The organism is Methylobacterium sp. NEAU K (genome assembly GCF_030700285.1).
Taxonomy (GTDB): domain Bacteria; phylum Pseudomonadota; class Alphaproteobacteria; order Rhizobiales; family Beijerinckiaceae; genus Methylobacterium.
Genome location: NZ_JAUYZJ010000012.1, coordinates 55,597 through 112,685, shown reverse-complemented (window position 1 = coordinate 112,685; position 57,089 = coordinate 55,597). Strand labels below are relative to the sequence as shown.

The following is a 57,089-nucleotide window of genomic DNA, read 5'->3' as shown; positions in this document are numbered from 1 at the left end:
GGCAAGGAGCGCAAGCTGTGGGTCGCCCTGACCCGCAATCAGGTCCGCGTGTCGCCGGAATACAAGGCGGGCGAACCGATCGTCGTGCTCGGCCCCGCCAGCCCGGCCGCCCCCGCGACCGAGGCCGATCAGGCAGCCAGCCCGGCCGCGCCTTCGAGCCCCGCCGCGCCCACGTCGACCCCGGTGCCCGCCACGAGCGCGCCCGCCGTCTCGTCCCCCGCGCCGGCCCCCGCCACCCCTCCGGAAAAGGCCCCGGACAAGTGACGGTGGCCCGATTGAAACCGAGACCCGTCGTTTCGCCCCGCGAGCGCGAGGTATCCCGCCAGGAGCTTCGGTCGCGTCCTGTGCGCTTGAAGGACCAGCCGTCCGAGGGCTCGCGAGCGCCGGCCGCTGCCGAGGCCGTGCCGGTGGGAACGGTCTCGGCGGTGAGCCGCCACGGCCTGGACGCCTTCGCGTTCTTCGTGGCCAACCTGCAGACCGGGTTCGGGCCATTCCTGGCCGTCTACTTCTCGCAGGCCAAGTGGACGCAGTCCGATATCGGGTTCGCGCTGACCGTGGGGAGCCTGGTCGCCCTACTCGGTCAGGTGCCGGGAGGCGCCTTCGTCGACGTGGTGCGCTCGAAGCGCTTCGCCGCCGCGGTCGCGGTGATCGGCATCTCGGGCAGCGCCTTCGCACTGGCGGTCTGGCCGAGCTTCCCGGTGGTGCTTCTGGCGATGGCTGTGCATTCGGGGGCGAGCTGCGTCCTGACCCCGGCCATCGCGGCGATCAGCATCGGCCTCGTCGGCCGGGCCCATGCCGGCGAACGCCTCGGCCGCAACGCGAGCTTCGCGGCGGTCGGCAATGCGCTTGGCGCCGCCGGAATGGGGGCGATCGGCTATTATCTCTCGAACGGGGCGGTGTTCTATCTCACGGCGGCCCTCGTGGTGCCGACGATCATCGCGCTCACGCGCATCCGTGCCCAGGAGATCGATTCCGGCGTGTTCCGGGAGGCCGCCCCGGCCCAGGCGCGGCAGGCCTCCGGGCAGGGCGGGATCCGCGCGCTGCTGACCAACCGCGGCCTCCTGTGCTTCTCGGCCTGCATGGTTCTGTTCTTCCTGGCCAACGCCGCGATGCTGCCGCTCGTGGGCAGCGTCCTGACCCTGCGGGCGAGCGAGACCGCCACCGCCCTGATCGCCGCCTGCATCATGGTCCCGCAGGCGGTGCTCGCCGTCAGCGCGCCGGCAGTCGGCCGGGCCGCGGAGCGGTTCGGCCGCTACCCTGTGCTGCTCTTCGGCTTCGGCGCGCTGCCCGTGCGCGGCCTGCTGCTCGCCTACACGACCAATCCCTATGGCCTCGTCGCCATCCAGGTCCTCGACGGGATCTCGGCTTCCGTGCTGGGCGTGATGGTGCCGCTCGTAGTCTCGGACCTCACCCGCGGCACCGGGCGTTTCAACCTCGCGCTGGGCGCGGTCGGCACCGCGATGGGTGTCGGCGCCGCGCTCTCGACCTCGCTCGCCGGGATCATGGCGGACCGCCTCGGCAGCCACAGCGCCTTCCTGGGGCTCGCCTTGATGGGCTTCGCGGCCTTCATGCTGGTGGCCCTGATCATGCCTGAGACGCGCCAGCCGGAGAGTGCGGCTTGAGGCGCGCGGCATCGGATTCGCTTGCATGTATCCGCGCCGCTCAAGCGGCGTTCAGGTTTGACGGATAAAAGCGCGCGGGAGGTGCGGGCCGGTGCAACATATGGCAACGCTGTCGCGTTGCCGCTTCGGGTCGTACTGCGCCCGCGTTGCACTCCGCCTCAGCCCGCACCAGCCAGTGCCGCGTGAATACGGAATGGTCACCGCGATGGAAGAGTTGCACCAATACGCTGAGAGGCCCTTCGCCTTCGTCGGGCGATACCTCCGGCGCCGCTGGCTGCCCCACTTGGTGATCCTGGTCTCCGTGCTGGGCGCGGTCGGGTTCTCGGTCTCGACCGATTATGCCCTCAAGGGCGTGGTCGATGCCCTGACGAAGGGCCCCGGCCCGGGCAACACCCTGGTCTGGAGCGCGCTGGCCGTCCTCATCGGCTTCATCGCGGCCGACAACATGCTCTGGCGCGTGGCAGCGCTGACCGGCGCCTTCACCTTCGTGGGTGTGACCGGCGACATCCGGCGCGACCTGTTCCGGCACATGACCGGCCATTCCCCGACCTTCTTCTCGGATCGCCAGCCGGGCACCCTGGCGTCGCGCATCACGGCGACCTCGAACGCGATCTTCACGGTCGAGAACATGTTCGTGTTCAACGTGATGCCGCCGACGGTGGCGGCCTTCGGGTCGATCGCCTACATCGCCACCGTCAACACCACCATGGCACTGATCCTGGCCGCCATCTTCGCCGCGGTCGTCGTGCTGATGTTCAAGATGGCCTCGGCCGGCAAGCCGCTGCACCACGACTTCGCCGCCAAGGCGGCCTCCGTGGATGGCGAGATGGTCGACCTCGTCGGCAACATGTCGCTCGTGCGCGCCTTCTCGGGGTTCAAGCGCGAGGGCCAGCGCTTCGAGGGCACGATCGCCACCGAGATGCGGGCTCGGCGCTCGTCGCTGCTCTACCTGGAGAAGCTGCGCATCGTGCACGCGGTGCTCACCGTGCTGGCTGTGTTCGGCCTGCTCTACTGGGCGATCCAGATGTGGGAGGCCGGCCAGGCGACCAATGGACAAGTCGTGCTGGTCTGCACGCTCGGCATCCGCATCCTGGCGGCCACCCGCGATCTCGCAGTCGCCCTGGTGGACGCGACGCAGCACACCGCCCGCCTCGCCGAGGCGCTTCACACCCTGCTCCAGCCCCACGACCTCGTCGACCACCCGGAAGCCAAGCCGCTCGCCGGCCAGGGCGCCAAGATCGAGTTCGACCACGTCGCCTTCAACTATCCGGACGGGCGCCCGGTCTTCACCGATTTCGACCTCGTGATCGAGCCGGGCCAGAGGGTCGGCCTCGTCGGCAAGTCGGGCGGCGGCAAGTCGACCCTGTTCTCGCTGATCCAGCGCTTCTACGACGTGAAGAGCGGGACGATCCGCATCAACGGCCAGACGATCGAGCGGGTGACGCAGGAATCCCTGCGCGAGGCGATCACGGTGGTCCCGCAGGACGTCTCGATGTTCCACCGCTCCCTGCGCGAGAACATCCGCTACGGCCGGCCGGAGGCCACCGACGAGGAGGTCTGGCAGGCCGCCGAGGCGGCGCGCTGCACCGAGTTCATCCAGGCCCTGCCGGAGGGGTTCGACACGATGGTGGGCGACCGCGGCGTCAAGCTCTCGGGCGGCCAGCGCCAGCGCATCGCCATCGCCCGCGCCATCCTCAAGAACTCGCCGATCCTGCTCCTCGACGAGGCCACCTCGGCGCTGGACGCGGAATCCGAGCAGGCGATCCGTCAGGCACTGGCCAACCTGATGAAGGGCCGGACCGTCATCGCCATCGCCCACCGCCTCTCGACCCTGCAGGATTTCGACCGGATCGTCGTGCTGGAAGGCGGCCGCATCATCCAGGACGGCTCGCCCGACAACCTGACCCATCTCGACGGCTTCTTCCGCGAGCTGATGAAGAAGGAATCGCTGTCGATGTCCCTGGCCGCCGCCTGAGCGCGGCGCCCTGCGAGCCCGGCCGTGCCCGACCTCGACAGCGTCATCCGGGAGATCTCCGAGGAGATGGCCCTGCGCTCCGACCGGGGCGCGGTGGCCGACTACATCCCCGAACTGGCCCGCGTGGACCCAAACCAGTTCGGCATCGCGGTGATCGATGCCGAGGGCCGGATCTCTGCGGGTGGCGACAGCGAAACGCCGTTCTCGATCCAGAGCGTCTCGAAGGTGTTCACGCTCACCTTGGCGCTGGGCATGGTCGGCGACCGGCTGTGGCGGCGGGTCGGGCGCGAGCCCTCGGGCAACCCGTTCAACTCGATCGTCCAGCTGGAGCGCGAGCGCGGCGTGCCGCGCAATCCATTCATCAACGCGGGGGCGATCGCGGTTACCGACGTGATCCTCTCGGGCCACGAGCCGCGGGAGGCGCTGGGCGAGATTCTGCGCTTCATGCAGTTCCTGGCCCAGGATCCGACCATCGCGATCGACGAGACGGTGGCGGCCTCGGAGAAGCGGACGGGCTTCCGCAACACCGCGCTTGCCAACTACATGAAGTCGTTCGGCGTCATCGAGAACCCGGTGGATTACACGCTCGGCGTCTACTTCCACCATTGTGCCATCGCGATGAACTGCCGCCAGCTCGCCATGGCGGGACGGTTCCTGGCCCATAGCGGCCGCAACCCGTCGACCGGGCACAACGTCGTCTCGGCCGAGCGGGCCCGGCGCATCAACGCGATCATGCTGACCTGCGGCCACTACGACGGCTCGGGTGAGTTCGCCTACCGGGTCGGCCTGCCGGGCAAGAGCGGCGTCGGCGGCAGCATCCTGGCGGTGGCGCCCGGCAGGGCTTCGATCGCGGTCTGGTCGCCGGGCCTCGACGCGGCGGGCAATTCCCATCTCGGCCGCGTCGCCCTGGAGCGCCTGACCCAACGCATGGGCTGGTCGGTGTTCGGGGCGTGACGGAGACCTTGCGCGGCATCCGGTTCCGCGGCACTGCGCCGGCGGGGCGCCGCGGCGCCTGAGGCAGGACGCGGCACCATGTTGACGAAGACGACAGGGCGCGCGTCGGGCAGCGACCTTGATCCCGGCATGATCCTGTCCCGCCTCGACCGCCTGCCGCCGACGCGCACGATCTGGCGCCTCGTCGCGCTGCTCGGCCTCGGCTTCTTCTTCGAACTCTACGACCTGCTGTTCACCGGCTACGTCGCGCCGGGTCTCGTGAAGGCCGGGATCCTCACGCCGACCACGCCCGGGCTGTTCGGCGCCAGCGGCGTCGCAAGCTTCGTGGCGGCGCTGTTCACCGGGCTGTTCATCGGAACGCTCGCGTGCGGCTGGCTCGCCGACCGCTTCGGCCGCCGGGCGATCTTCACGTGGTCGCTCCTGTCCTACACGGCCGCCAACGTGGTGATGGCCTGCCAGAGCGACGCGTTCGGACTCAATCTCTGGCGGCTCATCGCCGGGATCGGCCTCGGCCTGGAGATGGTGACCATCGGCAGCTACCTCTCGGAGCTGGTGCCGAAGGCGATCCGCGGCCGCGCCTTCGCCCTGTGCCAGGGCATCGGCTTCACCGCGGTGCCGGTTGTGGCCTTCCTGTCCTACCTGCTGATCCCGGCGGCGCCCTTCAGCATCGACGGCTGGCGCTGGGTCGTGCTGATCGGCGCCTCGGCAGCCCTCGTGGTCTGGTGGATGCGCGCGGGCCTGCCGGAAAGCCCGCGCTGGCTGGTCGAGCGAGGGCGGCTCGCGGAGGCGGACGCCGTCCTGCGGCGCATCGAGGCCCAGGTGGCGGCCGAGTATGGCCGCGCGCTGCCCCCGCCCGCCGCGCCGGAACCGGCGCAGCCGCGCGGCGCGTTCCGCGATCTCTGGGTCCCGCCCTATCGGCGCCGGGCGCTGATGATGGCGGGCTTCAACGTGTTCCAGACGGTGGGCTTCTACGGCTTCGCCAACTGGGTGCCGACCCTACTGGTGGCGCAAGGCATCACGGTCACGTCGAGCTTGGCCTACACGGCACTCATCGCGCTCGCTGCGCCGGTCGGGCCCCTGATCGGTCTCGCCATCGCCGACCGGTTCGAGCGCAAGCATGTCATCGTGGCCGCCGCGCTCGTCTACATCGCCTGCGGGCTGACCTTCGCGCAGACCCGCGATGTCACCGCCATCGTGACGCTCGGGATCGGCCTGACGCTCGCCTCCAACGTGATGTCCTACAGCTTCCACGCCTACCAGGCCGAGCTGTTCCCGACGGGCATCCGGGCCCGGGCGGTCGGCTTCGTCTATTCCTGGAGCCGCTTCTCGGCGATCTTCACGGGCTTCGTCATCGCCTTCGTGCTGCGCGAGACCGGGACTCCGGGGGTATTCCTGTTCATCTCGGCGGCGATGCTGGCCGCGGGGCTGCTCGTCGGGCTCCTGGGCCCTCTGACCCGGGACGTGGCGTTGGAGAAGATCGCGGGCTGATGCAGCTCATGGGGACGGCGGCGGACCGCGCCGGTCGAGGTTGCGGCGCGCCACGGGCGCGGCTCCCAAGGACCGATCGCGACCGGTATCACCGTCGACGGCACGCTCGACCTGTACCGCCCGGCCTGGTCCTTCGCGTCGCCGGACTGTTCGCCGATCTCCCCTCCCCCGCCGACCCCGCGACTTGATCCGATCCGAGGCGGATGCCACAGCGGCGCGAACTCGAATCAGGACGCCCGGATGACCGCACCCCTCGATCTCCTCGTGCTCGGCAACGCCATCGTCGACGTGATCGCGCGCACGGACGATGCTTTCCTGTCCGCGCAGGGCGTGACCAAGGGCGCGATGCAGCTCATCGACGAGTCGCGGGCGGAATCGTTGTTCCAGGCGATGGGCCCGGCGACGATCGTCTCGGGCGGCTCGGGCGCCAACACGGCGGTCGGCGCGGCCCTGCTCGGCGCCAAGACCGGCTTTGTCGGCAAGGTCCGCGACGACGAACTCGGCGGCCTGTTCAGCCACGACCTCAAGGCCACCGGGGTCGGCTTCTCGGTGCCGGCGGCGAGCGAGGGGCCGGCGACGGCCCGCTGCTTCGTGCTGGTCACGCCGGACGGCGAGCGCACGATGAACACCTATCTCGGCGCCTGCCAGGGGCTGACCCCCGACGATGTCGACAAGGCGCTCGTGAGCGCGGCGCGGGTCGTCTACCTCGAAGGCTATCTGTGGGATCCGCCGGCCGCCAAGGACGCGTTCCGCAAGGCCGCCCAGATCGCCCACCAAGCCGGCAACGCGGTCGCGCTGACCCTGTCGGACGCGTTCTGTGTCGGCCGCTACCGGGAGGAGTTCCTGGGCCTCGTGCGCGACGGCAGCATCGACATCCTGTTCGCCAATATCGGCGAACTCCAGAGCCTCTACCAGACGGACGATCCCGAGCACGCGGTGGCCTCCCTCCGCGACGAGCGCAATGCCCGCGGCCGGCACCTGCTGGGCCTCGTCACTCGCTCGGCGGATGGCGCGCTCGTGGTCCAGGGTGGCGAGGTCCGGGCCGTCGAGGCGAGCCCGGTCCACGAGGTGGTGGACACGACCGGCGCGGGCGACCTGTTCGCGGCCGGCTTCCTGGCCGGCCACGCCCGCGGACTCGATCACGTCACCAGTGCCCGCCTCGGCGCGCTGGCGGCCGCCGAGGTGATCCAGCACATCGGCGCACGCCCGCAGGCCGACCTCGTGGCCCTGGCGAAGGCGCGCGGGCTGCTCTGAGCCGTCACGGCCGCAACAGCACCTTGCCCACGGCCGCCCGGCGGGTCAGCAGGCCGAAGGCCTCCGGGAATTCCGCCAGCGGGTAGACGCCGTGCACCTGCGCGGTGAGCTTGCCTTCGGCGACCCAGCCGAGCAGCCGGAGCTGGTCGGCCCGGTGCGCCTCCGGCTCGCGATCGAGGAAGGCGCCCCAATGGACGCCCTGCACGTCGAGTTCCTTCAGGAGCATCAGGTTGAGCGGCAGGCGCGGGATGCCGCCGGCCGCGAAGCCGATGACGAGGTAGCGGCCGCGCCAGGCGAGCGCCCGCAGGGCCGGCTCGGCAAAGTCGCCGCCGACCGCGTCGTAGACCACGTCGACCCCGCCGCCGCTGATCCGGCGCAGCGCGTCCTTCAGGGTCGCGGGGTCGTAGACCACGGTCGCCTCGGCGCCGTGGGCGCGGGCGACCGCGAGCTTCTCCTCCGAGGAGGCGCAGGCGATCACCCGGGCGCCCATCAGCCGCCCGAGTTCCACCGCGGCGAGGCCGACGCCCCCGGAGGCGCCGAGCACCGCGAGCCACTCGCCCGGCTTCAGATGCGCCCGGTTGGCCAGCGCGTGCAGAGACGTGCCGTACGTGATGGTGAGACCGGCCGCCTGCTCGTCCGGCACCCCGTCCGGCACCGGGGTCAGCCTGGCTGCGTCGATGGCGATCCGCTCCGCGCAGCAGCCGTGACCGGCATGCACGATCACACGGTCGCCCACCGCGACGCCCGCGGCCCCCTCACCCAGGGCCTCGACCACGCCGATGCCCTCGCCGCCGGGCGAGAACGGCAGCGGCGGCTTCACCTGGTAGCGCCCGGCCACGATCAGCGTGTCGAAGAAGTTCAGCGCGGCCAGCCGGATCCGCACCAGGGCCTGCCCGGGCCCCGGCACCGGATCGGGGCGGTCCACGATCTCCAGATGCTCCGGCCCGTCGAGCCTCGTGCACAGCAGCGCCCGCATCCTGTCCTCCCGGCTGGTCTGTCTCACCCTGTTCAGGCCCGGACCGGCCGCGCGGTCAAGCCGTCCCGATCATCTCGCGGATGCGCGCCCCCAGCACCTCGACCACGAAGGGCTTGGTGATCACCTGCATGCCGGGGTCGAGCTGGCCGTTGCCCAGCACGGCGTTCTCCGCGTAGCCGGTGATGAACAGCACCTTGAGGCGGGGGCGCGTGGCCCGGCCGGCCTCGGCCATCTGCCGCCCGTTCATGCCGCCGGGCAGCCCGACATCGGTCACCAGCAGGTCGATGCGCACGTCGGATTGCAACACCTTGAGGCCGGCGACGCTGTCGGCCGCCTCGATCGCCGTGTAGCCGAGATCCTCCAGCACCTCGGTGACCAGCATGCGCACGGTCGGCTCGTCGTCGACCACCAGCACGGTCTCGCCCGGCTCGGCCCGCGCCGGCGCCCCGAGGGCGGCGTGCGGATCCTCCTCCACCACGTCGCCGCGATGGCGGGGCAGGTAGAGGCAGACGGTGGTGCCCTGCCCGACCTCCGAGGCGATCCGCACCTGTCCGCCCGATTGCTGGGCGAAGCCGTAGATCATCGAGAGGCCGAGGCCGGTGCCCTGCCCGATCGGCTTGGTGGTGAAGAACGGCTCGAACACCTTGCCGACGATCTCCGGCGGCATGCCGATGCCGGTGTCTTTCACGCAGAGGGAGAGGTACTGGCCAGGCGGCATGTCGTGGCGCCGGGCGGCGCGCGCGTCGAGCCACGTGTTGGCGGTCTCGATCGTGATGCGGCCGCCGTCGGGCATCGCGTCCCGGGCGTTGATGCACAGGTTGAGCAGCGCGTTCTCGAGCTGGGGCGGGTCGACCAGGGCCGGCCACAGGCCTGGGGCGCCGACCACCTCCACGGTCACGGACGGCCCAACGGTGCGCCGGATCAGCTCCTCCAAGCCGGCCACCAGCCGGTTCACGTCGGTGGGCTTCGGATCGAGGGTCTGCCGGCGGGAGAAGGCGAGCAGGCGGTGGGTCAGGGCCGCGGCGCGCTTCGACGCGCCCTGGGCGGCGTTGATGTAGCGGTCCACGTCCATGACGCGGCCCTGGCTCAACCGGGTCTGGATCAGTTCCAGGGAACCCGAGATTCCGGCGAGCAGGTTGTTGAAATCGTGGGCGATGCCGCCGGTGAGCTGGCCGACCGCCTCCATCTTCTGCGACTGGCGCAGGGCCTCCTCGGCGGCCGCCAGAGCGTCCGCGCGCTCGCGCTCGGCCGTGAAGTCGCGTCCCACCGCGTTGATCACGCCCTCACCGGGCCGCGCCGCCCAAGTGATCCAGCGGTAGCTGCCGTCCCGATGGCGGTAGCGGTTGTCGAAGCGCGCGTGGCTCCTGCCCTCGGACAGCTGCCGCGCCCCTTCGACGGTGCGGGCCAGGTCGTCCGGATGGACGAAGTCGATCAGGTTGATGCCGATCAGCTCGTCCTCGCGCCAGCCCAGCACCTCCGTCCAGGCCGGGTTCACCGCGGTGATCGTCCCGTCGAACAGGCAGCGCAGCATCATGTCCGAGGAGAGGATCCACAGGGCGTTGCGGTCGGCGGTGCGCTCCTCGACCTGCCGCGCCAGGGAGGCGTTGAGGTCGCGCAGCTCGGCGAGCGCCGTCTCCAGCCGGGCTCGGCTCTCCGTGAGGGCGGCATCGGTCAGCACCCGGCCGGTGGTCTCGTTGGTGAGGATGAACAGCCCCGCGACGTGGCCGTCCGCGTCGAGCACCCGCGAATACGAGAAGGTCCACCACGTGTCCTGCGCACCCCGGTCGGTGTCGAGCCGCCACGGCAGGTCGATGAACCGCTCGGGCCGGCCCTCCATGGCGGCGTCGATGATCGGCTTGGCCTGCGCCCAGCCATCGGCCCAGACCGCGTCGAACCGCGCGCCCATGGCCCAGGACAGCCGCGGCCCGAGCAGCGGAAAGTACGTGTCGTTGAAGAAGAAATGGAGCTCCGGGCCCCAGGCGAGGATCATGGATTCCGGCGAGTTGAGCACCAGCGACAGGGCGGAGCGGAACTCCGCCGGCCAGGTCTCCGGGAGACCGAGCGGATGGTCGGACCAGTCGCGCGCGCGGATCATCCGCGCCGCCTCGCCGCCGCCGGAGAGGAAGGCCAGGGGGTCTCTCACGGGGCGATGGTGATCCGTGTCATGGACAATCTCGCGTTATACCGGCTTGAGGCGGGTGAGAGCGACACGAGGATAAAGATCCTACAAACCGATCTCGGTTGCGGGCCCTCAATGTGCCTCCTGCCAATTCTCCGCCGCCTTGGCCTCCACCACCAGCGGCACTTTTAGCGTCAGAGCCGGCGCGGGCGCCTCCTCCATCACCGAGGCGATGATCGGGATCGCCCGGTCCACCTCGTCCTCGGCGGCCTCGAAGACCAGTTCGTCGTGCACCTGCAGCAACATGCGCACGCTGAGCTTCTGCGCGGCCAGCGCCGGCTCCATCCGGGTCATCGCCCGGCGGATGATGTCGGCGGCCGAGCCCTGGATCGGGGCGTTGATCGCCTGCCGCTCGACGCTGGCGCGCTCGGACGGGTTGTTGGAGCGGATCTGCGGGTAGTGGCAGACCCGGCCGAACAGGGTGGTGACGAAGCCTTTGTCGCGGCAGATCTTCTTCGTGCTGTCGATGTAGTCGCGGATGCCCGGGAACTGCTCGAAATACTGCTTGATGAACGCCGAGGCCTCCTCGCGGCCGATGCCGAGCCGGTCGGCCAGCCCGAAGGCCGAGATGCCGTAGATGATGCCGAAGTTGATCGTCTTGGCCCGGCGCCGCAGGTCGGGAGTCATGTCCTTGAGTGGCACGCCGAACATTGCCGAGGCCGTGGCCGCATGGATGTCGATGCCGTCCTCGAACGCCTTCCGCAGCTCCGGGATGTCGGCCATGTGGGCGAGGAGCCGCAGCTCGATCTGCGAGTAATCCGCCGAGATCAGCCGGTTGCCCGGCGCGGCCACGAAGGCCCGGCGGATGCGGCGGCCCTCCTCGGTGCGGATCGGGATGTTCTGGAGATTCGGTTCGGAGGAGGACAAGCGGCCCGTGGTGGTGGCCGCCAGCGAGAACGAGGTGTGGACCCGGGCGGTTTCCCGGTCGGCATGGGTCTGGAGCGAGTCCGTGTAGGTGGATTTCAGCTTCGAGAGCTGGCGCCACTCCAGGATTTTTTTGGGCAGTTCGTGCCCGGCCTGGGCCAGTTCTTCGAGAAGCGTGGCCGGCGTCGCCCATTGCCCGGACGGGGTCTTCTTCGCCCCCGGCAGACCCATCTTGCCGAACAGGATGTCGCCGATCTGCTTGGGCGAGCCGACGGAGAACCTTTCGCCGGCATCCTCCTGGATCTCCTCTTCCAGGCGGACCAGGATCTGCGAGAAATCCCCCGACAGCCGGCTCAGCATCTCGCGGTCGACCCGGATGCCGCGCTGCTCCATCCGAGCGATCACCGGCAGGAGCGGGCGCTCCAGGGTCTCGTAGACGGTCATGCGCCGCTCGGCGACGAGGCGTGGCTTCATCATCCGCCACAGGCGCAAGGTGACGTCCGCGTCTTCGGCCGCGTAGGCGGTGGCCTTGTCGATGGCGACGCGGTCAAAGCTGACCTTGTTGCGGCCGGTGCCGGCCACGTCCGAGAAGGTGATCGGCTGGTGGCCGAGATGGCGGCGGGCCAGCTCGTCCATGCCGTGGCCGCCCTTGCCGGCATCGAGCACGTAGGAGATCAGCATCGTGTCGTCGAACGGCGCAACCTCGATGCCGTATCGGGCGAGCACCACCCAATCGTATTTCAGGTTCTGGCCGACCTTCAGCACCCCCGGGTTCTCGAGGAGCGGCTTCAGCCGGGCGATGGCCGCGTCGAGGGGGATCTGGCCGGGCACCGGCTCGGCCGCGTCGGAGGGCGCCGCGCCCTCGCCGAACAGGTCGGTGGCATCGGCCTGCACCTTGGCGGCCTGCACGTGCGCCAGCGGGATGTAGCAGGCCCGGCCGGTGGCCACCGCCAGCGAGACGCCGACGAGCCCGGCCCTGTGCGCGTCCAGCGCGTCGGTCTCGGTGTCGACTGCCACCACCCCGGCCTCCTCGGCCTCGGCGATCCAGGCGTCGAGCTGTTCCAGGGATGCGACGGTCTCGTAGGCGGCGGTGTCGAACGGCGCCACCGCCTCCGCGGCGCGGGCGGCCACCACGTTGCCGGGCGTCGCCTCAACGGGCGTCCGGGGCTTGGCCGGGGCGTCCGGCAGGTCGAGATCCGCGAAGGGATCGACCTCGCCGCCCTCGGGGAGCGGGTCGCCGGGCGGTCGCCCGGCTCCGGCGGCGGCGGTCTTCGGGTCCGGCGGCACGGGATCGCCGAAGAACGGCGCCGGGTCGCCATCGCCGTTGCCGCGGGGCCGGGCGCCCGGCAGCAGCGCCGGATCGGGCTTCACCGCCTCGGGATCGACATGCAGCATCTGGGCGATGCGGCGCGTCAGCGTGTTGAACTCCATCGCCTTCAGGAAGCCGACGAGCTTCTGCGGATCCGGCTTCGGGACGGTGAGCTCGTCGAGGGCGACCGGGACGGGCACGTCCTCCATCAGCGCCACGAGTCTGCGCGAGAGCCGGGCCTGCTCGACATTGGCGAGCAGGGTCTCCCGGCGCTTGGGCTGCTTGATCTCGGCGGCCCGCTCCAGCAGCGCGTCGAGGCTGCCGAACTCCTTGATCAGCGCCGCGGCTGTCTTGAGGCCGATGCCTGGGACGCCCGGCACGTTGTCGGACGTGTCGCCGATGAGCGCGAGCGCATCGCCGATCTGGTTCGGCTGCAGCCCCTCCCACTTGGCGACGATCGCCTCGAGGTCGAGGTTGCGCTCGGGGCGATAGCCGGCCTTGCCCTTGGCGCCGGATTCGAAATCGTAGAACCGGACGCTGGGTCCGACGAGCTGCATCAGGTCCTTGTCGGAGGAAACGATGATGACGCCGGCGCCGCGCGCCTCCGCCTGCCGCGTGTAGGTGGCGATCAGGTCGTCGGCCTCGTAGCGCTCCAGCTCCACCGCATGCAGCCCGAAGGCCCGCACCGCGTCGCGCATCAGCGGCATCTGCCGCTTGAGGTCGTCGGGCGCGTCGGGGCGATGGCCCTTGTAGTCCGGGAACATCTCCTTGCGGAACGAGCCCTCGGACTTGTCGAAGACGATGCCGAGATGCGTCGGCATCGTGCCGGCGGCGCCCTCCTGGAGGAACTGGGCGATCTTGGTGCAGAACAGCCGCACGGCGCCGGTGGGCAGCCCGTCCGAGGGACGCGAATTGTACTTCTGATCCTGGTTGATCGACTGGAAATAGGCCCGGAAGATGAACGACGAGCCGTCGACCAGGATCACCTGATCGTCCGGGCCGACGGGCTTGGTCTCGGGGCTCGACGCGGTCTCAGGCTTCATGGGCGAAGGCGTCTCGGGGCGATCAGAGGTCGGGCGCGCGATCCGGCCCGGCACGGCAGGCCGCGACGAGAACGGGCCATTCGTCGTGGACGGTGAGCCAAGGGATGTCCAGCGTCACGCTGCGATAGCCGTGCCGGTGGGCGTTGCCCGCGTCCGCGACCGGTGCATCGATCGCGATCATCACGTCGAGTTCGCTGCCCGCCCGGGGCTCGCCGCCTGGGACGGAACCGAACAGGGCCGCGTGCAGGAGCCCGCGGCGCAGTTCCGCCTCGTCGGCGCGCGGGATGGCGAGGACGGCGTCGCTGTCGGTTATGGGTGGGATGCGATCACCGCGATCGAAACAGAGAAGAGGCGGCCGGGCCTCCGCCCAGCCGCCCCCGCCACGTCGGACGACCCGTGATCAGCAGCGGTTGCCGCCAGTGGTCTGACCGTACTGCTTCACCGGACGGGTCTGCTGCATGGCATTGCCCTCGGCGGCCGAACTCGGCGCGCAGTAGCCCGGGTGATTCTCGTAGAGGTCGCCGTCGTGCACACCGATCGAACCGGTGGTCTGCACCTCGTAGGGCGCGGTCGGGCCCTCGGCGGGGAAGGCCATCGCCGAAGTGGCCGGCGCGGCAACGCCGATGATGAGAGCGGTGAAGGCTGCGGCGATACGGGTGGCCATGGTGTGTTCCTACTCCTTAACGCAGTACAGGACTGTTGATCTGCCTGTTTCGTCTTGCGTGATTTCAATATAGGAACTGGAAATTCGTCGCGACGTGCCGTGCCACACCGGGCAGACGGGATTAAAAGTTCTGCCGCCCGCCCAGGGTCACGCGGCAAGCTCGCGCCCGATGGCCGCCACCCGGCGCAGGTCGTCCACGAACGCCGCGTAGGCTTCCGCCTTGGCCTCGTCCGGCAGACGCAGCAGGTAGGACGGGTGCACCGTGATGAAGCCCTGGAAGCGGTTGTCGAGCCGGTCGAACCGAAACGGGCCCCGCGCCCGGGTGATCGGGATCGCCTTGCCGGTCAGCGCCAGCACCGCGGTGGCGCCGAGCGCCACCACGAGCTTGGGACCCACGAAGTCGAGTTCCCGGTCGAGCCACCAGCGGTAGTGGCTCACCTCACCGGCCGTCGGCTTCTGGTGGATGCGGCGCTTGCCGCGCTCCTCGAACTTGAAATGCTTGACCGCGTTCGTGAGGTAGCTCGCCCCACGGTCGATCCCGGCCTCCGCCATGGCGCGGGAGAGCAGTTGCCCGGCGGGCCCGACGAAGGGGCGGCCCTGCCGGTCCTCCTGATCGCCCGGCTGCTCGCCCACGAAGGCGAGGGTCGCCCCGACCGGCCCCTCGCCGAGAACGGCCTGGGTTGCCCCCGGCACCAGCGGCTCGCTGCGCCGGATGATCGCGTTGAGCTCGTCGAGGCTCTTCGGATCCTGGTCGGCCATCGCGGCGACGGCGCGGGCGGGGTCGCGGCGTGTGGGCATGGTCGGCTCCCTCTCGATCATCGCTTCGGTCCGCCCGACGGCCGCCCGGACCAGAGCGGGGATCGCGGCGGTCTCGGGCATGTTGCGCCAGTATTTCTTGGGCATCTCCGCCCGCATGGCACGCAGGTTGGTGCGGGCCGGGTTGAAGGTGCTCTCATAGTAGGTCTGCCAGCCGGCCTCGAAGCCGTCGCCCTCGGGCAGCTCGGCCCGGTCCCCGGGCGGCCCGTAGGTCAGGGTCTCCGTGTCCCAATGCGCCGATCCCTCGGGGGTCAGGATCGACCAGCGCATGCCGCGAAAGCGCGCGACGAAGAACGGCGCGGCCGCCTCCAGGATGTGGTGGTCGGGCTCGAACCACGCCACGAAGCGCTCGCCAGCCGCGTCCTCGGTGCGGCGGAAGCGCAGGAAGGCGTGCATCTTGTGGAGATCGCGCCCGATCGCCTTCGCCATCCGGTGCAGGCGGTAGACCAGCGGATCACTGCCGACCTCCATCAGGTGCCGCTCGCGGTGGCAGACGCGCCAGATTAGGGCGTAGAGCAGTCCGTAGCGCTCCGGATCGCGATGGGGAATCACCTGCGGGATCAGGCCGGCGACCGCTTTGGGCAGGACGAGCGGCACGGCCGAAGCGGGCACCTCGTCGAGGCCGAACAAGCCGGGCGAATCGGTCACCGTCCACGCCACCGCGTCCGGCGGAACACCCTGCGCCACGAGCCGGCGGACGGCATCGCGGAAACCGGTGAGATCGGCGCCGGGACGCAGCATGATGCTCCGCGGCTCGTGCGCATTCCCTCCCCCCGCTGCGGGGAAGGGTGGGCCTCGCGTCAGCGAGGGTCGGGAGAGGGGAACCCGGCTTCCGAAAGGGGAAGAGCAGACGTGCGGGCCGGAGCTTTCTCCTGCACCGTCGCCCCCCTCTCCCGACCCGCTTCGCGGGCCACCCTCCCCCGCAAAGGGGGGAGGGAATGCACCGGGGCCGTTCATCAGAACAAACTCAGCTGCGTCGCCGGCTCGACCAAGCGTTCGCGCAGGTCGAGGCGGTCGGTGAGCCCCACCGGGCGATGGTCGGCAGCGATCAGGAAGGGCCGCGCCCGCTTCAGCCCCGAGGTCAGCCGGGCGACGTCGTCGAGGCGCAGCGTCGCGTGGCGGCGGGCCTTGACGATCTTGTCCACGGCCTTCGCGCCGAGCCCCGGCACGCGCAACAGCCACTCCCGGTCGGCCCGGTTCACATCCACGGGGAATTTGTCGCGGTGCTTCAACGCCCAGGCGAGCTTGGGGTCGATGTCGAGGGCGAGCATGCCCCCGTCCGATGCGTCCGCGACCTCGTCGGGGGTGAATGCGTAGTACCGCAGCAGCCAATCGGCCTGGTACAGCCGGTGTTCCCGCTGGAGGGGCGGCGGCTTCGGCGGCAGGATCGCCGAGCCGTCCGGGATCGGGCTGAAGGCCGAGTAGTAGACCCGCTTCAGGCCGACGCTGCCGTAGAGATGCGCGCTTTTGCGGATCAGGGCCTCGTCTGTGGTGGCATCCGCGCCGACGATCACCTGCGTCGAGTGGCCGGCCGGGGAGAAGCGCCGCTTCTCGGCCTTCGCCTGGACGATGCGCTCGCCGATCTGCGACATCGCGCCCTGGATCGCGGCAGCGTCCTTCTCGGGGGCGAGGCGCTCCAGGCTCGCCTCGGTGGGCAGCTCCACGTTGATCGAGAGCCGGTCGGCGTAGAGGCCGGCCTCCTCGATCAGCCACGGGCTCGCCTCGGGGATCGACTTGAGGTGGATGTATCCGGCAAAACCATGATCGCGCCGGAGCGACTTCGCCACCCGGGTCAGCAGCTCCATCGTGTGGTCCGGCGACTTGATGATTCCCGACGACAGGAACAGGCCCTCGATGTAGTTGCGCCGGTAGAAATTCAGGGTGAGGTTCACGACCTCCTCGACGGTGAACTTCGCCCGCCGCACGTTCGAGGAGCGCCGGTTGATGCAATAGGCGCAGTCGAACAGGCACCAATTGGTCAGCAGGATCTTCAGCAGCGAGACGCAGCGCCCGTCCGGCGTGTAGGCGTGGCAGATGCCGGCCCCGGTCGTGGAGCCCAGCCCATCCTTGCCGGCCGCGCGCTTCGGCGCCGCCGAGGAGGCGCAGGAAGCGTCGTACTTGGCAGCATCAGCGAGGATGCGCAGCTTCTTGGCGAGCGTTTCGTCCATCGAACAGACAATGAACAACGAGCCCCGAGAGGCAAGGCCAGCCTCGGCTCTGCCCCGGTCCGCGTTGCCGCACCCTGCCGTGGCCCGGCGAGGCCACGCCGCCAGTCACCCCTGCTCGTCCGGCTCCGCGTCGATCGCCCGGCGAGCGAGGTCGTAGGAAAAGCCGGCGCGGGCCAGCGCGGCGAGGTCACGGTCGCGATGCAGCGCCCGCGTGTCGGGCCGGCGATAGGGCCCGAGGCGCCGCCGCTTGGCGTAGGCGCGCGCGGCCTGCGCGTCGATATCCGCGGCCTCCGGCATCGCCTCCCGCTCGGCCCGCATCGCGGCCTCGACCACGGCGCGGGAAACACCCTTGGCGGCGAGCTTGGCGGAGGCGCCCCGGCTCGACGTTCCCCGGCGACGAAGCGTAGCGAGGCGGGCATCGGCGAAGCGCGCATCGTCCACGAGGCCGGCCGAGACCGCCCGCGCCACAGTGGCGGCGATCATCTCGGCAAAAGCGGCCGGGTCCTCGCCGCGCGCCCGCGCCCGCTTGTCGACCCGCCGGGCCAGGGTCCGGCGCAACATTTCGGTCGAGGCGCTGTAGCGCTCGAGATAGTGCAGCGCGGCGCGCTCCAGCCAAGCCGGACTGACCGGGCCGGGAGGAGAAATCTCCGTGTCGCGGCGCATTGGCCCGGACTCTGCAACGATTGATCGTTTCACAGGTTCTTCACGATCTCGACAGGTTTGCGTTTCATGACTCCGGGATGGAACGCGCGCAACGCGACAGGCTCGGCCATGGTCCGGACCACAGTCCTTCGCCCGATCTCACGCACGGCACCTGGCGGCGACGCCTCCGCGCCGCGGCGGCGACCCTGATGCGCCGCGAGTGGCTCCTCGTCCTGGTGGCCATGGGGCTGGCCGCGGCTGCGGCCGGGATCGTCTATCTCTCGCGCCCGAACACACTGACGGTCGCGGTCGGCCCGCAGGACGGACCGGAGGCCGCCCTGATCGAAGCCTACGCGAACGCCCTCGACCGGGCGCGCGAGGATGTGCGCCTCAAGGTCGTGCGCTACGGCGATGTGCGCGACAGCGCCCTGGCGCTGCAACGCAACCGCGCCGACCTCGCCGTGGTGCGGCCGGACGTGTTCCTGCCCGAGAACGGCCTGACGCTGGCGATCCTCCACGACGAGGCCCTGGTCATCGCGGCACCCGAGGCCGCCGACATCGACGACGTTCCCGCGCTGGCGCGCAAGCGCCTCGGCATCGTGGTGCGCCACAGCGCCGATCTGCCCTTCCTGACGAATCTTCTGTCCTTCTACGACCTCGTGCCGGACGCCCCCGAGGAGGACGCGCCCGAGGGCAGCCACGCCGCCGGCGAGGCGGAGACAGCCCCCGGCCACGTAGTGGTGGTGCCGCTCAAGGTCGGCGAGGTCACGGCGGCGCTTTCCGAGAAGCGCGTCGACGCGGTGGCGGTGATCGCGAGTCCTGCTTCAAAGACCGCGGGTGCGGTCGTGCACGCCATCGAGCTGGGCTCGCCCGAGCGCAAGATCGGCTTCGTGTCGATCCCGGACGGGGATGCGATCCTGCAGCGCTTTCCCGAACTGCAATCGGTGGTCATCCCGGCCGGGACCTTCGGGGGCCGCCCGAAGCGTCCGGACGAGGAGGTCCGCACCGTCGGCGCCTCCTATCGCCTGATGGCCCGGGGCACGGTAAGCCGGGTCGCGGTCGCCTCGGCCACGCAGCACCTGTTCGAGTGGCGTTCGCGGCTCGCGGCGGCGGCGCCGGTGGCGAAGCTGATGAAGGCGCCGGACTTCGACACGACGGTGGCGGCGACCTCGGCGCGCCTGCCGAACCACCCCGGCGCCGTCGACTATTTCGAGCGCGAGCAGCAGACCTTCCTCGATCGCTACGAGGATTACATCTATCTGTTCGCCTTCTTCGGAGGCACGATCGGCTCCGGCATCGCCTGGATCGGGCAGCGGCTCGCCCGCAAGCGCCGGGAGCGCATCGACATCGTCCTCGACCGCCTGCTCGACATCCTGCGCGAGGTGCGGGCGGCGACCACCGCGGCCGAACTCGACGCCATCGCGGTCGAGACCGACGGCCTGGTGGCCGACGTGGTCAGCTATGCCCGGGAGCGCAGCATCGACTCCCGCACGGTGAGCGCCCTGATCCTGGCGGTGGACGGCGTCCACGCGGCGATCGCCGATGCGCGGCGCCAAGCCGTCGAGACCGAGCCGAGTGCGACGAGCCGCTCGCGGAGCGCGCGGCTGCTGGCCCTCAACCTGCCGGCCGCGGAATAGCCAAGGTCTGCCGCCGCGCCGCGCCAGGCTGCGGCATACGGGCCATCCGTGATAGAGCGGGGCCATCCGGGGTCAGGAGAAGCGGCTTTGCGCGGCGCATCACCGCATAGCTGGCGGCGTAGGCATATCATGCTAACGGAGGGCATGTTCGATCCCGTCGACGCCCTCGCCACGGTCCTGGAGAACCTCGACCGCGAGGCCCGCGAGCCGACCAAGCTCCGGGCCGTCCTCGTCCCCGAGTTGCGCCGGGTCATCGAGGAGGGTCACCGCGCCGCGGAGGCGCAGCTCCTGAAGGACCGCAACGGGCTCCGCTGCGCGCAGGCGCTCTCGAGGCTCACCGACGCCGTGGTGCGGGCGATCCACGACGCGGTGGTCTGGCGGCTCTATCCCAACGACAACCCGTCGACCGGCGAGCAGCTCGCGGTGGTCGCCACCGGCGGTTACGGCCGGGGCACGATGGCGCCCGGCTCCGACATCGATCTGCTGTTCCTGCTGCCCTACAAGCAGACCGCGTGGTCGGAGAGCGTCGTCGAGGCGATGCTCTACGTCCTGTGGGACCTGAAGCTGAAGGTCGGCCACGCCACCCGCTCGGTGGAAGAGTGCCTGCGCGAGGCGCGGGCCGACATGACGATCCGCACCGCCCTCCTGGAGGCGCGCTACCTGTTCGGCACGCGGGTCCTGTTCGAGGAGCTGGTGACGCGCTTCGACGCGGAACTGGTGGTCGGCTCGGCGGCGGAATTCGTGGACGCGAAGCTGCGCGAGCGCGACACCCGGGTCTCGAAGGCCGGCTTGTCGCGCTACCTCGTGGAGCCCAACGTCAAGGACGGCAAGGGCGGCCTGCGCGACCTCAACACGCTGTTCTGGATCGCGAAATACACCTACCGGGTGCGCGACCAGATCGAGCTCATCGGCGCCGGCCTGTTCACCCAGGAGGAATACGCGCTGTTCGAGCGCTGCGACGAGTTCCTGTGGCGGGTGCGCTGCCACATGCACTTCGTGACCAAGCGGGCGGAGGAGCGTCTCTCCTTCGGCCTGCAGCCCCGGATCGCCGAGCGCTTCGGCTACGAGGCGCGGGGCGGCCTGTCCGGCGTCGAGCGCTTCATGAAGGCCTATTTCCGCATCGCCAAGGACGTGGGCGACCTCACCGCAATCGTCTGCGCCGAGCTGGAGGCACGCCACGCCAAGCGCACGCCGGTGCTCGACCGTTGGATTGGCCGGTTCCGCGACCGCTTCCGCGCCACCGCCATGGAGGCGGAGGATTTCTGGATCGACCACGGGCGGGTGAACCTGCGCGCGGAGGACGCCTTCGAGCGCGATCCGGTCAACCTGATCCGCCTGTTCTGGCTCGCAGACCGGCACAACCTCGCAATCCATCCGGATGCGAAGCGGCTGGCCAACCGGAGCTTGCGCCTCATCAACCCGTCGCTGCGCGGGGATGCGGAGGCCAATCGCCTGTTCATCGACATCCTCACCTCCCGGAACGCCCCCGAGGAGGCCCTGCGCGAGATGAACGAGGCGGGCGTGCTCGGCCGCTTCATCCCCGATTTCGGCCGCATCGTCGCGATGATGCAGTTCAACATGTACCACCACTTCACGGTGGACGAGCACCTTCTGCGCACGGTCGGTGTGCTGGCCGCCATCGAGTCGGGTCGCGCCGAGGAATCCTACCCGCTGGTCTCGCGCCTGGTCCACACGATCCACAACCGCACGGCGCTCTACGTGGCGATCCTGCTGCACGACATCGCCAAGGGCCGGCCGGAGGACCACTCGATCGCGGGCGCGGCGATCGCCGAGAAGCTCTGCCCCCGCTTCGGCCTGAGCCAGGCCGAGACCGAGACCGTGACCTGGCTCGTCGAGCATCACCTGCTGATGTCGATGACCGCGCAGAGCCGCGACCTCTCGGACGCCAAGACGATCGAGCGCTTCGCCGCGGTTGTGCAGAGCCTGGAACGGCTGAAGCTGCTGACGATCCTGACGGTGGCCGACATCACCGCGGTCGGCCCCGGCGTCTGGACCGCCTGGAAGGGCACCCTGGTCCGCACTCTCTACGACGAGACCGAGGTGTTCCTCTCGGGTGGCCATTCCGAGATCGCCCGCACCGACCGGGTGCGCCTCGTCCAGATGAGCCTGCGCGAGCAGCTGTCCGGATGGGGGCCTGAGGAGTTCGACGCCTACGCGGCCCGCCACGGCCAGGCCTATTGGCTGAAGGTCGAGAGCACGCGCCAGCTCAAGAACGCCATCTTCCTGCGCGACGCGCTCAGCGAGGGGCGCACCAGCGCGACCGACGTGGCACTCGATCCGGTGCGCGGCGTCACCGAGATCACCATCTACTCGCCCGACCACCCGCGCCTGCTGGCCATCATAACGGGTGCCTGCGCGGCGGCCGGCAGCAACATCGTCGACGCGCAGATCTTCACCACCACGGACGGCTTCGCGCTCGATACGATCTTCATCTCCCGCGCCTTCGAGCGCGACGAGGACGAGCTGCGCCGGACCCGGCGCATCACGGCCGCGATCGAGCGCGCGCTTAAGGGCGAGATCCGCATCGCCGACCTCGTCGCCGACAAGCACCCGCCGACGAGCGCGCGGGCCAAGACCTTCCTGGTGCCGCCCGACGTGGCGATCGACAACGCCCTGTCGAGCCGCGAGACCGTCGTGGAGGTAACCGGCCTCGACCGGCCCGGCCTGCTCTACGAGCTGACCACGGCGTTCAGCCGCCTGTCGCTGAACATCACATCGGCGCACGTGGCCACCTTCGGCGAGCGGGCCGTGGACGTCTTCTACGTCACCGACCTCACCGGCACGCGGGTGACGCAGCCCGACCGGCAGGCCGCGATCCGGAGTGCGATGATGGACGTCTTCGCGGGGGACGTCGCCGCCCTCAAGGCCGAGGGGCTGGAGGCGCTGGTCGCCGCGCCGCCGCCGCGCGAAGCGTGAGCGCCGGGTTGATTTCGCGGCCCCCTGGCCAGATATCAGCGCCGATTCCGATCGCCCCTCACCCATCCCCGCCGACGACTGAAACGCGATGACGAGCAACGACATGCCCCAGGATGACCAGCGCCAGACCACGTTCGAAGCCGGTGCCGGCGCCGCCCAGGACACCGCGTCCGCCGACAAGGGCGCCGAGGCGAAGTCCGTCGATCCTGTCGCGGAGGCCCTGGCCCTGCTCACGGCCGAGCGCGACGAGTTGAAGGACCGGATGCTGCGCACCCTCGCCGAGATGGAGAATCTGCGCCGCCGGACCGAGCGGGAGATCGCGGACGCGCGCTCCTACGCGGTCACGAACTTCGCCCGGGACGTGCTCAACGTCGCCGACAACATCCGCCGGGCCCTCGACAGCGTCCCGGCCGACGCGAAGGCCTCGGCCGACGGCGCGCTCAAGGGCCTGATCGACGGGATCGAGCTGACCGAGCGCGATCTGGCCAAGACCCTGGAGCGCCACGGGGTGAAGCTCGTCGAGCCGCAGGGTCAGAAGTTCGACCCGAACCGGCATCAGGCCATGTTCGAGGTTCCGAACCCGGAGGTTCCGGCCGGCACCGTGGTGCAGGTCGTGCAGGCGGGCTACGTCATCGGCGACCGCGTGCTGCGGCCGGCCCTGGTCGGCGTGGCCAAGGGCGGCCCCAAGGCGGCCGCTAGCCCCGCCGACGCCGCCTGACCTACCCCACCGGCGGCGCTCTCGGCATAGACAGCCCGGCGCCGCCTACTGGCAGGGCAGCGCGGCAGCAAGGTCGGAGATGAACTGCGCCGCCTCGCGCGTATGGGCCGGTGCCCGCGGGTCGCGGGCGACCAATCCCGCCTCGACCTGGAGACCGCGGTTGCAGGCGCAGCTCGGCAGCCTTCCCGAGGCCGGGTCCGGGTAGCAGGCGTCGTGTCGGGCGCAGGCGAGATCCAGGCGGTCGATCGGCTTGTAGCCGGGGCCGCGGCTCCCGGGGCCGCAGAAATTCCCGTAGACCAGGATGCCCCCCGGCCCGGACGGCCCGGGCAGAACGATTTCCTGCGCCCAAGCCGTAGCGGCACAGGCGGAGAGTCCGATGGCGAACAGCACCGTCGCGATTGGGTTCAGGCTGGGAGCGTTCACGGCCGGTCCTGTCCGAGCTGCCTCCTGACGCCGCGCGGAGAGACACCGGCGGCATTCGGCACCAGCGTCTCCGGCCCGCCGCGAACAGTCTCGACCGGTGGGCGGATTCGCAAAGCCGAACGCCACATATACCGACTCAGGGCAGCCGTACCGTCAAGATCGAACGATGCCAATATTGTCTAGCATCGGTAATAAAAACGGACCCGATCGTCTCGAAGCGGCGATCTTATTTGCCGGCACCATAATGAACTCAGAATCCGGTATGGCGGCAAATCGTTTCAAGGACCCGGGGCCGGCTTCGCGTTCTGGAGCCCTCACTTCGACGGAGAGCGTCCCGCGAAAGCGTCGTCGATGCAGCCGCCGGACCGGTTGCCGCTGTCACGGCTGCCGTCTTGGAGCGCGTAGGCGACCTTCGGGCCGGCCCGGATTCCGGGCCAGATAAGATATTCAGGGTCGGCGGGGGCAGCGCGCGACACGGACATGGGCTCGTGGGGCCCTTGTGGGGCAGCCAAGCCGCGGGGTCAGAGCGCCAGAATCAGCAGGCCGACCACGGTCACCGAGAGGATGAGGCAGAGCGCGAGATCGAGGATCGGCGCGCCGCCGCAGGTGGGTTCCTGCCGGGTGCGGTCGCCGACGGGCTGGGGCATCGTGATCACGCGCGGACCTCCCCGCGCGAGACATCGAGCGTGGCCGTCCTGACGGCTCTCCTGGCCCGCACGGGCGTAGTGCCACCGGAGGGTGCCGCCGCCCCGTCAGAGGGGTTGACCGGGGCGGCGGCCTGCGACGCCTTCGCTTCACCGACGCGGTGGACCGTGTCCGCGGCGGCGATACCGAAGGCGGGCAGTGCGAGCGCGGCGAGGACGCAGGCGATGCGCCTCAACCGCGGCAGGGGGTTGGTCTGCCGGGAACGGCGGGAAACCGGCGTCGGGAGCGTGAGGGGCGGCAACGCTTCGGTCATCAGTCTGCGCGTCTCGACCGTCATCGCCCCGGGCTCCGCTCTCTGCGTGGGAAATTTGACCACGTCTCGTAGTTACGTGTGCAAAATTCCCACGTCAATCCGAAATCGATGAGTCCAGGTGCGGGAACGCACGGTGTGGGATTGTCTCCCACGTCACTTCCGCTAACGATGAAACCATGTCCCAGACTGCCGACACACCGCCGGAGGGCGTCAGCCTGCACGCGCCCCTGGCGCGACTGCTGCGGCCGCTGGTCCGCCTGCTGGTGGCACGCGGGATCACGTTCCCCGCCCTCACCGACCTGCTGCGCGAACTCTACGTGAACGTGGCCGAGTACGATTTTGCGCTGCCCGGCAAGGAGCAGACGGACAGCCGCGTCTCCCTTCTCACCGGCATCCATCGCAAGGAGGTGCGGCGCCTGCGCGGCGCCGGCGCTCCGGTGAGCGCCGTGCCGGCCGTGGTCTCGCGCACCAGCCGGATCATCGCGCGCTGGATCGCGGACCCGGCCTTCACCGATCCGCAGGGGCAGCCACTGCCGCTGCCGCGGACCGCCGACGAGGGCGCGCCGTCCTTCGAGGTCCTGGTCTCCGGGGTGACCCGCGACCTCCGGCCCCGGGCGGTGCTCGACGAGTGGCTCGACCGGGGGCTCGCCTTCACGGATGCGCAGGACCGGATCGTGCTAGCGGAAGCCGCCTATGTCCCGCGCGGGGACGGCTCGGGCGAGCCGCAGCTCTACTATTTCGGCCGCAACCTGCACGACCACATCGCGGCCAGCGTGGCCAACATCGTCGGCGAGACGCCACGCTTCCTCGAACGCGCCGTCCATTATGACGGGCTCTCCAAGGAACTCGCGGCCAAGCTCGAGGCGCGGGCCCGCGAAATCGCCATGGAGGCCCTGCAGCAGGCCAACCGGGAGGCCCACGCCGCCTGCCAGACGGACCCCGGCGGCGACCACCGCTGGAATTTCGGCCTCTACGTTTATTCGGAGGCCGTGCCGCCGGCCCGGCCCACGGACGGGCGTTGAGGGGGCCGGCCGGTGCACGCCTCGCCAAACCGCCGTTTCGTCCTGCGCCTGCTCGCGGGCGCCGCAACCCTGCTTCCGGCCACCGCCCGGCCCCAGGAGACCCCGCGCGATCAGGGTATCGGCGGCACCGGGATGAAGATGATCGAGGAGCCCCGGGACGGCTCCCTCGGTGAAGGGGACCGCGGCATCGGCGGCACCGGGGTGATCGGCACGATCCGCCGCTTCGGCTCGATCATCGTCAACGATCTGCGCATCGCCTACCCGCCTGAAGTGGAGGTGCGGATCGACGGGGAGCCCGCCAGGGTGGCGGATCTCAGGATCGGTCAGGTCGTGCACGTGGTCGCGCGGCCGGAAGCCGGCGGCCTCGGCACGCGCCGCATCGACGTGACGAGCGAGGTTGTCGGACCGGTCGAGGCGGTTGCGCCGGGGCGGATGATCGTGCTCGGCCAGCGGGTCTCCACCGCGGGACTCGCGGGCGACTGGAAGCCGGGTGCCCGCGTGGCCGTGAGTGGCCTGCGCCGCCCGGACGGCGTGATCGTCGCGAGCCTGATCGAGCCGCGCGGATCCGGGACGGACCGCGTCGCCGGGCCGGTGCGGCGCGACGCGGGCGGCGCGCTCGCGATCGGGGGCCTGCGCCTGAAGGGTGCGGACGCGCTGCCGCCGGGCAAGCGCGCCCTGGTGACGGGTGCGGCGGAGGGCGGCATCCTCAGCGTGACCAACGCGGCGCAGATCGGGCTGCCGTTCCCGCCGGGCCTGAAGCAGGTGTCCATCGAGGCCTATATCGGCCGTGCGGGGGCGAGGCTCGACCTCGGCTCGGGCTTGGCCGTGGCGGGACGCGCGGGGCTACGGGTGCCGCGCCAGGGCAGCGTGCGGGCGGTGCTGACCGCCGACGTCGCGCAGGATGGCGGCCTCACGGTGGATCGGCTCAGGGTCGAGGACCGGATCGCACCGGAGCCGCCCCGGCAGCCGGACGCGTCCCGGCTCGAACGCGAGCGCGACCGGCTGGACCTGCCCAACCTGCCGGAGCTGCCGGAGCTGCCGGAGCTGCCGCACGAGGCTCCCGGACGCTTCGGCGCCGAGCCCGGTGGCCGGCCGGGTACGTTCGGCGGGATCGGCGAGCCCCGCGGCCCCACCATCGATACGCGCCCCGGCGCGGGCAGCATCCCCGGTGTACAGGCACCCGGCGGGTTCGGTGCCGCGCGCGGCTTCGGCGGCGCGCCGCCCGGGGGAGCCAGTCCGTTCCCGGGCGGACCAGGCGCACCCCCCGGGGGCTTTGGCGGACCGATGGGCGGCGGTGGCGGCCCGGGAGGCTTTGGTGGGCCATCCGGCGCGGGGGGACGGCGTTGATCGGCGGCCCGCCGTCTGGAGCACCGGCCGGTGTCACCAATTGTCTTGGATGAGAGGCGCCCCCAGCCCGGACGCCTGGAATGCCGGTGCGATGCAATTCGGGATCAGGCCCATCGCGCGATAGATGAGCTTGCCGGAGGGGTCATCGAATTCCGAGGTCTGGAGCCTCTCACCAAATTTCCGATCACCGGGAGATCTCTCTCTCCAGGCGCTACGGCGCAGCGGGCGTTTCGTGAGAGTCTCTCGCTCTCCGATCCATGCGGGAGCCCGGCGGCAGCACACATCACACCGTCATTCCGGGGCAGCGCTGCGCGGTCCAGGGATGACGGTGCGGCTGATCAGGTGTCCGTTGCGTTCTCAAGCGCCTGAGCTAATCGCGCCTTCACCTGCGATCGCTTTGCCGTTCTGCAACGAACCGAGGGCCGCATTCCGCGCACCCTTCCTGTGCCCGGGAAGCAATAGGGCGAGAACGGCAAAGCTGCGCGCCCTTGGTTCCCCCTAATCCTCGGCCTCGCGCGCGAGCAGGTCGCGCTTGCGGGCGACGCCCCAGCGGTAGCCGGACAGGGACCCGTCCGAGCGCACCACCCGGTGGCACGGGATCGCCACCGCGAGGGGGTTCGCCCCGCAGGCCTGGGCGACGGCCCGCATGGCGGTCGGGGCCCCGATGGCGCGGGCGATCTCCGCGTAGGTCGCGGTCGACCCGACCGGAATCCTCCGAAGCGCCTCCCAGACCCGCTGCTGGAACGCGGTGCCGCGGATATCGAGGGGCAGGTCGAGGCCGCCGCCCGGCGCCTCGACCAGGCCGATGACCCGCGCCATCCAGGCCTCGAAGGCCGGGTCGCCACCCTCGATCTCCGCCTCCGGGAACCGGTCCTGCAGGTCGCGCACCAGGGGCTCGGGCTCGTCGCCCAGCAGGATCGCGCAGACGCCGGCATCGGTGGCGGCCACCAGGATCGCGCCCAGCGCACAGTTGCCGACGCCGAACCGCATGCGGATGCCGATGCCGCCCTTCCGGTAGGCGGACGGGGCCATGCCGAGGCGCCCGGCGCCGCCCTCGTAGAACCGGCTCGCCGCGTTGTAGCCGGCGCCGTAGAGCGCCTCCGTCACCGTGGCGGCGCCGGGCAATCGGGCGGCGAGCGCCTCGGCCCGTCGGGCGGCGGCGTAGGCCTTCGGGGTCACGCCGGTCGCGGCCTTGAACACCCGGTGGAAGTGATAGGCGCTCAGCCCGGCGGCGCGGGCGAGGTCGGCGAGGGACGGCATCGTCTCGGTGGAGTCGATCAGCCGGCAGGCGCGGGCCACGGCCTCGGACCGGCGCTCGGCGAGGCCCGGCTCGTTCGGCCGGCAGCGCCGGCAGGGTCGGAACCCGGCCGCCTCGGCCTCGGCGCAGCCCGGGTAGAAGGCGACGTTCTCGGGCCGGGCCGCCCGCGAGGCGCAGCTCGGGCGGCAATACACGCCGGTGGTGCGGACCGCGTACACGAAGGTGCCGTCGGCCCGCCGGTCGCGGGCTGCAAGCGCCGCCCAGCGCTCGGCGTCGCCAGGATTGGAGGTTGGTCGGGCGGTCATGGTCACGATACTCTGCGTCTTGGCGTGCGCGATGGGGAAGGGCATGAGGGGACCTGCCGGAGGTGGATAGCGGGGGGTCGAGCGCCGGCCATCCGCCTCATCCTGTCGTCCTGCGGCCGGCCCCGCATCCCGCTCCTTGCCGTCGAATCCGGCGAACCGGTGCGCGCACCGCAAACCCTTATCCCCGGATCCGCGTCCTTCCAGCAGCCGATCAGCCTCCCGAGTGCGTCATGGCTTCGAGCAACACCGATCACATCCATGTCGGGAAGGACGGCTGGCTCTTCCTGAAGAGCGGGACGAACAACGTCCTCGATCAGTTCACGCGGCCGGAGGAGACGGTCGACCTGATCTGGACGTGGCGGAGCATCGTCGCGACGCGCGAGAGGCGCCTGCGTGCCATGGGCATCCGGTACCGCCATGTCGTCGCGCCGGAAAAGCTGATGGTCTACGACAACCATCTGGACGGGATCGCCATAACCCCGGCCGCGTCGCCGGCCTACCGCCTGCTCCACCTTGAGCCACCGCTCGGCGGCCCTTGGCGACGGGGCCTGCGCGGCCTGTACGCGGATTGGCGCCGGCGGAAGCGCTGGCGGGAGACCTGCATCGACCTCGTGCGCCCGATGCGCGCGGCCCGCGACGGGGCCGAACTCTACTGCCGGACCGACACCCACTGGACCTTCGACGGCTGCTACCTCGCCTATGGCGAGATCTGCAAAGCCTTCGAGGCGCAGCCGCGAGCGGACCTCAGGACCCGGCCGTCGTTTCCGGTCGACCATGACGGGGACCTGGGGAGCGCGTTTGACCCACCCCGCCGGGCACCGTCACGGGCCTACCAGATCCAGCAGGACGCCGTGCGGACCTATGCCAGCCCGATCGTCGAGGCACGGGAGAAGGCGGGCCTGCTGCACACCCTGCATGTCGGGGCAAACGTGGTCTACGGCAACGTCAGGGCCACCGACCCGCGCCGGCTGGTGCTGTTCGGCGATTCCTTCTCGCACGTCATGCCGTACATGCTCACGATCCTGCTGGCGGAGACGTTCCGCGAGGTGCACTTCGTCTGGAGCACCTCGCTCGACTGGTCCTACATCGAGCGCGTGAAGCCGGACCTCGTCCTGACCGAGGTGGCCGAACGCTTCATGGTCCAGCTGCCCGACGACGGCTTCTCGCTGGACACCTACGTGCAGGAGCGGTTCGGCGCGGAACTCGCGGCCTAGCGCCTCGCCGGGCCTTTTCCCGGAGGGCGGCAGCCGCCTTCCGGAGTGCTGCCCTAGTCCTGCAGCTTGGCCATCAACGCGTCGGACAGGGCGAAGTTGACGTAGACGTGCTGCACGTCGTCCTGGTCCTCGATCACCTCGACGAGGCGGATCAGCTTCTCGCCGGTCTCGTCGTCGACGTCGATCGTGTTCTGCGCCTTCCAGATCAGGCCGGTGCGGGTCGGCTCGCCGAAGCGGGCCTCCAGGGCCTTGGCGACCTCGCCGTAGGAGTCCTGCGCGCAGACGACCTCGTGGCCCTCCTCGCTGGAGCTCACGTCGTCCGCCCCCGCCTCGATCGCCGCCTCCAGCATCGTGTCGGCATCCGCGACCTTGGCCGGGAAGGCGATCACGCCGACGCGGTCGAACATGAACGCGACGGCGCCGGTCTCGGCGAGGCTGCCGCCGGACTTGGTGAAGGCCGAGCGCACGTCCGAGGCGGTGCGGTTGCGGTTGTCGGTCTGCGCCTCGACGATCAGCGCGGCACCGCCGGGGCCGTAGCCCTCGTAGCGGATGTCCTCGTAGTTCTCGCCATCCGCCCCGGCGGCCTTCTTGATGGCCCGCTCGATATTGTCCTTGGGCATGTTCTCGGCGCGGGCCGCGATGATCGCCGCGCGCAGGCGCGGGTTCATCGCCGGGTCCGGCGTGCCGAGCTTGGCCGCCACGGTGATCTCGCGGGCGAGCTTGCCGAACACCTTCGAGCGGACCGCGTCCACCCGGCCCTTCCGGTGCATGATGTTCTTGAACTGCGAATGGCCTGCCATGTTGCGTGAGACTTTTGTTCGATGGCGAGGGCGGGCGTTCGTGCCCCCGCCGTCGCGGCTGCGAGGTCGCCGCGTTATAGGCCGCCCGCTTCCGACGAAGCAACGCGGCCGCCTTCTCGCGCGCGGCGGAACAGGCCCCTCGAAAGCGCGTGAGGGCGGAAAGATCGCCGGCGACGGGCGTTGCCGCAGGGATTGTCTCAGATGAAAGCCCGATGTCGAGCCGAAACACGACCAGAAGGACGGTGATGGTGACGGGCGCCAGCGCCGGTGTCGGCCGGGCGGTGGCGCACGAATTCGCCCGGCACGGCTGGAATGTCGGCCTCATCGCCCGGGGCGAGTCGGGGCTGGCGGGCACGATCCGCGACGTCGAGAGGGCGGGGGGCCGGCCCCTCGCGTTCGCGGCTGACGTTGCCGATGCCGACGCCGTCGCCCGATCCGCCGATGCGCTGGCGGCTGCGTTCGGCGGCATCGACGTCTGGGTCAACAACGCGATGGTGACGATCTATGCGCCCGTGCAGGAGACGAGCCCGGAGGAGTTCCACCGCGCCACAGCGGTGACCTATCTCGGGCAGGTGCACGGCACGCTCGCGGCGCTCAGGCACATGGTGCCGCGCGACCGGGGCACGATCGTCCATATCGGCTCGGCGCTCGCCTACCGCTCGATCCCGCTGCAGGCGAGCTACTGCGCCGCCAAGGCCGCGGTGCGCGGCTTCGTCGACTCCCTGCGCAGCGAGCTGCTGCACGACGGCAGCCGGGTGCGGCTGACGATGATCCAGTTGCCGGCGGTCAACACCCCTCAGTTCGACTGGGCGCGCTCGCGGCTGCCACGCAAGCTCGAGCCGGTGCCCCCGATCTACCAGCCGGAGGCCATCGCGCGGCACGTCTTCCGGGCGGCCCAAGACGCGCCGCGGGAGTTGTGGATCGGCGCCTCGGCCTGGAAGGCGATCATCGGCACCATGCTGATCCCGGGATGGATCGACGGCTACTTGGCCCGACACGGATATCGTGGGGAGATGACCAGCATGCAGGCCCAGAAGAACCGACCCGACAACCTCTACGCGCCCGTCGATACCGATCCCGGCGCCCATGGGCGCTTCGACGCCCGCTCGACATCGCACGTGATCGCGGCCGACCCGCGCTGGCTCAAGTTCGGCATCGCGGCCGCGCTCGGCGTGGTAGCCGGGACGATGCTGTTCGCCACGGAGGCTCAGGGGCGGCACCAGGGCCGGCGGCGCTTGAGGGCACGGTGAGGGAGAGCGTCAGGCGTCCTCGACAGGCAGCGCCTCCGCCACGGCGGCCAGCACGGCCTCGACCACATCCGCGAGGGCTCGGCGGCAAGGTTTCTATGGACGGCATGATTTCACAGCCCGGTCAGAGCGCTTGGGGCATGATGCGGAAAGCCGGAGGCCGGTTTGCCGGAGGCATCAAGCTGCACCAGTGACTTCATGCCCGTTGCTGTCCCGTCGCAAAGCGGCCTGCGCGAGGCGCCCCTGCTACCGAAAACCCGCGTGCCAGTCCTGCAGCGCAGCCAGCGTCACCAGATGGCCCGGCCATTCCAGGCCGGCGATGTGCCGATGCGGACGGCCCGGCTCACCGAGATCCGACACCGCCGAGAACGCGCCGTCGAGCCGGTGGGTGTCGGTGTAGCGGCTCCGGGTCGCCAGGACCGGCAGGCCGGCCGCGCGGGCCGAGGCGATGCCAGCGGCCGAATCCTCGAACGCCACGGCCTCGGAGGCCGGGACGCCCAACCGGTCGAGCGCCAGGAGGAACACGTCCGGGGCGGGCTTCTTGCGCTCGGCCTCGTCGCCGGCGGCGATCACGTCGAAGGGTCGGTCCGACGCGGGAAAGTTCGCGGCCACCAGCCGGTCGACGTTCGGCCGGCTGGTGGTGGTCGCCACCGCGAGCCGGAGTCCGGCTCCGCGGGCCTCGCCGATGAGCCGGGCGATCCCCGGGCGCAGGGGCAGCCCGCCCGCCGCCACGAGGTCGCCATATGCGACGGTCTTGCGGGCGTGGATCTCCGGCGCCAGCGCGTGGAGCGCCGCGGCCTCTCCCGGGTGGCGCGTGTCGATGTAGTGGGCGAGACGCTCCTTGCCGCCCATCACGGTGAGCAGGTCGGCGTAGAGGGCGGCGTCCCAGCGCCAGGGCAGCCCGAGTTCCGCGAAGGCGCGGTTGAACGCCTGCCGGTGCAGGTCCTCGGTCTCGGCCAGCGTGCCGTCGACGTCGAAGATCAGGGCTCTCAGCACGAGAGGTCGCGGCCGGAGGCGCCCTCCGCGCCGGCGCGGATCGCCGCGATGCGCTCCGCGTAGGCGCCGGGACCGCCGCCGAAAACCGCGCTGCCGGCCACGAACGTGTCGGCGCCCGCGCGGCTCGCCGCCTTCACGGTCTCGGGATCGATGCCGCCGTCGACTTGGATGCGGACATCGCGGCCCGCCAGCATCGCCCGCACCCGCGCCACCGCTTCCATGCTGCTCCGGAGGAAGCTTTGCCCGCCGAAGCCGGGATTGACGGTCATCACCAGCACGAGGTCCACGAGGTCGAGCACCGGCTCGACCATGGCGGCCGGTGTGCCGGGGTTGATCGCCACGCCGGCGCGCTTGCCGAGGTCGCGGATGGTCTGGAGCGAGCGGTGGATGTGCGGGCCGGCCTCGGCATGGACCGTGATCCCATCGGCGCCGGCCTCCGCGAAGGCCGCCAGGTACGGGTCGGCCGGCGCGATCATCAGGTGCACGTCGAAGAATTTGTCCGTGTGCGGGCGCAGCGCCTTCACCACGGGGGGGCCGAAGGTGATGTTGGGCACGAAATGGCCGTCCATCACGTCGAGGTGGATCCAGTCGGCCCCGGCCTCCGCCACCGCGCGGGTCTCGTCCGCGAGGCGCGCGAAATCGGCCGAGAGGATCGACGGGGCGATGACGGGAGGAAGCATGCGAGATCCGGGATCGGGCGGGCTGGTGCGCGCGATGAATACAGACGGGCTTCGCCCCATTTACGTCGCCTCGCCGACGGTTCCTACCCCCGCGGCGGGCCCTGTCGGATGAGATCGATGGCGGTCTTTGCCACGCGGGCCAGGGGCTGCGGCGGAGCCTCCAGGACGAACCGGCGGGCGCCCGCAGCCGCGTCGAAGTGATCGACGATGCTGGGCAGGGCGACGGCTCGATCCCGATGCCGAACGCCTCTGCGACCTCGCGCCTCACCGCCGCGGCCCCGAACAGGTCGACCGCGCCGGCTTTTGGGACTTCGCTCGCGCCACGGTGGCGCGCGAGTCACCCGTAAGAGCGACCCGGATGTAACGGCGGCAGGATAGACCACCTCGGCTTTCCGGGGCCGCGAAGCGGAGCCCGGAAAGCCGAGGTGGATGCATGGGCCTCCCTGAAACCCCAAACCCGTTCCGCGATTACCCCGCCTCTTCCTGACGGCGAGGATGAGAAAGGGCCGTCAAAAAACCCTCACGCCAGCCGGCGGCGGCGCTCGACGAGCTGCATGATCATCGGGGTCAGGATCAGCTGCATGGCGAGGTCGAGCTTGCCGCCCGGGATCACGATGGAATTGGCCCGGCTCATGAAGCTGTCGTGGATCATCGAGACGAGATACGAGAAGTCGATCCCCTTCGGATCCTTGAACCGGATCACAACCATCGATTCGTCGGCGGTTGGGATCCAGCGGGCGATGAACGGGTTCGAGGTGTCGACCGTGGGCACCCGCTGGAAATTGATGTCCGTGAAGGAGAATTGCGGGCAGATGGTCTGCACGTAATCGGGCATCCGGCGCAGGATCACGTCGGTGACCGCCTCGGTGGAATAGCCTCGGAACGAGCGGTCCCGGTGCAGCTTCTGGATCCATTCGAGGTTGATCACCGGCACGACCCCGATCTTCAGGTCGGCGTAGCGGGCGATGTCGACATCCGGATCGACCACGCAGCCGTGCAGGCCCTCGTAGAACAGCAGGTCCGAATCCGGCGGGAATTCCTCCCAGTCCGAGAAGCTGCCCTCCGGGATGCCGTAGGACCGGGCGTCATGCGGGTCGTGGGCGTAGTGGCGGGTCCGGCCGGTCCCGGATTCCGCGTAGCTGCGGAACACCGCCTCCAGTTCCGGCAGGAGGTTCGCCCGGGGCGCGAAGTGCGACAGCGTCGGCTCGCGCGCCATCATGGCCCGCATCGTGTCCCGGTCGAAGGCGTGAAAGCCGTCGCCCTCGATGAACACCGCGCGCACGTCCTCCCGACGGAAGATCTGCTCGAAGGTGTTGCGCACCGAGGTGGTTCCGGCCCCGGAGGAGCCGGTCACCGAGATGATGGGGTGACGCGCCGACATGGCTTCGTACTTGGCGCCTGATTTATGACCGCATCAACCCGCGCTGGCCGAACAGCGGCGAGCGGCCCGCATCGGGCTTGCCGCCCGCGTAATAGGCGGCGACGCAATCGACCTCCTCGGTGGAGCCGCAGACCAGCGGCGCACGCTCGTGGATCCCGGTCGCCACGAGGTCGAGGATGCGGGTCTGGCCGTCCGTGGCGGCGCCGCCGGCCTGCTCGACCAGCATCGCCACCGGGGCGACCTCGTAGAGCAGCCGCAGGCGACCGCGGGCATAGTTCTTCCGGGCGTCGCCGGGATACAGGAACACGCCGCCGCGGGTCAGCACGCGCTGGATGTCGGCCACCAGGGAGGCGAGCCAGCGCATGTTGTAATCCTTGTCGCGGGGCCCTTCGGTGCCGCGCTGGCAATCCTCGATATAGGCCTTCACGGGGGCGTCCCAGTGCCGGACATTCGATGCGTTGATGGCGAATTCCTTGGCCGTGGGCGGGACCGCCATGGCCGGGTGCGTCAGCCGGAAGGTGCCCTCGTCGCGGTCGAGGACATAGGATTGCGTGCCCTGGCCCAGCGTCAGGATCAGCGCGGTGGCGGGCCCGTAGGTCACGAAGCCGGCGGCGATCTGGGCAGAGCCGGGGGTGGTGAACGAGGCGATCGGGTTGCCCGGGTCCTTGATCGACGGGCGGATGCCGAAGATCATCCCCACCGCCATGTTGACGCCGATGTTCGAGGAGCCATCGAGCGGGTCGATGGCGACCGCCAGCGGCGCGTCCGGGTTCAGGCGCATCACCTCCTCGGCCTCCTCGGAGGCCACCTCGGCGACTGGCGCAGCCCGCAGGGCGGCGGTGACGCTCTCGTGGGCGATCACGTCCAGCGCCTTCTGCACGTCGCCGTCGCTGTTGTGCGCGCCCGCGGCGGCGAGGTCGCCGCCCAGCGCCCCACGCCCGATCAGAGTGCTGACCTCGACGGCCGAGCGCGCGATCGCCGCGATCACGGCGGCAGCGTCCTTCAACGCCGGGTTGGCGTCCACGGCCTGCGCCAGGCAGGTGTCGAGAGGCGTCCCGACCGCCGTTGAAATCGCCATCGGCCTATCCTTCCTGCTCGGATCCCGCCTGCCGGGATCGCGCGTTCCGCGCCGGGTCTGTAGCGGCCGCTCCGCTGCCAAGATAGCGGTCCCGGCCACCGGATCGACAGGAACCGGCGGCGCGGCTCTTAAGATTCCTGGGCGATCTTGTGTCATAGGACAAAAAAAACGAGACCTCCGCCATGCGCAACCTCTCCCTCAAGCAGCTTCAGGCGGTGGCGGCGGTGGCCCGCCTCGGCACCATGACCCGGGCGGCGCAGGAGCTGAACGTCACCTCTGCCGCGCTCTATGCGCGCATCCGCCAGTTGGAGGAAGAGGCCGGGCTGCTGCTGTTCGACCGGACGCCCGGCGGCCTCAAGCCCACCGATGCCGGGCGCGAGATGCTCTGGGCGATCGACAGCATCAACACCGTGCTGGAGGCCTGCACCGACCGCCTGCGGACCCTGCGCGGTGCGGAGGGCGGGCGCGTCGCGCTGGGCGTCGTCTCGACGGCCAAGTACTTCGCCCCCCAGGTGATCGCGGGCTTCGTCCAGAAGCATCCGGGCGTCGAGATCAGCCTCTCGGTGCGCAACCGCGGCCAGACCGTCGAGGCCCTGCGCGGCTACGAGATCGACTTCGCCGTGATGGGGCGCCCGCCCCGGGACTTCCCGATCGAGGCCGCCACGTTCGGTCCCCACCCGCTGGTGTTGGTGGCGGCCCCGAGCCATCCCCTCGCGGGCCGAACCGCCCTCGTCCGCGAAGACTTGGCCGACCAGCCGTTCTTCATGCGCGAAGAAGGATCTGGGACGCGCACGGTCTTCGAGGAATTCATGAACGGCGTCCTGGTCAAGCGCGCCCCTCTCGACATCGACACCGGCTCCAACGAGACCATCAAGCAGGCGGTGATGGCGGGGCTCGGCATAGCCCTGCTGTCGGTGCATTCGGTGGCCGCGGAGGTCGAGAGCGGGCGACTCACGCTCCTCGACGTCAAGGGCCTGCCCATCCGGCGCGACTGGTACGCGGTACGCCGGGCCGACAAGGTCCTGGGGCCGGCGGCCTCGGCGGTCTGGACCTACCTGATGAGCGACGGCGCGCGCTGGCTGCCGGGAGTCGCCCTTCCGGATCGCACGGGAGCCAAGTCATGAGCGCGGCCGGGATCGTCATCGCCGGCGCGGGCCAAGCGGGCTTCCAGCTGGCGGCCTCCCTGCGCGAGGGCGGGTTCCGGGACCCGATCACGCTGGTGGGCGACGAGACGGCCCTGCCCTATCAGCGGCCGCCCCTGTCGAAGGCCTATCTCGCCGGCAAGACCGACCGGACGGGCCTGTTCCTGCGCCAGCCCGGATTCTTCACCGAGCACAGCATCACGCATCGGCCGGGGGTCAGCGCCGTGGCGATCGACCGGGCCGGACGCCGCCTGGGCCTCTCGGACGGCGACAGCCTCGCCTACGACCACCTCGTGATCGCTACCGGCGCCCGCAACCGGCCTCTGCCGGTGCCGGGGGCCGAACTCGACAACGTGCACCAACTGCGCGGCCTCGCCGATGCCGACGCGCTCAGAGCGGCGATCGCCGCGGCGCAGGCGATCGTCGTGGTCGGCGCGGGCTTCATCGGGCTGGAATTCGCCGCCGTCGCCGCCACGCGGGGCCTGTCGGTGACCGTGGTGGAGGCGGCCGACCGTGCGATGGCCCGGGCGGTCTCCCCGGAGATCGCCCGGTTCTTCCGCGGCGTGCACGAGGCGATGGGGGTGCGCTTTGCGTTCGGGGCCAGCGTGACGGCGATCGTCGGGCGCCAGGGCCGCGCAGCCGGGATCGTACTCGCGGACGGCCGGGAACTGGCCGCCGACTTCGTCCTGATCGGCATCGGCGTGGTGCCGAACCGGGAACTCGCCGCGGCGGCCGGCCTGCCCGCCGACGATGGCGTGCGCGTCGATGCGTTCCTGGCGACCCCCGATCCTGCGATCTCGGCGATCGGGGACTGCGCCCGCTTCCCGAGTCCCTTCGCGCGCGGGCTCACGCCCGACGGCACCGTGCGGATAGAGTCGGTGCAGAATGCCATCGACCAGGGCCGCTGCCTCGCGGCGCGGCTCAACGGGAAGCCCGCGCCCTACGCGGCGCTTCCATGGTTCTGGAGCGATCAGGGCATGCACAAGCTGCAGATCGCCGGGCTCGCGGGTCCGGGCGATGCCAGTGTGGTCCGGGGGGCCGGGGACGCCTTCTCGGTGTTCCGTTTCCGGGACGGCTCATTGAGCGCGGTGGAATCGGTCGACCGGGCGGCCGACCACATGATCGCCCGGCGCCTGCTCGCGGCTGGCACGCACCTGACGCCGAACCAAGCGGCCGATCCGGATTTCGACATCAAGGCGCTGGCGATGCGGCGGCCCTGAACGGCACACCGTTTCCGTCAGTCGGGAAAGCCGACCGCCTCCGGCGGTCGGCGCAGCGCGACCGCCGTGGCGATCCCGAGCCCCAGGATGGTGACCGCGCAGGCCGCGAGCGCGCCAAACTGGCCGAGCCGGAGCAGGGCCTGTCCAAGGACCGCGACGCCGAGCGCCTGACCGCAGAAGAACGAGAAGGCGTGGAGCGCCACCGCGGAGGCCCGAGCCGCGGGCGCGACCTCCGTGACCTGGGTCTGGTAGGTGTTGTGCAGCATGTAGAAGCCGAGCCCCATCGCGGTCAGCGCGGCGCAATCGGCCTGCCACGTGCCGGCGAGCCCGACCACCATGAGCGAGGCTGCACAGATCAGGCCGCCGCCGACGAGCATCCTGGGCAGGCCGAGCAGGCGCACGAGCAGCCCGACGAGAGCCGAATAGAGCAGGCCACCGACCGCGAAGCCCGCCAGGACAAGGCCGGCCTCGCGCGGACCGCCCTCGCCTCGGGCCTCGATCAGCGGGGCGAGGTGCGGGAACACGCCGAATATCGCGATCGCCTCGACGAAGACCGCGGAAAACAACACCCGCGCCCGCGGATTGGCCAGGATCGCGCGATAGCGCGTCACCGCCTGGCCGAAGGCCGGGCGGCGGGCGGGGGCGCGGCCGGAACGGTCGAAGCCGAACAGCGTCGCCGCGCAGGCCAGGGCCGCGACCCCGGCGGTGACCGCGAACACGCCGCGCCAGCCGATCGCGGCCTCGATCAGTCCCGCGAAGGTCGAACCAGACAGCTGCCCGAGTATCACCGCCACGAGGAACCGCCCGATCGCCACCTGCCGCCGGGCCATAGGGACCCGGTCGCCGAGCAGCGCCAGGGAGAGGGGGATGCAACCGCCCGCCGCCGCTCCCGCCAGCATCCGCAGGGCGAACAGGCTGCCGAGATCGGGGGCGAGGCTGCACAGAACGAGGGCCCCGGCGAGCACGGCCAGGCAGGCGCACATCACCCGTTCCTTACCCAGCGCGTCGCCCACCGGCCCCAGCACCGGCTGGATGAACGCGTAGGGCAGCGCGAAGGCGGTGGAGAGCAGCGCCACCGTTTGGGCGTCGCTGGCGAGGTCCCGCGCGAGTACGCCGACGAGGGGCTCGACCGAGCGCAGCGCGAAGGTGCTGCCGAATCCGGCACAGGCCAGGACGACGATCAGGCGCGGGATCGAGGAGGCCGGCTTCGCGATGAGGGCCGCAGGGGGCGAGAGAACCGGCTCTTGGCTGTCGGGCATGAGGACGATTCGCGACGGGGGCTGGATCCAGCCCGCCGCATCGCATCTCCTCCGCCAAAGCGGAACCCCGCTTCGCTGCCGATCGCCGTGCGTAGCGGGTCCGGGCTGTCGGTCGGATGCGCGAAGGCCGCCGCCCAGCCGGCTCGAGCAGCGGGAGGCCCCCGGCACGTTCGGGTAGCGGTCACCGTGACTGGTCGAGCGCTCGTGAGCCTGGACGACTTGCCAAATACCGGCATAGACGCAGGATAAGTTGATTCAAACGGGCGATGGAACGATATGGATGGATATATCACTTAATCCAGGGGCGATTATCAAATCAATACATTCGCCGTCGTGTTTAATAATTTTACGACCCGACATCGCTGTGGAACAAAATTGTGTAATCAAACAGCATCCACATTTCGGCAGCATCGATGAATGATAATTGAATATTTTTATTTAATAATTTACCAAGACAAAGAGTTGATATCGGATTTTCTGCACTGGAAACACTATCGTCTTCCGACATGATCGGCCTCCAAAAGCCGTCACCTCTGCATGAAGCCGCATATCCGGGTGCCCCTTGCAGCCCCCCGCTTCGTCGTCAGGACGAGCAAGGCGGCATCGGTTTTTCCTCAGGTTCCGCGGCATGCAGGACAGGCAATCTCCGCAGGGCGGCGGTCGCGTAGTCGAGGAAGGCGTTCACGCGCGCTGGCCGGAGCCCCTGGCTCGGGGTCACGAGTTGCACCGGCAGCGGCGGCGGCTCGTGGGCGACGAGCAGGCGCACGAGGCGACCCGCGGCGATGTCCTCGGCGGCTTGGTAGGACAGGACCCGCGCGATGCCGCGCCCGGCCCGGGCCGCGATCAAGGCCGCTTCCACCTCGTTGACGATGAGGCGAGGCACGAGGCGCACGCGGTTCGCGCCGAAGCGCCATTCCCGGAGACCCGAACGGACTACGCCCAGGATGGCGTCGTGATCGCTCAGTTCCGCGGGCGCGTGCGGCGTACCCCGCGCAGCCAAATAATCCGGGCTCGCCACGACGATCTGGCTCACCTGACCGACCCGGCGCGCGACAAGGCGCGATTCCGCGAGTTGCCCGATCCGCAGGGCGACGTCGATGCTCTCCTCCACGAGGTCGAGATTGCGGTCGGCGAGAATCAGTTCAACCTGCGTTTCGGCGTAGGCATCGAGAAAGCCCGACACGACCGGCGCGACATGCTTGCGCCCGAACAGGACCGGCGCCGTGATCCGCACGAGGCCTCGCACCGCGTCGCCCGCCGCTCCCGACAGGGCCGCCTCATAGCCCGCGAGCAGGCCGCGCGCCCGCTCGGCGAATTCGAGGCCGGCGGGAGTCGGGGCGAGACGCCGGGTCGTGCGCTCCACGAGGCGGCTGCCGGCCCGCGCTTCGAGGCTTGCGAGCGCACGGGTCGCAGCGGCGGCCGACCGGCGCGACCGGCGCGCGGCCCCGGCGAGGCTGCCGGCATCGATGATCGCGACGAAGAGGGCGAGTTCGTCCAGCCGGTCCATGGATTGATGCGGTCAGTGAAATTCTGAGACTCAAGTTTTCGGGATTATCCCCGCACGCTGCAAGGACGATATCGGGGCCGTTGCTGGAGACCCCGACGATGTCCGAACCCGACCTGACCCTCTACGGCCTGCGCCTCTCGGGCCATTCGCACCGCGCGGAACTGTTCCTGTCGCTGCTGGGGCTGCCCTATCGCTTCGTGGAAGTCTTCGGCCCGGAGCAGCGGGCCGCAGTCGATTTCCCCCGCCTGAACCCGCTGGGCCAGATCCCGGTGCTGACGGACGGCGCGGCGGTGATCCCCGACAGCAACGCGATCCTGGTCTACCTGGCCACGCGCTACGCACCGGACGAGGGATGGTGGCCCCAGGACCCGCTCGGCGCGGCGCGGATCCAGCGCTGGCTCTCGATCGCCGCCGGGGAAGTGCGCCACGGACCGGCCCTGGCCCGGCTGATGGTGGTGTTCGGTGCCCCGGGTGACCGGACGAGCGTGCTCGCCGCCGCTGCCCGGCTCCTCACCTTCATGGACGGGGATCTGACCGATCGCCCCTTCCTGGCCGCCGACCGGGCGACGCTCGCCGACATCGCCTGCTATTCCTACGTCGCGCACGCCCCTGAGGGTGGCGTATCGCTCGCGCCGTTCCCGGCCGTACGGGCCTGGATCGCGCGGGTGGAGGCGCTGCAGGGCTTCATCCCGATGCCGGCCTCTCCCGTTCCCGAACCGGCGTGAGGTCCGCCATGGCCAGTTTTCACGCGGACGAACTTATCGCGCAGGCGCGCGCCGGACATGTCCTGGGCGAGACCCCAGCGATCCGGCCGTTCATGACCGAGCAGCACCGGACCTTCTTCGGGGGCCTGCGCTATCTCCTGGTCGGTGTCGTGGACGAGGCCGGCGCCCCCGTCGCGAGCCTGCTGACGGGGCCGCCCGGATTCGTGCAGGCTCCCGACACGACGCATATCGGCATCGCAGCAATGCTCGACCCCGCCGACCCGGCAGCCCGGTTCCTCCTGCCCGGTGCGGAGATCGGGATTCTCGGCATCGATCTCGCGACGCGGCGGCGCAACCGCGCCAACGGCCGTATCCTGCGCAGCGACTCGGACGGCCTGACCATGGAAGTGGCCCAGAGCTTCGGCAATTGCCCGCAATACATCCAGCGGCGCACGACCGAGCCGGTACCGAGCCGGCCGGGACCGACTGAACGCCTGACCCGCCTCGACGCGGAAGCCGCGGCATTGGTCAACGCCGCGGACACGCTGTTCGTGGCGAGCCGCGCGCGGGATGGCCTTCGGGATGGGGGTGCCGACATCTCGCACCGGGGCGGGCGACCGGGCTTCGTCCGGCGCGTCGGCGACGTGCTGACGGTGCCCGACTTCGCCGGCAACCGCTACTTCAACACGTTGGGCAACCTGATCGGTGAACCGCGCGCGGCGCTGCTGTTCCCCGACTTCGCGCGCGGCGATATCCTGGTCCTGCAGGGCCGCACCGAGATCGACTGGACGGGTGCGGCGGCGGCAAGCCTCGTGGGGGCGCAGCGATCCTGGTCCTTCACGGTCGAGGGCGGCTGGCGACGCAGGGCGGCGATGCCCCTACGCTGGAGCGCGCCGGAGCCGGCGCCGCAACTCGCACGCACCGGACTCTGGGACGGGCCCGCGGCGGCGTGACCCTGGCTCAGGCCGAGCCGGCCTGGGCGGTCGCGGCCGCCTCGTGCTCCTCGGCGAGCCGGGCATCCGCGGCGGCTACCTTCTGCGAGGCAGGCCGGCTGCGGACACGCTCGACATAGGCCGACAGTACCGGATCGGGCGCGACCAGACCGAAGCCCATGGTCCAGCCGAGCGCGCCGCCCCACAGGACGTCAGCGGCGCTGAAGCGCGCGCCGAGCAGGTAGGGGCCCGGCGTCAACGCCTCGACGACGCGCGCGACCACGCTGTCGTAGTCGGCATAGGCCGACATGGCGCGCGGCCCGGGCTCCCGCTTCAGGTGCCGGTCGATCACCGCGGGCTCGAAGCAGGAGCCGTAGAACACCATCCAGCGCAGATATGCCCCCCGGGCGGGATCGGTTACGGCCGGGGCCAGCCCAGCCTCGGGGAACAGATCGGCAAGGTACAGGTAGACCGCGGCCTGCTCGGTCACCAGGGCTTCGCCGTGGCGGATCGCCGGCACCTTCGCCATGGGATTGACGGCGCGATACGCACTCTGGAGATGCTCGCCGGCGCGCAAGTTGAGTGCGTGCAGACGGTACGGAGTTCCCAATTCCTCCAGGAGCACGCGCACGCCCGACGAGCGCGTATTCGGCGCGTGGTAGAACTCGATCTCCGGCGTATTCGCCATGCCGTTTCCTCCCGAGATGCGTGATTCGTCCGGCGATACGGCCAGCGTGCCGGATTTCCGCGTCAATCTCGTGGCGCTGCGGTCGCCCGGGCCGATGCGGACCTGTTCGAGCGGCCATCATCCTTTCGGCGAGGCCGTTCTTCCTCAGGCGGCCTCTTCCGCAGGGACCGGAATCACGGCAGGGACGTTGGGCGTTTGTGCGTTGCCGCGCGTTGGGGTGTTGGCCGGCGCGACGCGACCCGGGGATTTGAGTACTGATGGCGAAGATACTGCTGGTCGAGGACCATGAAGAGATCTGGGATTTCCTGTCCCGTCGCCTCAAGCGCCGCGGCTACGAGGTGATCCTCGCCCATGACGGCGAGGCCGGCGTCAACCAGGCCCGGTCGGGCCAGCCCGACGTGATCCTGCTCGACATGAACCTGCCGGTGCTCGACGGCTGGTCGGCGGCGCGCGCGCTGAAATCCGGGTCCGACACGCGCGCGATCCCCATTATCGCACTCACCGCCCACGCGATGTCCGGAGACCGGGACAAGGCGATCCAGGCGGGCTGCGACGACTACCATCCCAAGCCGGTCGATTTCTCCAAGCTGCTCAGCCAGATCAGCGCCGCTCTGGGCGAGACCGCACAGGCGGACTGAGGCGGTTCGGGGGACGCAGGCTCCCGAACCCGCCGACCGGGCCGCCATCAAGCGGGCGTCCGAGTAAACGAGTCCGAGAAGAGTGGAGCGTATCCGTGAGCGAGGATCCCGTCACCGCCCAGCGCCTGAAGCAGGGCCTGCCGGTCTTCGTCGCGCTGGCCTCGATCCTGCTGGTCGTCGCGACGATGGCGGCGCTGTATCTCGGGCGCGACATCCTGGTGCCGGTGACGCTGGCGATCCTCCTCAGCTTCGTCCTGGTGCCGGCGGTCCGGATGCTGCGGCGGATCCACGTGCCGCGGGCGCCCGCGGTGCTCCTGGTGGTGGTGATCGTGTTCGGCGCCCTGTTCGGGATCGGCAGCCTCATCGCCAGCGAGGCGTCTCAGCTCGCCGCCGACCTGCCCCGCTACACCCAGGTGATGCGGACGAAGATCAAGGACCTGCGGGGCGCGACCGCCGGAACCGGCACCCTCTCGCGGATCGTCGACATGGTCCAGGACCTCGGCGCCACCCTGCAGCCGCCACCCGCCGCCGAGGTCCGCGGCGATCCGGGATCACGCACGCACCCGCTCACCGTGGAGATCAGCCCCGCCCGGGCGAGCGTCATCGACACCTTTCAGACCTTCGCGGGCTCGATCCTGCACCCGCTGGCCACCACGGGCCTGATCCTGATCTTCACGATCTTCATCCTGCTCCAGCGCGAGGACCTGCGGAACCGGGCGATCCGGCTGGCAGGCGGCTCGGGCGACCTGCGCCGCACCACGGCGGCGATCGACGATGCGACGAGCCGGCTCAGCCGGTTCTTCCTGGCCCAGCTCGCCCTCAACATCGCCTTCGGCCTGGTCATCGGCATCGGGCTCTGGCTGATCGGCGTGCCGAGCCCGACGCTGTTCGGCGTGCTCGCGGCGATCCTGCGCTTCGTGCCCTATATCGGCGCCGTGATCAGCGCCCTGCTGCCGCTGATCCTGGCGGCTGCGGTCGATCCCGGCTGGACCATGGTGATCGCCACCGCCGGACTGTTCCTGGTGGTGGAGCCGATCTGCGGACACGTGATCGAGCCGCTGCTCTATGGCCATTCCACCGGCCTGTCGCCGATCGCCGTGATCCTGGCGGCCACGATCTGGACGTTCCTGTGGGGACCGATCGGCCTCGTGCTCGCCACGCCGCTCACCGTGTGCCTGGTCGTGCTCGGCCGGCACGTGGAGCGCCTCTGGTACCTCGACGTGCTTCTGGGCGACCAGCCTGCGCTCTCCCCGCCCGAGATCTTCTACCAGCGCATGCTGGCCGGCGATCCCGTCGAGGCGATCGACCAGGGCTGGCAATTCCTGAAGGAGCGTGCCCTCGTCACCTACTACGACGAGGTCGCACTGGCCGGGCTTCTGCTCGCGCAGGAGGATCTGTCCCGCGGTACCCTGGACCGGGTTCGCCAGGACGAAGTCGGCGCGGCGATCCGCACCGTGGTGGCGCGCCTCGGGACCGCGCCGGTCGCGCGACGGACCTGGCGCGGATCGACCCGCTTGCCCGACACCGAGACCGCGGCGGCGCTGGCCGCCATCGGACCGGACCGGCAGGTGGCGGGCATCGTGCTCGGCCGGGAGGATCTCGCCCCGGCCTGGCGCAGCGCGACGCCGGTACTCTGCGTGTCGAGCCGCGGCCCCTTCGACGAGGCGGCGACGCTGATGCTGAGCCAGATCCTCGCCCGCCACGGGCTGGCCTCGCAGATCCTGTCGATGGCGGCGATCCGCGGGGGCGAGCGGCCCGAGAACCCGGACGGCCTCGCGCTGATCTGCTTCTCCTACCTGGAGCCGGTGAGCCTGTCGCAGATCCGCTTCACCGTGCGGCAGGCCCGTGCCGCCATCCCGGGCGTCCGCATCCTCGTGGGCTTCTGGCGCGAACGCGACCCGGCGACCCTGGACCGCCTGCGCCGGGCGACCTCGGCAGATTTCCTGGTCACGTCACTCAACGAGGCGCTCTCGGCGGTCCTGAGCGCCTCCCGCGAACCGACGCCCCCGCGGGTCGTTGCGGCGCCCGTGAAGGCGCTGCCCGGCACAGCCCGCACCGCGGCCGCGTAGCGGGCAGGCGTCCGCGCCTCGACCCAGCGTGCCGGCGTCCTCCGCGTGGGACGCCGGGCGCAACACCACCGATCCGGCCGCGCCGGTCGACAATACGGATCGGCCCACTAAAGTCGCGCTCGGACGCTATCTATTCGGCGTCCACCAACGCCACGGCCGAGAGGGCGAAGACCGCGTCGCATGTCCGAGACTCCAGAAACACCAGCCGTCGGACCGAGCGCCCGCGTCAGCCAGGGCGCGGCCAGCGACGTCGCCGACCGCAGGAGCGACATCTTCTTCGCCGCGGTCGAGACGACGCGGATGCCGATGATCGTCACCGATCCGCGCCAGCCGGACAACCCGATCATCTTCGCCAACCGGGCGTTCCTGGCGATGACCGGCTACACGCCCGAGGAACTCGTCGGGCGCAATTGCCGCTTCCTGCAGGGCCCGGAGACCGACCGCGAGACCATCGACCAGGTCCGCTCGGCGATCGCCGAGAAGCGCGAATTCGCCACCGAGATCCTGAACTACCGCAAGAACGGCTCGACGTTCTGGAACGCCCTGTTCGTCTCGCCGGTGTACAACGCGACCGGAGAGCTGGTGTATTTCTTCGGCTCGCAGCTCGACGTCTCGCGCCGCCGCGACGCCGAGGATGCCCTGGGCCAGGCGCAGAAGATGGAGGCGCTGGGCCAGCTCACCGGCGGCATCGCCCACGACTTCAACAACCTGCTTCAGGTGATCGTCGGCTATGCGGACATCCTGGCGTCGGGGCTGGAGAAGCCGGATGCCGACCGCGCCCGGCTCGGGCGCGCCACCGAGAACATCCGGCAGGCGGCCGACCGCGCGACCACGCTGACGCAGCAGCTCCTGGCCTTCGCCCGCAAGCAGCGCCTGGAGGGGCGCGCGGTCAACCTCAACACGCTGGTCGAGGGGATGAGCGAGATGGTCGCCCGCTCCGTGGGCGAGGCCGTGAAGGTCGAGTTGGACCTGGCCGAAGACCTCTGGAACTGCCGCGTCGACCCGACCCAGGCCGAGGTCGCGATCCTCAACGTGCTGATCAACGCCCGCGACGCGATGCCGGAGGGCGGCACCGTCCGGATCACCACCGAGAACAGCGAGGTCGTCTCCGACGGCCGCGACATCGGCCCCCTTCGCGATGGCCGATACGTCAGCATCGCCATCCGGGATGCCGGCACCGGCATCCCGCCGGCCGTGCTGGCCCGTGTAATGGATCCGTTCTTCACCACGAAGGAGGAAGGCAAGGGCACCGGCCTCGGCCTGTCAATGGTCTACGGCTTCGCCAAGCAATCGGGGGGCGCGGCCCAGATCGTGTCGTCGGTCGGCGAGGGCACGACGGTGCGTCTCTCCTTCCCGGCGACCGACGGCGACACCCATGCTACGTCCAAGGTCTCGCTGCGGTCGGTGGATCGCCAGGGCACCGAGACGATCCTGATCGTCGACGACCGCGAGGACGTGGCGGAGCTCGCGCGCACCATCCTGCGGGATTTCGGCTACACCACGCTGATGGCCGGCAATGCCCGCGAGGCGCTGGAGATCCTGGATTCCAGCGAGCGCATCGACCTGCTGTTCACCGACCTGATCATGCCGGGGGGCATGAACGGCGTTCTGCTCGCCCGCGAGGCGCGCCGCCGCCAGCCCAAGCTCAAGGTCCTGCTCGCCACCGGCTATGCCGAGGCGAGCCTGGAGCGAACCGATATCGGGGGGTCGGAGTTTGATCTCTTGAACAAGCCCTACCGGCGCACGGAGCTGGTTCGCCGCGTGCGAGCCATCCTCGACGGCCCGACCGGGGTCAGCTGATCCACGGGAGGCGTCCCATGCCGCAGGGAGACAAGACGAAGTACACGGACAAGCAGAGGCGCAAGGCCGAGCACATCGCCGAATCCTACGAGACGCGCGGCGTCCCGGAGAAGGAGGCCGAGTCCCGCGCCTGGGCTACCGTGAACAAGGACGACGGCGGCGGAAAGAAGCCGGGCGGTTCGGGGCGTGGCAAGTCCACCGGCCACCCGGCCGCCCACAAGGGCGGCGAAACCGGGGGCAAGGCTTCCGCGGGCCGGACGGCGGCGGAGCGCTCCGCCTCCGCCAAGAAGGCCGCGGCGACCCGGAAGGCCAACGCTGCGGCGAGCGCGTGACTCAGCGGTCGACATCCGGCGCTTTCCAGCCGTTGCCGGGTTCCGGGATGGGAGGTTGACAGCTGTTGAACGTCCGGCTTGAGGGTCAGCCCCGCCGTGCCGCTTCGATCGCGGCGACATCAATCTTCGTCATTTCCATCATCGCGGAGAATGCGCGTCTCGCTTCGTCACCGCCCGCAGCCAACGCCTCCGTGAGCGTGCGCGGCGTGATCTGCCAGGAGATGCCCCATCTGTCCTTGCACCACCCGCACGCACTTTCCTGGCCGCCGTTCTGCACGATGGCGTTCCAGTAACGATCGGTCTCATCCTGATCGTCGGTGGCGATCTGGAATGAGAAAGCTTCGCTTTGCCTGAACGCGGGACCACCATTGAGGCCGATGCACGGGATGCCGGCGACTGAAAACTCGACGGTCAACACATCGCCCGCTTTGCCAGCTGGATAATCGCCCGGAGCGCGGTGGACGGAACCGATCGCGCTGTTCGGAAAGGTCTCAGCGTAGAAGCGGGCGGCGGCTTCGGCATCCCTGTCGTACCAGAGGCAGACGGTGTTCTTGGCAATTGCCATCGCTCGTCCCTTCGCTTCCGGGCGCAGGTGCTGATCATCTGCCGGGATGTGCGGCAGCAGTCGACCATCAGTCGCCAACACGGCGCCACGAACATCGGATGCGCTCGCGCCATCCGATGGTTCGGCAGGGACGCACGAAACGCAAGGGCGCCGGCACGGCGCCTTCGTGCACGATGACACGCGGCAGCGACCTGATCGGCGATCGGTCCGCTTGGGGCGGAAGCAGACGGCACCCCGTGCCCGTCCTCCTCCGCGCGATTCAGCCACCATCCCGCTGCTCGACCAGCTTGACCAGCGTGTGCAGCATCCGGTTCGCCGGCGTCGGGATTCCGAGGACGGCACCCGTGCGCACCACGTAGCCGTTGAGATGGTCGATCTCGCTCGGCCGGCCCCGGGCCAAGTCCTGAGCGGTCGAGGAGCGCTGGTCGGCCATGCTCACGCTGAGGCCGAGAACCGCATCCAGGATGTCCGGCGGCACGGACACGCCCGAGGCGGCGGCGACGGTCACGCATTCCTGCACCACGTCGGTCATCGCCGCGACCACGCCCTCGCCCTGGACTAGGCGGCCGTAGGGAAGCTGCGTCAGCGCGGAAAGGGCGTTGTAGGCGCAGTTCAGGATCAGCTTGCCCCAGAGCGCGTCCAGGGCACGCGCCGAGACGGTAGTGGGGATCCCGGCGTCGATGAAGGCGGCGGCGATCTGGTCGCTCGCCTGTGAGGCGCCGAGCACCAAATCGCCCCGTCCGTTGTGCCGGACATGGCCGGGCCCGACCATCTCGGTGGCGACGTAGACCGCCACCGGCACGACGGGCCGCCCCAGCAGGGTGGCCAGCCGCTCCGCGTTGTCGACGCCGTTCTGGAGGCTGAGGATCGCGGCGGACGGCTTGAGATGGGAGGCGATCGTCGCCCCGGCCGCTTCGGTGTCGCCGGACTTCACGCAGACCAGCACGAGGTCGGCGCCGGCGACGCCATCCCCCTCCGTGGTCGCCCGCACGGGCACGGTCGCACGCCCGGCCGCGCTCTCCAGCACGAGCCCCGCATCAAGCACGGCCGCGACCAGGGCGGGGCGGCCGATGAGCGTGACCGCGTGGCCGGCCCGGGCCAGCAGGAACCCGTAGTAGCAGCCGACCGCGCCGGCCCCCAGGACGGCGACGTTCATCGGGATGCCGCCGCCGCGCGCGCGGGATGGAACGGCGCGGCGCCGGCTTTGCTCGACCGGACATGATCGAGCAGAGCCTCGACCGGATGGCGCAGGCGCACGCCGTCGACGAGTTTGGCCTGGGACCGGCAGGAATAGCCGTCCGCCAGCAGGGTGCAGCCGGGGGCCTCGGCCACGTGGCGCGCCCAGCTCAAGCCGTAGATCGCCTCGGAGGTGGCGCGGTTGCGGGTCTCGTGGCCGTAGGTCCCGGCCATGCCGCAGCACCCGGCGGCCGGCACGTCGAGCCGCAGCCCGAGATGACCGAACACCGTCTGCCAGTCTTTGACCGCGCCGGGCGCGTTGGTGCGCTCGGTGCAATGGGGCAACAGCCGCATGATCCCGTCGCGTTGCCGGGGCGGGATCCGGTCGAGCTGCGTGGCGAGCCATTCCTGCAGGAGCTGGACCTTCGGCAGATCGCTGCCGCCCAGCGCCTGCGCGTATTCGGACCGGTAGGTCAGGGTCATCGAGGGGTCGATCCCGACGAGGGGCACGCCCTGCCGGGCGAGCGCCCGGAGCAGCGCGGCGTTGGCACGCGCGACAGCGGCGAACCGGGCCAGGAAGCCGTGCACGTGCAGCGGCTTGCCGTTGGGCCGGTAGGGCACGAGCCAGGGCTTGAAGCCCAGCGCGATGAGGAGCGCGCAGCAATCCACCACGACCGACGCGTCGAAATGGCTGGTGAAGGCGTCCTGAACCACCAGGACGGCCTTCTCCCGCTCCGTCGGATCGAGCCGGGCCAGGGCCTCCGGCGTCGCGGTGGCGACCCCGAGATCCGCCAGACGCGCGTTCAGGTCGATGGGCGAAAGGGCGGGGATCTCCACAAGGCCGGCCCTGGCGAGGAGCAGCCTCGCGACTGGGTTGTTGAGGACCGCATTGCTCAGGTGCGGCATCCGCGCCGCCAGCGGCAGCAGCGGCTCGAGCGCCGCCACGAGGTGATCCTTCAGGGGCCGCGCGTAGCGCGCATGGTAGAGCGCCAGGAACTTGGCCCGGAAGCTCGGCACGTCGACCTTGATCGGGCAGGATCCCGTGCAGGACTTGCAGGCGAGGCAGCCATCCATCGCCTCCTTGACGGCATGCGAGAAATCGCCGTCGTCGGGCCGGCGCCGGAGACCGTTCCGCAGGGTCGCCACCAGGTCGCGCAGCCAGCCGGCGCGCTGGCGCCCCAGCTCGGCGGCCGGATCGAACCCCGCCAGGGCCGCCAAGCGCAGCCACTCGCGCATCAGCGAGGCGCGGCCCTTGGGAGAGTGCCGCCGCTCCCGGGTCGCCTTCCAGGACGGGCACATGGCCTCATCCGCGTCGAAGGTGAAGCAGGCGCCGTTGCCGTTGCAGTGCAGGGCCTCGTCGAAATCCGGCCGGACCGACGGCGGGATGGTGCGGTCCTGCGCGCCCCGGCGTGGCACCCCGTCGATCCGGGTGAGGCCCTGCCCCCGGGCCGAGGCGATCTTGCCCGGGTTCATCCGGTCGCCAGGGTCGAAGGCGCGCTTGACCGCCTCCAGCGCCGGCATCAGCGGCCCGAAGGTCGCGGGCACGAATTCGGAGCGGAAACCCTTGCCGTGTTCGCCCCAGAGCAGGCCGCCATACTTGGCGGTGAGCGCGACGACGCCCTCGGTCACCTCGCGGATCAGGGCGTCCTGGGCGGGGTCCTTCAGGTCGATCGCCGGCCGCACGTGCAGCACCCCGGCATCGACATGGCCGAACATGCCATAGCGCAGCCCCTTGGCGTCGAGCAGCGCCCGGAACTCGGTGATGAAGTCGGCGAGCCGCTCCGGGGGCACCGCCGTGTCCTCCACGAACGGGATCGGCCGGGCGTCGCCCTTGGCGGCTCCGAGCAGGCCGACCGCCTTCTTGCGCATCGTCCAGAGCCGCTCGATCGCAGCGCCGCGGGCCACCGTAAAGCCCAGGCGCTTCGTATCGGTGCCGCGCTCGGCCTCCAGCATCGCGGTGAGCCGCCCGAGGGCGGCGTCGACGGCGCCCGCGTCGTCGCCCACGAACTCGACGAGGTTGATGCCCTGGACCGGGCGCCCGGCGGGATCCTCGGGGAAGAAGGCGCGCACCTCGGCCCAGATCGGATCCTTGCGGGCGAGGCCCAGCACGGTGGAATCGATGGTCTCCACCGAGGCGGCGCCGAACGGCAGCAGCGCCTGCGCGTCGCGGAGAGCCGCGTCGAAATCGACATAGGAGAGCGCCACCAGCACCGAGGCCCTGGGGATCGGCAGCACGTTGAGTCGCGCCTCGGCGATCAGCGCCAGGGTGCCCTCCGAGCCGCAGATCACGCTCTTGAGGTCGAAGCGGCCGGCCTCGTCGCGCAGGTGGGCGAGGTCGTAGCCGGTGAGGCAGCGGTTGAGCTTGGGAAAACGCTCGGCGATAAGCGCCGCGTGGTCGGTGGCGACGGCATCGACGGCGCGATGGATCGCGCCGACCCGGTCGTTCCGCGCCTTGGCGGCGGCGAGGGCGGCCTCGTCCTGGGGCTCGGCGGTCCAGACCGTGCCGTCGGCGAGCACGCAGGTCAGTGCCAGGACATGGTCGCGGGTCTTGCCGTACAGGCAGGAGCCCTGCCCGCAGGCATCGGTGGAGATCATGCCCCCGATGGTGGCGCGGTTCGAGGTCGAGAGTTCCGGGGCGAAGAACAGGCCGTGCGCGGCCAGCGCCCGGTTGAGCTGGTCCTTCACCACCCCCGGCTCCACCCGCACGGTGCGGTTGGCGACATCGATCTCCAGGACGCGGTTCATGTGCCGCGAGGTGTCGACCACGAGGCCGTGGCCGAGCGACTGGCCGTTTGTGCCGGTGGCGCCCCCGCGCGGGCGGATCACGATCTCGGTGAAGCGCGGATCGTCGAGGAGCTTGGTGATCCGTACCAGATCGTCCCGCGAGCGCGGGAAGGCCACGGCCCCCGGCTCGACCTGATAAATCGAGTTGTCGGTGGCGAAGACCGTGCGGTCGGCATCCGACAGCGACAGGTCGCCCTCGAAGCCGCGCAGACGCAGCTCGGCGCAGGCCGCCTCGTAGAGCGGCACGGCCTCGGTGTCGCGGGTCAGGACCGGGATCATGCGGGCGTTCTACACATGGCTGATCGCGAGGGAAGATCGGCGGTTGTGTCACGCGGCCTCACGCGTGCTGGCACCCCGCTTGCCACGGCCTCGGTGTCTGCGGAACGGATGCCCATGAACGCGAGCGTGGAACGGGTCAGGGATGCCCTGGCCGAGCTGATCAAGGCGACCCTCCTCTCCGAAGACGCCAGGAGTCTCGCCTGCCGCGAGGCCGGGCGCGCGAGGCTCGCCGCGCTGGCGGTCGCCCCGCCCGAGCCCGGGAGCCTGCGCATGGACGGGGCCTGGACTCTGGCGATCGAGCAGGCGGAGACGCCGGAGCTGGCGCCTCTGGAGGGACAGGTGAACCTGACCCTGCCGCGCGCCTGCCCGTTCACCCTGGACGAGATCCTGGCGCCCGGCTTCGAGGTGGATCTGGCGGTCGACCGCATCCGCAAGTCCGCCTCCACCGGCTGATCGCGCCTGTTGAGGACGCGAAGGCCGGCGTTGCCGCGGGCGCGCCAGGACCCCATCTTGTGGAAACACGATCGAATCAGCGGTCTGGCGCCCCTGAAGGGGTGCGCATTTCCCGAGAACCGTCCGGCACCACCTTTTGGCACGACGCACCCGCGCAGAGGCGGCCGAGCCCGCCGCTCCCCCGCCCGTCCCCACCCGTGAGCAGATCCTCGCCTTCGTGGCCGAGGCGAAGGAACCCGTCGGCAAGCGGGAGATCGCCAAAGCGTTCGGCATCAAGGGCGCCGCCAAGATCGAGCTCAAGCGCGTGCTGAAGGAGATCGAGGAGGACGGCGCCCTCGATCGCGGGCGCGGCGGCCTCGCGGCTTCGGGCAGCCTGCCGCCTGTGGTGCTGACGGATATCCGCTCCCGCGACCGGCACGGCGACTTCCTGGCGATCCCGGTGGAATGGAGCGGCACGGGCAAGCCGCCCGCCATCGTGCTCAGCCAGCCGCGCGGCTCCCGGAAGGGCAACCGGCCGGCCGCAGGCATCGGCGACCGGGCGCTCGTCCGGGTCGAGCGCGACGCCGAGGGCGGCTACACGGGCCGGGTCATCAAGGTCATCGGCAAGAACCGCGCGGAGGTGATCGGCGTCTACCGCGCCGGCGCGCAGGGCGGCCGCATCGTACCGGTGGAGAAGCGTTCGCAGGGCCGCGAGATCCTGATCCCGCCCGGCGAGGAGGGCCAGGCCCGGGACGGCGACCTCGTGAGCGTCTCGGTGGAGCGCGAGACGCGCTTCGGCCTGCCGCGGGGCCGCGTCCGGGAGCGCCTGGGGTCGCTCGGCTCCGAGAAGGCGGTGAGCCTGATCGCGCTCCACCTGCACAACATCCCGCACGTGTTCTCGGACGCCACCCTGGCCGAGGCCGACGCTGCCGAGCCCGCCACCCTGAAGGGCCGCGAGGATTGGCGTGACCGCCCGCTCCTGACCATCGATCCGCCCGACGCCAAGGACCACGACGACGCCGTGATGGCCGAGGCCGATCCCGACCCGGCCAATCCGGGCGGCTTCATCCTCACCGTCGCCATCGCGGACGTAGCGGCCTATGTCCGCCCCGGTTCGAGCCTCGACCGCGAGGCGCTGGAGCGGGGCAACTCGGTCTACTTCCCCGACCGTGTCGTGCCGATGCTGCCCGAGCGGATCTCGAACGATCTCTGCTCCCTGCGCGAGGGCGAGGACCGTCCGGCCATCGCGGTGCGCATGGTGATCGCGGCCGACGGCGTGAAGCGCCGCCACAGCTTCCACCGGGTGATGATGCGCTCGCGCGCCAAGCTCGCCTACGCCCAGGCGCAAGCCGCCATCGACGGGCGGCCGGACGCGGCCACCGGGCCGCTGCTGGAAACGGTGCTGCGCCCGCTCTGGACGGCCTACGCGGCCCTGCGCGAGGCGCGGGACCAACGCGGGCCACTGGCCCTGGACCTGCCCGAGCGCAAGGTGCTGCTCTCCCCGGAGGGCGCGGTCGACCGGGTGATCGTGCCGGAGCGCCTCGACGCGCACCGGCTCATCGAAGAGTTCATGATCCAGGCGAACGTCGCAGCCGCGGAAACCCTGGAGCACGCACGCCAGCCGCTGATCTACCGCGTCCACGACGAGCCGGCGCTGGAGAAGATGCGGGCGCTCGGCGAGGTTCTGGCCTCGATCGGCATCAAGCTGCCGAAGGAGGGGGCGCTGCGCCCCGCCCTGTTCAACCGCATCCTCGCCACCGCGGCCGAGAGCGAGCACGGCGTCTTTCTGAACGAGGTGATCCTGCGCAGCCAGGCTCAGGCGGTCTACGCCGCGGAGAATCTCGGTCATTTCGGCCTGAACCTGCGCCGCTACGCCCACTTCACCTCGCCGATCCGCCGCTACGCCGACCTGATCGTTCACCGGGCGCTGATCACGGCGTGCACGCTCGGAAGGGACGGGCTCGCGAACGACATCTCCGCGGGCGAGCTCGCGCAGATCGGGGAACAGATCTCGGCGGCCGAGCGCCGCGCCATGGCGGCCGAGCGCGAGACCATCGATCGGCTGATCGCGCACCATCTCGCCGACCGGATCGGGGCGACCTTCGCGGGCCAGATCGCGGGGGTCACCCGGTCGGGCCTGTTCATCAAGCTCGACGAGACCGGGGCGGACGGCTTCGTGCCGATCTCGCAGCTCGGCGCCGACTATTTCCGCCACGAGGAGGCCCGCCACGCCCTGGTGGGCGAGCGCAGCGGGGAGACGTTCCGCCTGGGCGACCGCGTCGAGGTTCGCCTCGTCGAGGCGGCGCCGGTGGCGGGCGCGCTCCGCTTCGAGCTGCTCAGCGAGGGCCGGGCGCGCTCCGGGGCCGGCAAGGCGGGCGGACCCGGCCGGAAGCCCGGCGGCCGCCCGTTCAACGCCGCCTCGCCGGGCAGACCCGCCGGCATCCGCAACGCCGGTACGCGCCATCGCGGCTCGCGCCGCTGACCCGGCCGGTGTACAGCCTGGACATGGCCGCCGACGCGATCCCCGTGCGCACCCGCCTGATCCCCGCCATGGCCCGGGGCTTCGTCGGCCGCTGCCCTCATTGCGGCGAGGGCCGGATCTTCGGGCGCTTCCTGAAGGTGCGGCCGGACTGCGCGGCTTGCGGGCTGGAATTGCACCACCACCGGGCCGACGACCTGCCGCCCTACGTGGTCATCTTCGTGGTCGCCCACGTGGTGGGCTACCTGATCCTGGAGACCGAGACCGCCTACGACGTCCCGCTCTGGGTCGAGATGGGGGTGTGGCCGGTCGTCACGCTGCTGTTCGCCCTGGCGTTGCTCCAGCCGGTCAAGGGCGCCGTCGTCGGGTTGCAATACGCCCTTGGCATGCACGGCTTCGCCACGCTACCGCGGGTCCGCCCCGCTTCGGGGTTGGAGGAGACGCGCCTTGCCGCAGCCGGAGCCGCAGCAGGAATCCGAGACCGCGATCACCCGTGAGCGGAAACCCTCCGCGGCGCGCCTGCGGCCGCGGGACGCCGCGACGATGATCGTGCTCGACCGTCGCGGGAAACGCGGCCCGAAGGTCCTCATGGGCCGCCGGAACCCGAACCTCGCCTTCATGCCCGGCAAGTTCGTGTTCCCGGGCGGGCGGATCGAACTCGGCGACCGCCACATGCCGGTGGCCGGTGCGCTGCCCGACTACGCGGAGGCGGCGCTCAACCGGCAGGTCTCCCGGCCGCCGCATCATCTCGGCCGGGCGCTGGCGCTGGCCGCGATCCGGGAGACCTACGAGGAGACCGGCCTGTTGCTCGGCACCCGGGAGCACGGCGCGCCGGAGGCTGCCCCAGGGGGGTGGGAGGGGTTCGCCCGGCACGGCGTCCTGCCCGATCTTGAGGCGCTGCACCTCGTCGCCCGTGCGATCACGCCGCCCAAGCGCGTGCGCCGCTTCGACACGCGCTTCTTCGCCGTCGACCGCCGCATGATCGCGGTCGAGGAGCCCGGCCGGGTGACGTCCGATGCGGAACTCACCGAACTCGCCTGGGTCCGCCTGGAAGCGGCGCGCAAGCTCGACCTGCCGTTCATCACACGGGCCATCCTCGACGACCTCGAGGCGCAGATCGCCGCCGAT

At 70.6% G+C, this 57,089-nt stretch carries 48 protein-coding genes (2 of these 48 only partly in view); 25 read left to right on the top strand and 23 right to left on the bottom strand.

Annotated features, from left to right (window positions below; translation table 11 throughout):
- The 6 genes from Q8W67_RS12255 to Q8W67_RS12230 form a co-directional block, all read left to right on the top strand.
- Positions 1-264, top strand: partial view of a PRC-barrel domain-containing protein gene (locus Q8W67_RS12255; protein ID WP_305545824.1) — the final stretch only. Its footprint begins 414 nt before the window's first position; 264 of the gene's 678 nt are visible here — the last part of the coding sequence; its start codon lies off the left edge, out of view; its stop codon occupies positions 262-264.
- Positions 261-1,622, top strand: coding sequence for an MFS transporter (locus tag Q8W67_RS12250; RefSeq protein ID WP_305545726.1), 1,362 nt, complete (start codon positions 261-263; stop codon positions 1,620-1,622). The genes Q8W67_RS12255 and Q8W67_RS12250 overlap by 4 nt, the downstream gene beginning before the upstream one ends.
- Before the next feature lie 205 nt (positions 1,623-1,827).
- Positions 1,828-3,597 carry an ABC transporter ATP-binding protein gene (locus Q8W67_RS12245; protein WP_305545724.1) on the top strand — a complete coding sequence of 590 codons (1,770 nt, stop codon included), beginning with the start codon at positions 1,828-1,830 and terminating at the stop codon, positions 3,595-3,597.
- Positions 3,598-3,621: 24 nt separating this feature from the next.
- The gene (locus Q8W67_RS12240; protein WP_305545722.1) at positions 3,622-4,551 is read left to right on the top strand and encodes a glutaminase; all 930 of its coding nucleotides are present in this window, start codon (positions 3,622-3,624) and stop codon (positions 4,549-4,551) included.
- A 78-nt stretch (positions 4,552-4,629) separates the two neighbouring features.
- Positions 4,630-6,039: an MFS transporter gene (locus Q8W67_RS12235; RefSeq protein ID WP_305545720.1), complete on the top strand. Its 1,410-nt coding sequence runs from the start codon at positions 4,630-4,632 to the stop codon at positions 6,037-6,039.
- Between the two features lie 240 nt (positions 6,040-6,279).
- Positions 6,280-7,293 carry an adenosine kinase gene (locus tag Q8W67_RS12230; RefSeq protein ID WP_305545718.1) on the top strand — a complete coding sequence of 338 codons (1,014 nt, stop codon included), beginning with the start codon at positions 6,280-6,282 and terminating at the stop codon, positions 7,291-7,293.
- 4 nt (positions 7,294-7,297) lie between these two features.
- Here the strand turns inward: Q8W67_RS12230 and Q8W67_RS12225 are convergent, their stop codons facing one another.
- The 8 genes from Q8W67_RS12225 to Q8W67_RS12190 all read right to left on the bottom strand — a co-directional run bounded on the left by Q8W67_RS12225 (position 7,298) and on the right by Q8W67_RS12190 (position 17,975).
- A complete protein-coding gene (locus Q8W67_RS12225; RefSeq protein WP_305545716.1) occupies positions 7,298-8,269 on the bottom strand; it encodes an NADPH:quinone oxidoreductase family protein in 972 nt (323 codons plus the stop codon).
- 55 nt (positions 8,270-8,324) lie between these two features.
- On the bottom strand, positions 8,325-10,412 hold the full coding sequence (locus tag Q8W67_RS12220; RefSeq protein WP_305545714.1) for a PAS domain-containing sensor histidine kinase: 2,088 nt from the start codon (positions 10,410-10,412) through the stop codon (positions 8,325-8,327).
- 108 nt (positions 10,413-10,520) lie between these two features.
- Positions 10,521-13,664, bottom strand: a complete 3,144-nt coding sequence (gene polA / locus Q8W67_RS12215; protein WP_305545712.1) for a DNA polymerase I — start codon at positions 13,662-13,664, stop codon at positions 10,521-10,523.
- Positions 13,665-13,686: 22 nt separating this feature from the next.
- On the bottom strand, positions 13,687-13,848 hold the full coding sequence (locus Q8W67_RS26825) for a hypothetical protein (protein WP_370693867.1): 162 nt from the start codon (positions 13,846-13,848) through the stop codon (positions 13,687-13,689).
- A gap of 216 nt (positions 13,849-14,064) precedes the next feature.
- A complete protein-coding gene (locus Q8W67_RS12205; RefSeq protein WP_305545710.1) occupies positions 14,065-14,328 on the bottom strand; it encodes a hypothetical protein in 264 nt (87 codons plus the stop codon).
- A gap of 147 nt (positions 14,329-14,475) precedes the next feature.
- Positions 14,476-15,885 (bottom strand): UdgX family uracil-DNA binding protein, encoded by a 1,410-nt coding sequence (locus tag Q8W67_RS12200; RefSeq protein ID WP_305545708.1) that lies wholly within the window; start codon positions 15,883-15,885, stop codon positions 14,476-14,478.
- 215 nt (positions 15,886-16,100) lie between these two features.
- Entirely contained in the window at positions 16,101-17,312 is a 1,212-nt protein-coding gene (locus tag Q8W67_RS12195) for a putative DNA modification/repair radical SAM protein (protein ID WP_305545706.1), read from the bottom strand.
- A gap of 105 nt (positions 17,313-17,417) precedes the next feature.
- Positions 17,418-17,975 carry a regulatory protein RecX gene (locus tag Q8W67_RS12190; protein ID WP_305545704.1) on the bottom strand — a complete coding sequence of 186 codons (558 nt, stop codon included), beginning with the start codon at positions 17,973-17,975 and terminating at the stop codon, positions 17,418-17,420.
- A 188-nt stretch (positions 17,976-18,163) separates the two neighbouring features.
- Between Q8W67_RS12190 and Q8W67_RS12185 the strand changes: the two genes are divergently transcribed.
- The 3 genes from Q8W67_RS12185 (at position 18,164) to grpE (ending at position 23,246) form a co-directional block, all read left to right on the top strand.
- Entirely contained in the window at positions 18,164-19,591 is a 1,428-nt protein-coding gene (locus Q8W67_RS12185) for a TAXI family TRAP transporter solute-binding subunit (protein WP_305545820.1), read from the top strand.
- 129 nt (positions 19,592-19,720) lie between these two features.
- Positions 19,721-22,528, top strand: a complete 2,808-nt coding sequence (locus tag Q8W67_RS12180) for a [protein-PII] uridylyltransferase (protein ID WP_305545702.1) — start codon at positions 19,721-19,723, stop codon at positions 22,526-22,528.
- A gap of 88 nt (positions 22,529-22,616) precedes the next feature.
- On the top strand, positions 22,617-23,246 hold the full coding sequence (grpE, locus tag Q8W67_RS12175) for a nucleotide exchange factor GrpE (protein ID WP_370693866.1): 630 nt from the start codon (positions 22,617-22,619) through the stop codon (positions 23,244-23,246).
- Positions 23,247-23,291: 45 nt separating this feature from the next.
- Here the strand turns inward: grpE and Q8W67_RS12170 are convergent, their stop codons facing one another.
- The 3 genes from Q8W67_RS12170 to Q8W67_RS12160 all read right to left on the bottom strand — a co-directional run bounded on the left by Q8W67_RS12170 (position 23,292) and on the right by Q8W67_RS12160 (position 24,651).
- Positions 23,292-23,669, bottom strand: a complete 378-nt coding sequence (locus Q8W67_RS12170) for a hypothetical protein (RefSeq protein ID WP_305545701.1) — start codon at positions 23,667-23,669, stop codon at positions 23,292-23,294.
- Positions 23,670-24,190: 521 nt separating this feature from the next.
- The gene (locus Q8W67_RS12165; protein WP_305545699.1) at positions 24,191-24,325 is read right to left on the bottom strand and encodes a hypothetical protein; all 135 of its coding nucleotides are present in this window, start codon (positions 24,323-24,325) and stop codon (positions 24,191-24,193) included.
- Entirely contained in the window at positions 24,322-24,651 is a 330-nt protein-coding gene (locus tag Q8W67_RS12160) for a hypothetical protein (protein ID WP_305545697.1), read from the bottom strand. Before Q8W67_RS12160 ends, Q8W67_RS12165 begins: the two co-directional genes overlap by 4 nt.
- Positions 24,652-24,803: 152 nt before the next feature.
- Here Q8W67_RS12160 and Q8W67_RS12155 point away from each other — a divergent pair, with 152 nt between their 5' ends.
- Together Q8W67_RS12155 and Q8W67_RS12150 are read left to right on the top strand one after the other, a co-directional pair.
- Positions 24,804-25,649 (top strand): DUF6502 family protein, encoded by an 846-nt coding sequence (locus tag Q8W67_RS12155; protein WP_305545695.1) that lies wholly within the window; start codon positions 24,804-24,806, stop codon positions 25,647-25,649.
- Positions 25,650-25,661: 12 nt separating this feature from the next.
- Entirely contained in the window at positions 25,662-26,996 is a 1,335-nt protein-coding gene (locus Q8W67_RS12150; RefSeq protein WP_305545693.1) for a DUF5666 domain-containing protein, read from the top strand.
- A gap of 498 nt (positions 26,997-27,494) precedes the next feature.
- Here the strand turns inward: Q8W67_RS12150 and ada are convergent, their stop codons facing one another.
- Positions 27,495-28,559: a bifunctional DNA-binding transcriptional regulator/O6-methylguanine-DNA methyltransferase Ada gene (gene ada, locus Q8W67_RS12145; protein WP_305545816.1), complete on the bottom strand. Its 1,065-nt coding sequence runs from the start codon at positions 28,557-28,559 to the stop codon at positions 27,495-27,497.
- A gap of 230 nt (positions 28,560-28,789) precedes the next feature.
- Between ada and Q8W67_RS12140 the strand changes: the two genes are divergently transcribed.
- The gene (locus Q8W67_RS12140; protein ID WP_305545691.1) at positions 28,790-29,773 is read left to right on the top strand and encodes a hypothetical protein; all 984 of its coding nucleotides are present in this window, start codon (positions 28,790-28,792) and stop codon (positions 29,771-29,773) included.
- Positions 29,774-29,826: 53 nt separating this feature from the next.
- Here Q8W67_RS12140 and Q8W67_RS12135 read toward each other — a convergent pair whose 3' ends face one another.
- The gene (locus tag Q8W67_RS12135; protein ID WP_305545689.1) at positions 29,827-30,573 is read right to left on the bottom strand and encodes a YebC/PmpR family DNA-binding transcriptional regulator; all 747 of its coding nucleotides are present in this window, start codon (positions 30,571-30,573) and stop codon (positions 29,827-29,829) included.
- A 212-nt stretch (positions 30,574-30,785) separates the two neighbouring features.
- Between Q8W67_RS12135 and Q8W67_RS12130 the strand changes: the two genes are divergently transcribed.
- The gene (locus tag Q8W67_RS12130; protein WP_370693865.1) at positions 30,786-31,823 is read left to right on the top strand and encodes an SDR family oxidoreductase; all 1,038 of its coding nucleotides are present in this window, start codon (positions 30,786-30,788) and stop codon (positions 31,821-31,823) included.
- A 243-nt stretch (positions 31,824-32,066) separates the two neighbouring features.
- On the opposite strand, the gene Q8W67_RS12125 is transcribed toward Q8W67_RS12130, so the two are convergent.
- The 4 genes from Q8W67_RS12125 to Q8W67_RS12110 all read right to left on the bottom strand — a co-directional run bounded on the left by Q8W67_RS12125 (position 32,067) and on the right by Q8W67_RS12110 (position 35,955).
- The gene (locus Q8W67_RS12125) at positions 32,067-32,816 is read right to left on the bottom strand and encodes an HAD-IA family hydrolase (protein ID WP_305545685.1); all 750 of its coding nucleotides are present in this window, start codon (positions 32,814-32,816) and stop codon (positions 32,067-32,069) included.
- Complete coding sequence (gene rpe, locus Q8W67_RS12120) at positions 32,810-33,496, bottom strand: ribulose-phosphate 3-epimerase (protein ID WP_305545683.1); 687 nt, start codon at positions 33,494-33,496, stop codon at positions 32,810-32,812. Before rpe ends, Q8W67_RS12125 begins: the two co-directional genes overlap by 7 nt.
- Before the next feature lie 520 nt (positions 33,497-34,016).
- The gene (locus Q8W67_RS12115; protein WP_305545681.1) at positions 34,017-34,877 is read right to left on the bottom strand and encodes a phosphoribulokinase; all 861 of its coding nucleotides are present in this window, start codon (positions 34,875-34,877) and stop codon (positions 34,017-34,019) included.
- A gap of 22 nt (positions 34,878-34,899) precedes the next feature.
- Positions 34,900-35,955: a class 1 fructose-bisphosphatase gene (locus tag Q8W67_RS12110; protein WP_305545679.1), complete on the bottom strand. Its 1,056-nt coding sequence runs from the start codon at positions 35,953-35,955 to the stop codon at positions 34,900-34,902.
- A 182-nt stretch (positions 35,956-36,137) separates the two neighbouring features.
- On the opposite strand from Q8W67_RS12110, the gene Q8W67_RS12105 reads away from it, so the two are divergent.
- Complete coding sequence (locus tag Q8W67_RS12105) at positions 36,138-37,079, top strand: LysR family transcriptional regulator (RefSeq protein ID WP_305545677.1); 942 nt, start codon at positions 36,138-36,140, stop codon at positions 37,077-37,079.
- Complete coding sequence (locus Q8W67_RS12100) at positions 37,076-38,317, top strand: NAD(P)/FAD-dependent oxidoreductase (RefSeq protein ID WP_305545675.1); 1,242 nt, start codon at positions 37,076-37,078, stop codon at positions 38,315-38,317. The genes Q8W67_RS12105 and Q8W67_RS12100 overlap by 4 nt, the downstream gene beginning before the upstream one ends.
- A 17-nt stretch (positions 38,318-38,334) precedes the next feature.
- Here Q8W67_RS12100 and Q8W67_RS12095 read toward each other — a convergent pair whose 3' ends face one another.
- Positions 38,335-39,576: an MFS transporter gene (locus Q8W67_RS12095; RefSeq protein WP_305545673.1), complete on the bottom strand. Its 1,242-nt coding sequence runs from the start codon at positions 39,574-39,576 to the stop codon at positions 38,335-38,337.
- A gap of 583 nt (positions 39,577-40,159) precedes the next feature.
- Positions 40,160-41,083, bottom strand: a complete 924-nt coding sequence (locus tag Q8W67_RS12090; RefSeq protein ID WP_305545671.1) for a LysR substrate-binding domain-containing protein — start codon at positions 41,081-41,083, stop codon at positions 40,160-40,162.
- A gap of 98 nt (positions 41,084-41,181) precedes the next feature.
- Between Q8W67_RS12090 and Q8W67_RS12085 the strand changes: the two genes are divergently transcribed.
- Entirely contained in the window at positions 41,182-41,808 is a 627-nt protein-coding gene (locus Q8W67_RS12085) for a glutathione S-transferase family protein (RefSeq protein ID WP_305545669.1), read from the top strand.
- A gap of 8 nt (positions 41,809-41,816) precedes the next feature.
- Positions 41,817-42,740: a pyridoxamine 5'-phosphate oxidase family protein gene (locus Q8W67_RS12080; protein ID WP_305545667.1), complete on the top strand. Its 924-nt coding sequence runs from the start codon at positions 41,817-41,819 to the stop codon at positions 42,738-42,740.
- Between the two features lie 7 nt (positions 42,741-42,747).
- Here the strand turns inward: Q8W67_RS12080 and Q8W67_RS12075 are convergent, their stop codons facing one another.
- A complete protein-coding gene (locus Q8W67_RS12075; protein ID WP_305545665.1) occupies positions 42,748-43,407 on the bottom strand; it encodes a glutathione S-transferase family protein in 660 nt (219 codons plus the stop codon).
- Between the two features lie 257 nt (positions 43,408-43,664).
- On the opposite strand from Q8W67_RS12075, the gene Q8W67_RS12070 reads away from it, so the two are divergent.
- The 4 genes from Q8W67_RS12070 (at position 43,665) to Q8W67_RS12055 (ending at position 48,246) form a co-directional block, all read left to right on the top strand.
- Positions 43,665-44,045, top strand: a complete 381-nt coding sequence (locus Q8W67_RS12070; RefSeq protein ID WP_305545663.1) for a response regulator — start codon at positions 43,665-43,667, stop codon at positions 44,043-44,045.
- 95 nt (positions 44,046-44,140) lie between these two features.
- A complete protein-coding gene (locus Q8W67_RS12065) occupies positions 44,141-46,114 on the top strand; it encodes an AI-2E family transporter (protein WP_305545661.1) in 1,974 nt (657 codons plus the stop codon).
- Positions 46,115-46,294: 180 nt separating this feature from the next.
- Positions 46,295-47,914, top strand: a complete 1,620-nt coding sequence (locus Q8W67_RS12060; RefSeq protein WP_305545659.1) for a hybrid sensor histidine kinase/response regulator — start codon at positions 46,295-46,297, stop codon at positions 47,912-47,914.
- A gap of 17 nt (positions 47,915-47,931) precedes the next feature.
- Complete coding sequence (locus Q8W67_RS12055; protein WP_305545657.1) at positions 47,932-48,246, top strand: plasmid stabilization protein; 315 nt, start codon at positions 47,932-47,934, stop codon at positions 48,244-48,246.
- Positions 48,247-48,331: 85 nt separating this feature from the next.
- Here Q8W67_RS12055 and Q8W67_RS12050 read toward each other — a convergent pair whose 3' ends face one another.
- The 3 genes from Q8W67_RS12050 to Q8W67_RS12040 all read right to left on the bottom strand — a co-directional run bounded on the left by Q8W67_RS12050 (position 48,332) and on the right by Q8W67_RS12040 (position 53,050).
- Positions 48,332-48,805 carry a VOC family protein gene (locus tag Q8W67_RS12050; RefSeq protein ID WP_305545814.1) on the bottom strand — a complete coding sequence of 158 codons (474 nt, stop codon included), beginning with the start codon at positions 48,803-48,805 and terminating at the stop codon, positions 48,332-48,334.
- 265 nt (positions 48,806-49,070) lie between these two features.
- The gene (locus tag Q8W67_RS12045; protein WP_305545655.1) at positions 49,071-49,967 is read right to left on the bottom strand and encodes a ketopantoate reductase family protein; all 897 of its coding nucleotides are present in this window, start codon (positions 49,965-49,967) and stop codon (positions 49,071-49,073) included.
- Positions 49,964-53,050, bottom strand: a complete 3,087-nt coding sequence (locus Q8W67_RS12040) for an FAD-binding and (Fe-S)-binding domain-containing protein (RefSeq protein WP_305545653.1) — start codon at positions 53,048-53,050, stop codon at positions 49,964-49,966. The genes Q8W67_RS12045 and Q8W67_RS12040 overlap by 4 nt, the downstream gene beginning before the upstream one ends.
- A gap of 114 nt (positions 53,051-53,164) precedes the next feature.
- Between Q8W67_RS12040 and Q8W67_RS12035 the strand changes: the two genes are divergently transcribed.
- From Q8W67_RS12035 to Q8W67_RS12020, 4 genes are all read left to right on the top strand, one after another.
- On the top strand, positions 53,165-53,503 hold the full coding sequence (locus Q8W67_RS12035) for a hypothetical protein (RefSeq protein ID WP_305545651.1): 339 nt from the start codon (positions 53,165-53,167) through the stop codon (positions 53,501-53,503).
- Between the two features lie 136 nt (positions 53,504-53,639).
- Positions 53,640-55,964 carry a ribonuclease R gene (gene rnr, locus Q8W67_RS12030; protein WP_305545649.1) on the top strand — a complete coding sequence of 775 codons (2,325 nt, stop codon included), beginning with the start codon at positions 53,640-53,642 and terminating at the stop codon, positions 55,962-55,964.
- 23 nt (positions 55,965-55,987) lie between these two features.
- The gene (locus tag Q8W67_RS12025; protein ID WP_305545812.1) at positions 55,988-56,458 is read left to right on the top strand and encodes a DUF983 domain-containing protein; all 471 of its coding nucleotides are present in this window, start codon (positions 55,988-55,990) and stop codon (positions 56,456-56,458) included.
- A protein-coding gene (locus tag Q8W67_RS12020) for an NUDIX hydrolase (RefSeq protein ID WP_370693864.1) crosses the window boundary here: on the top strand, positions 56,409-57,089 show its 5' portion. 69 nt of this gene lie beyond the right edge of the window; 681 of the gene's 750 nt are visible here — the first part of the coding sequence; it begins with the start codon at positions 56,409-56,411; its stop codon lies off the right edge, out of view. Before Q8W67_RS12025 ends, Q8W67_RS12020 begins: the two co-directional genes overlap by 50 nt.

What these genes read in the sequence shown, in the direction of transcription:
- Q8W67_RS12245 (WP_305545724.1), top strand. Translation starts at nt 1,828, where the DNA reads ATGGAAGAGTTGCACCAATACGCTGAGAGGCCCTTCGCCTTCGTCGGG.
- Q8W67_RS12235 (WP_305545720.1), top strand. Translation starts at nt 4,630, where the DNA reads ATGTTGACGAAGACGACAGGGCGCGCGTCGGGCAGCGACCTTGATCCC.
- Q8W67_RS12230 (WP_305545718.1), top strand. Translation starts at nt 6,280, where the DNA reads ATGACCGCACCCCTCGATCTCCTCGTGCTCGGCAACGCCATCGTCGAC.
- Q8W67_RS12225 (WP_305545716.1), bottom strand. Translation starts at nt 8,269, where the DNA reads ATGCGGGCGCTGCTGTGCACGAGGCTCGACGGGCCGGAGCATCTGGAG.
- polA (WP_305545712.1), bottom strand. Translation starts at nt 13,664, where the DNA reads ATGAAGCCTGAGACCGCGTCGAGCCCCGAGACCAAGCCCGTCGGCCCG.
- Q8W67_RS12205 (WP_305545710.1), bottom strand. Translation starts at nt 14,328, where the DNA reads ATGGCCACCCGTATCGCCGCAGCCTTCACCGCTCTCATCATCGGCGTT.
- Q8W67_RS12200 (WP_305545708.1), bottom strand. Translation starts at nt 15,885, where the DNA reads ATGCTGCGTCCCGGCGCCGATCTCACCGGTTTCCGCGATGCCGTCCGC.
- Q8W67_RS12195 (WP_305545706.1), bottom strand. Translation starts at nt 17,312, where the DNA reads ATGGACGAAACGCTCGCCAAGAAGCTGCGCATCCTCGCTGATGCTGCC.
- Q8W67_RS12190 (WP_305545704.1), bottom strand. Translation starts at nt 17,975, where the DNA reads ATGCGCCGCGACACGGAGATTTCTCCTCCCGGCCCGGTCAGTCCGGCT.
- Q8W67_RS12185 (WP_305545820.1), top strand. Translation starts at nt 18,164, where the DNA reads ATGCGCCGCGAGTGGCTCCTCGTCCTGGTGGCCATGGGGCTGGCCGCG.
- Q8W67_RS12180 (WP_305545702.1), top strand. Translation starts at nt 19,721, where the DNA reads ATGCTAACGGAGGGCATGTTCGATCCCGTCGACGCCCTCGCCACGGTC.
- grpE (WP_370693866.1), top strand. Translation starts at nt 22,617, where the DNA reads ATGACGAGCAACGACATGCCCCAGGATGACCAGCGCCAGACCACGTTC.
- Q8W67_RS12160 (WP_305545697.1), bottom strand. Translation starts at nt 24,651, where the DNA reads ATGACGGTCGAGACGCGCAGACTGATGACCGAAGCGTTGCCGCCCCTC.
- Q8W67_RS12155 (WP_305545695.1), top strand. Translation starts at nt 24,804, where the DNA reads ATGTCCCAGACTGCCGACACACCGCCGGAGGGCGTCAGCCTGCACGCG.
- ada (WP_305545816.1), bottom strand. Translation starts at nt 28,559, where the DNA reads ATGACCGCCCGACCAACCTCCAATCCTGGCGACGCCGAGCGCTGGGCG.
- Q8W67_RS12140 (WP_305545691.1), top strand. Translation starts at nt 28,790, where the DNA reads ATGGCTTCGAGCAACACCGATCACATCCATGTCGGGAAGGACGGCTGG.
- Q8W67_RS12135 (WP_305545689.1), bottom strand. Translation starts at nt 30,573, where the DNA reads ATGGCAGGCCATTCGCAGTTCAAGAACATCATGCACCGGAAGGGCCGG.
- Q8W67_RS12130 (WP_370693865.1), top strand. Translation starts at nt 30,786, where the DNA reads ATGTCGAGCCGAAACACGACCAGAAGGACGGTGATGGTGACGGGCGCC.
- rpe (WP_305545683.1), bottom strand. Translation starts at nt 33,496, where the DNA reads ATGCTTCCTCCCGTCATCGCCCCGTCGATCCTCTCGGCCGATTTCGCG.
- Q8W67_RS12115 (WP_305545681.1), bottom strand. Translation starts at nt 34,877, where the DNA reads ATGTCGGCGCGTCACCCCATCATCTCGGTGACCGGCTCCTCCGGGGCC.
- Q8W67_RS12110 (WP_305545679.1), bottom strand. Translation starts at nt 35,955, where the DNA reads ATGGCGATTTCAACGGCGGTCGGGACGCCTCTCGACACCTGCCTGGCG.
- Q8W67_RS12105 (WP_305545677.1), top strand. Translation starts at nt 36,138, where the DNA reads ATGCGCAACCTCTCCCTCAAGCAGCTTCAGGCGGTGGCGGCGGTGGCC.
- Q8W67_RS12100 (WP_305545675.1), top strand. Translation starts at nt 37,076, where the DNA reads ATGAGCGCGGCCGGGATCGTCATCGCCGGCGCGGGCCAAGCGGGCTTC.
- Q8W67_RS12095 (WP_305545673.1), bottom strand. Translation starts at nt 39,576, where the DNA reads ATGCCCGACAGCCAAGAGCCGGTTCTCTCGCCCCCTGCGGCCCTCATC.
- Q8W67_RS12090 (WP_305545671.1), bottom strand. Translation starts at nt 41,083, where the DNA reads ATGGACCGGCTGGACGAACTCGCCCTCTTCGTCGCGATCATCGATGCC.
- Q8W67_RS12085 (WP_305545669.1), top strand. Translation starts at nt 41,182, where the DNA reads ATGTCCGAACCCGACCTGACCCTCTACGGCCTGCGCCTCTCGGGCCAT.
- Q8W67_RS12080 (WP_305545667.1), top strand. Translation starts at nt 41,817, where the DNA reads ATGGCCAGTTTTCACGCGGACGAACTTATCGCGCAGGCGCGCGCCGGA.
- Q8W67_RS12075 (WP_305545665.1), bottom strand. Translation starts at nt 43,407, where the DNA reads ATGGCGAATACGCCGGAGATCGAGTTCTACCACGCGCCGAATACGCGC.
- Q8W67_RS12070 (WP_305545663.1), top strand. Translation starts at nt 43,665, where the DNA reads ATGGCGAAGATACTGCTGGTCGAGGACCATGAAGAGATCTGGGATTTC.
- Q8W67_RS12060 (WP_305545659.1), top strand. Translation starts at nt 46,295, where the DNA reads ATGTCCGAGACTCCAGAAACACCAGCCGTCGGACCGAGCGCCCGCGTC.
- Q8W67_RS12055 (WP_305545657.1), top strand. Translation starts at nt 47,932, where the DNA reads ATGCCGCAGGGAGACAAGACGAAGTACACGGACAAGCAGAGGCGCAAG.
- Q8W67_RS12045 (WP_305545655.1), bottom strand. Translation starts at nt 49,967, where the DNA reads ATGAACGTCGCCGTCCTGGGGGCCGGCGCGGTCGGCTGCTACTACGGG.
- Q8W67_RS12040 (WP_305545653.1), bottom strand. Translation starts at nt 53,050, where the DNA reads ATGATCCCGGTCCTGACCCGCGACACCGAGGCCGTGCCGCTCTACGAG.
- Q8W67_RS12035 (WP_305545651.1), top strand. Translation starts at nt 53,165, where the DNA reads ATGAACGCGAGCGTGGAACGGGTCAGGGATGCCCTGGCCGAGCTGATC.
- Q8W67_RS12025 (WP_305545812.1), top strand. Translation starts at nt 55,988, where the DNA reads ATGGCCGCCGACGCGATCCCCGTGCGCACCCGCCTGATCCCCGCCATG.